Annotated in this window: 44 protein-coding genes and 1 tRNA gene (2 of these 45 cut by a window edge); 22 read left to right on the top strand and 23 right to left on the bottom strand. The window is 65.8% G+C overall.

Annotated elements, in window-relative coordinates:
• On the top strand, positions 1-2,900 hold the 3' portion of the coding sequence (locus GFY24_RS10585; protein ID WP_153804835.1) for a DUF4132 domain-containing protein. It extends 202 nt beyond the left edge of the window; the window shows 2,900 of its 3,102 coding nt (coding positions 203-3,102); its start codon lies off the left edge, out of view; it ends in the stop codon at positions 2,898-2,900.
• Between the two features lie 127 nt (positions 2,901-3,027).
• Positions 3,028-3,348 carry a hypothetical protein gene (locus GFY24_RS10580; protein ID WP_153804834.1) on the top strand — a complete coding sequence of 107 codons (321 nt, stop codon included), beginning with the start codon at positions 3,028-3,030 and terminating at the stop codon, positions 3,346-3,348.
• A gap of 265 nt (positions 3,349-3,613) precedes the next feature.
• Here GFY24_RS10580 and GFY24_RS10575 read toward each other — a convergent pair.
• Positions 3,614-3,687, bottom strand: a tRNA-Met gene (locus GFY24_RS10575).
• A gap of 523 nt (positions 3,688-4,210) precedes the next feature.
• On the opposite strand from GFY24_RS10575, the gene GFY24_RS10570 reads away from it, so the two are divergent.
• The gene (locus GFY24_RS10570; protein ID WP_153804833.1) at positions 4,211-4,750 is read left to right on the top strand and encodes a transglycosylase family protein; all 540 of its coding nucleotides are present in this window, start codon (positions 4,211-4,213) and stop codon (positions 4,748-4,750) included.
• A gap of 145 nt (positions 4,751-4,895) precedes the next feature.
• Here the strand turns inward: GFY24_RS10570 and GFY24_RS10565 are convergent, their stop codons facing one another.
• Positions 4,896-7,880 (bottom strand): UPF0182 family protein, encoded by a 2,985-nt coding sequence (locus GFY24_RS10565; RefSeq protein WP_309230707.1) that lies wholly within the window; start codon positions 7,878-7,880, stop codon positions 4,896-4,898.
• Positions 7,881-8,055: 175 nt separating this feature from the next.
• Here GFY24_RS10565 and GFY24_RS10560 point away from each other — a divergent pair, with 175 nt between their 5' ends.
• Positions 8,056-8,658, top strand: coding sequence for a PPA1309 family protein (locus GFY24_RS10560; RefSeq protein ID WP_309230706.1), 603 nt, complete (start codon positions 8,056-8,058; stop codon positions 8,656-8,658).
• A gap of 589 nt (positions 8,659-9,247) precedes the next feature.
• On the opposite strand, the gene GFY24_RS10555 is transcribed toward GFY24_RS10560, so the two are convergent.
• Positions 9,248-10,273 (bottom strand): PDZ domain-containing protein, encoded by a 1,026-nt coding sequence (locus GFY24_RS10555; RefSeq protein ID WP_309230705.1) that lies wholly within the window; start codon positions 10,271-10,273, stop codon positions 9,248-9,250.
• A gap of 85 nt (positions 10,274-10,358) precedes the next feature.
• Here GFY24_RS10555 and GFY24_RS10550 point away from each other — a divergent pair, with 85 nt between their 5' ends.
• The 3 genes from GFY24_RS10550 (at position 10,359) to GFY24_RS10540 (ending at position 14,341) form a co-directional block, all read left to right on the top strand.
• Positions 10,359-11,798 carry a zinc-dependent metalloprotease gene (locus tag GFY24_RS10550; protein WP_153804830.1) on the top strand — a complete coding sequence of 480 codons (1,440 nt, stop codon included), beginning with the start codon at positions 10,359-10,361 and terminating at the stop codon, positions 11,796-11,798.
• A gap of 171 nt (positions 11,799-11,969) precedes the next feature.
• Positions 11,970-12,911 carry a TOMM precursor leader peptide-binding protein gene (locus GFY24_RS10545; protein WP_153804829.1) on the top strand — a complete coding sequence of 314 codons (942 nt, stop codon included), beginning with the start codon at positions 11,970-11,972 and terminating at the stop codon, positions 12,909-12,911.
• 44 nt (positions 12,912-12,955) lie between these two features.
• Positions 12,956-14,341 (top strand): AarF/ABC1/UbiB kinase family protein, encoded by a 1,386-nt coding sequence (locus tag GFY24_RS10540; protein WP_153805169.1) that lies wholly within the window; start codon positions 12,956-12,958, stop codon positions 14,339-14,341.
• Between the two features lie 99 nt (positions 14,342-14,440).
• Here GFY24_RS10540 and GFY24_RS10535 read toward each other — a convergent pair whose 3' ends face one another.
• From GFY24_RS10535 to GFY24_RS10515, 5 genes are all read right to left on the bottom strand, one after another.
• On the bottom strand, positions 14,441-14,692 hold the full coding sequence (locus GFY24_RS10535) for a WhiB family transcriptional regulator (protein WP_375336031.1): 252 nt from the start codon (positions 14,690-14,692) through the stop codon (positions 14,441-14,443).
• Between the two features lie 214 nt (positions 14,693-14,906).
• Positions 14,907-15,272 (bottom strand): hypothetical protein, encoded by a 366-nt coding sequence (locus GFY24_RS10530; protein WP_153804828.1) that lies wholly within the window; start codon positions 15,270-15,272, stop codon positions 14,907-14,909.
• Between the two features lie 200 nt (positions 15,273-15,472).
• A complete protein-coding gene (locus tag GFY24_RS10525) occupies positions 15,473-17,617 on the bottom strand; it encodes an ATP-dependent DNA helicase UvrD2 (protein WP_153805168.1) in 2,145 nt (714 codons plus the stop codon).
• 132 nt (positions 17,618-17,749) lie between these two features.
• Positions 17,750-18,208 carry a MarR family winged helix-turn-helix transcriptional regulator gene (locus GFY24_RS10520; protein ID WP_153804827.1) on the bottom strand — a complete coding sequence of 153 codons (459 nt, stop codon included), beginning with the start codon at positions 18,206-18,208 and terminating at the stop codon, positions 17,750-17,752.
• The gene (locus GFY24_RS10515) at positions 18,205-18,624 is read right to left on the bottom strand and encodes a hypothetical protein (RefSeq protein ID WP_153804826.1); all 420 of its coding nucleotides are present in this window, start codon (positions 18,622-18,624) and stop codon (positions 18,205-18,207) included. The genes GFY24_RS10520 and GFY24_RS10515 overlap by 4 nt, the downstream gene beginning before the upstream one ends.
• 92 nt (positions 18,625-18,716) lie before the next feature.
• Here GFY24_RS10515 and GFY24_RS10510 point away from each other — a divergent pair, with 92 nt between their 5' ends.
• Positions 18,717-18,968, top strand: a complete 252-nt coding sequence (locus GFY24_RS10510) for a mycoredoxin (protein WP_309230704.1) — start codon at positions 18,717-18,719, stop codon at positions 18,966-18,968.
• A gap of 61 nt (positions 18,969-19,029) precedes the next feature.
• Here the strand turns inward: GFY24_RS10510 and nudC are convergent, their stop codons facing one another.
• From nudC to GFY24_RS10490, 4 genes are all read right to left on the bottom strand, one after another.
• Positions 19,030-19,932, bottom strand: a complete 903-nt coding sequence (gene nudC, locus GFY24_RS10505; RefSeq protein WP_309230703.1) for an NAD(+) diphosphatase — start codon at positions 19,930-19,932, stop codon at positions 19,030-19,032.
• A gap of 60 nt (positions 19,933-19,992) precedes the next feature.
• Positions 19,993-21,060 carry a potassium channel family protein gene (locus GFY24_RS10500; RefSeq protein ID WP_309230702.1) on the bottom strand — a complete coding sequence of 356 codons (1,068 nt, stop codon included), beginning with the start codon at positions 21,058-21,060 and terminating at the stop codon, positions 19,993-19,995.
• Positions 21,061-21,150: 90 nt separating this feature from the next.
• Positions 21,151-25,011 (bottom strand): ATP-dependent DNA helicase, encoded by a 3,861-nt coding sequence (locus GFY24_RS10495; protein ID WP_309230701.1) that lies wholly within the window; start codon positions 25,009-25,011, stop codon positions 21,151-21,153.
• Positions 25,008-28,457, bottom strand: coding sequence for an ATP-dependent DNA helicase (locus GFY24_RS10490; protein WP_153805164.1), 3,450 nt, complete (start codon positions 28,455-28,457; stop codon positions 25,008-25,010). Before GFY24_RS10490 ends, GFY24_RS10495 begins: the two co-directional genes overlap by 4 nt.
• Positions 28,458-28,543: 86 nt before the next feature.
• Here GFY24_RS10490 and GFY24_RS10485 point away from each other — a divergent pair, with 86 nt between their 5' ends.
• Genes GFY24_RS10485 through GFY24_RS10475 form a run of 3 tightly spaced genes read left to right on the top strand, consistent with a single transcriptional unit; the run spans position 28,544 to position 30,433 of the window.
• On the top strand, positions 28,544-29,329 hold the full coding sequence (locus GFY24_RS10485; RefSeq protein ID WP_153804824.1) for an alpha/beta fold hydrolase: 786 nt from the start codon (positions 28,544-28,546) through the stop codon (positions 29,327-29,329).
• A 10-nt stretch (positions 29,330-29,339) separates the two neighbouring features.
• Positions 29,340-29,642, top strand: coding sequence for an MGMT family protein (locus GFY24_RS10480; protein WP_153804823.1), 303 nt, complete (start codon positions 29,340-29,342; stop codon positions 29,640-29,642).
• 50 nt (positions 29,643-29,692) lie between these two features.
• The gene (locus GFY24_RS10475; protein WP_153804822.1) at positions 29,693-30,433 is read left to right on the top strand and encodes a VOC family protein; all 741 of its coding nucleotides are present in this window, start codon (positions 29,693-29,695) and stop codon (positions 30,431-30,433) included.
• A 20-nt stretch (positions 30,434-30,453) separates the two neighbouring features.
• Here the strand turns inward: GFY24_RS10475 and GFY24_RS10470 are convergent, their stop codons facing one another.
• Together GFY24_RS10470 and GFY24_RS10465 are read right to left on the bottom strand one after the other, a co-directional pair.
• A complete protein-coding gene (locus GFY24_RS10470; RefSeq protein WP_153805163.1) occupies positions 30,454-30,732 on the bottom strand; it encodes a WhiB family transcriptional regulator in 279 nt (92 codons plus the stop codon).
• Positions 30,733-30,798: 66 nt separating this feature from the next.
• Positions 30,799-31,218, bottom strand: a complete 420-nt coding sequence (locus GFY24_RS10465) for a hypothetical protein (protein WP_194852813.1) — start codon at positions 31,216-31,218, stop codon at positions 30,799-30,801.
• 220 nt (positions 31,219-31,438) lie between these two features.
• On the opposite strand from GFY24_RS10465, the gene GFY24_RS10460 reads away from it, so the two are divergent.
• Positions 31,439-32,320, top strand: coding sequence for an alpha/beta fold hydrolase (locus GFY24_RS10460; RefSeq protein WP_153804821.1), 882 nt, complete (start codon positions 31,439-31,441; stop codon positions 32,318-32,320).
• A 60-nt stretch (positions 32,321-32,380) separates the two neighbouring features.
• On the opposite strand, the gene GFY24_RS10455 is transcribed toward GFY24_RS10460, so the two are convergent.
• Entirely contained in the window at positions 32,381-33,214 is an 834-nt protein-coding gene (locus GFY24_RS10455; protein WP_309230700.1) for a helix-turn-helix domain-containing protein, read from the bottom strand.
• Positions 33,215-33,556: 342 nt separating this feature from the next.
• Between GFY24_RS10455 and GFY24_RS10450 the strand changes: the two genes are divergently transcribed.
• The gene (locus GFY24_RS10450; protein ID WP_375336030.1) at positions 33,557-35,314 is read left to right on the top strand and encodes an NTP transferase domain-containing protein; all 1,758 of its coding nucleotides are present in this window, start codon (positions 33,557-33,559) and stop codon (positions 35,312-35,314) included.
• A gap of 88 nt (positions 35,315-35,402) precedes the next feature.
• Here the strand turns inward: GFY24_RS10450 and GFY24_RS10445 are convergent, their stop codons facing one another.
• From GFY24_RS10445 to GFY24_RS10425, 5 genes are all read right to left on the bottom strand, one after another.
• Positions 35,403-36,185, bottom strand: coding sequence for a helix-turn-helix transcriptional regulator (locus GFY24_RS10445; protein WP_309230698.1), 783 nt, complete (start codon positions 36,183-36,185; stop codon positions 35,403-35,405).
• Between the two features lie 152 nt (positions 36,186-36,337).
• The gene (locus GFY24_RS10440; RefSeq protein ID WP_153804819.1) at positions 36,338-38,017 is read right to left on the bottom strand and encodes an ABC transporter ATP-binding protein; all 1,680 of its coding nucleotides are present in this window, start codon (positions 38,015-38,017) and stop codon (positions 36,338-36,340) included.
• The gene (locus tag GFY24_RS10435; RefSeq protein WP_153804818.1) at positions 38,014-38,877 is read right to left on the bottom strand and encodes an ABC transporter permease; all 864 of its coding nucleotides are present in this window, start codon (positions 38,875-38,877) and stop codon (positions 38,014-38,016) included. The genes GFY24_RS10440 and GFY24_RS10435 overlap by 4 nt, the downstream gene beginning before the upstream one ends.
• The gene (locus tag GFY24_RS10430) at positions 38,874-39,833 is read right to left on the bottom strand and encodes an ABC transporter permease (RefSeq protein WP_153804817.1); all 960 of its coding nucleotides are present in this window, start codon (positions 39,831-39,833) and stop codon (positions 38,874-38,876) included. The genes GFY24_RS10435 and GFY24_RS10430 overlap by 4 nt, the downstream gene beginning before the upstream one ends.
• Entirely contained in the window at positions 39,830-41,419 is a 1,590-nt protein-coding gene (locus GFY24_RS10425; RefSeq protein ID WP_153804816.1) for an ABC transporter substrate-binding protein, read from the bottom strand. Before GFY24_RS10425 ends, GFY24_RS10430 begins: the two co-directional genes overlap by 4 nt.
• 168 nt (positions 41,420-41,587) lie before the next feature.
• Here GFY24_RS10425 and GFY24_RS10420 point away from each other — a divergent pair, with 168 nt between their 5' ends.
• Positions 41,588-43,975 carry an arylsulfatase gene (locus GFY24_RS10420; protein ID WP_153804815.1) on the top strand — a complete coding sequence of 796 codons (2,388 nt, stop codon included), beginning with the start codon at positions 41,588-41,590 and terminating at the stop codon, positions 43,973-43,975.
• Positions 43,976-44,699: 724 nt separating this feature from the next.
• On the opposite strand, the gene GFY24_RS10415 is transcribed toward GFY24_RS10420, so the two are convergent.
• Complete coding sequence (locus GFY24_RS10415) at positions 44,700-45,485, bottom strand: TetR/AcrR family transcriptional regulator (RefSeq protein ID WP_153804814.1); 786 nt, start codon at positions 45,483-45,485, stop codon at positions 44,700-44,702.
• Between the two features lie 47 nt (positions 45,486-45,532).
• Here GFY24_RS10415 and GFY24_RS10410 point away from each other — a divergent pair, with 47 nt between their 5' ends.
• The 8 genes from GFY24_RS10410 (at position 45,533) to GFY24_RS10375 (ending at position 55,426) form a co-directional block, all read left to right on the top strand.
• Positions 45,533-47,107: an FAD-dependent monooxygenase gene (locus GFY24_RS10410; protein ID WP_228566180.1), complete on the top strand. Its 1,575-nt coding sequence runs from the start codon at positions 45,533-45,535 to the stop codon at positions 47,105-47,107.
• A gap of 365 nt (positions 47,108-47,472) precedes the next feature.
• Positions 47,473-51,177 (top strand): nitrate reductase subunit alpha, encoded by a 3,705-nt coding sequence (locus tag GFY24_RS10405; protein ID WP_153804813.1) that lies wholly within the window; start codon positions 47,473-47,475, stop codon positions 51,175-51,177.
• 72 nt (positions 51,178-51,249) lie between these two features.
• Positions 51,250-52,917, top strand: coding sequence for a nitrate reductase subunit beta (gene narH, locus GFY24_RS10400; protein ID WP_228566209.1), 1,668 nt, complete (start codon positions 51,250-51,252; stop codon positions 52,915-52,917).
• The gene (gene narJ, locus GFY24_RS10395) at positions 52,914-53,594 is read left to right on the top strand and encodes a nitrate reductase molybdenum cofactor assembly chaperone (protein WP_153804811.1); all 681 of its coding nucleotides are present in this window, start codon (positions 52,914-52,916) and stop codon (positions 53,592-53,594) included. Before narH ends, narJ begins: the two co-directional genes overlap by 4 nt.
• Positions 53,591-54,325 (top strand): respiratory nitrate reductase subunit gamma, encoded by a 735-nt coding sequence (gene narI / locus GFY24_RS10390; RefSeq protein ID WP_153804810.1) that lies wholly within the window; start codon positions 53,591-53,593, stop codon positions 54,323-54,325. Before narJ ends, narI begins: the two co-directional genes overlap by 4 nt.
• A gap of 128 nt (positions 54,326-54,453) precedes the next feature.
• Positions 54,454-54,666, top strand: a complete 213-nt coding sequence (locus GFY24_RS10385) for a hypothetical protein (RefSeq protein WP_153804809.1) — start codon at positions 54,454-54,456, stop codon at positions 54,664-54,666.
• A gap of 107 nt (positions 54,667-54,773) precedes the next feature.
• Positions 54,774-55,037 (top strand): type II toxin-antitoxin system VapB family antitoxin, encoded by a 264-nt coding sequence (locus GFY24_RS10380; protein ID WP_153804808.1) that lies wholly within the window; start codon positions 54,774-54,776, stop codon positions 55,035-55,037.
• On the top strand, positions 55,034-55,426 hold the full coding sequence (locus tag GFY24_RS10375) for a type II toxin-antitoxin system VapC family toxin (protein ID WP_153804807.1): 393 nt from the start codon (positions 55,034-55,036) through the stop codon (positions 55,424-55,426). The genes GFY24_RS10380 and GFY24_RS10375 overlap by 4 nt, the downstream gene beginning before the upstream one ends.
• Before the next feature lie 128 nt (positions 55,427-55,554).
• Here the strand turns inward: GFY24_RS10375 and GFY24_RS10370 are convergent, their stop codons facing one another.
• Positions 55,555-56,334 carry an SDR family NAD(P)-dependent oxidoreductase gene (locus tag GFY24_RS10370; protein ID WP_153804806.1) on the bottom strand — a complete coding sequence of 260 codons (780 nt, stop codon included), beginning with the start codon at positions 56,332-56,334 and terminating at the stop codon, positions 55,555-55,557.
• Positions 56,335-56,346: 12 nt separating this feature from the next.
• A protein-coding gene (locus GFY24_RS10365) for an amidohydrolase family protein (protein ID WP_309230697.1) crosses the window boundary here: on the bottom strand, positions 56,347-57,671 show its 3' portion. 424 nt of this gene lie beyond the right edge of the window; 1,325 of the gene's 1,749 nt are visible here — the last part of the coding sequence; the start codon falls outside the window, past its right edge — the gene reads right to left on this strand; the stop codon is at positions 56,347-56,349.

Below are 57,671 nucleotides of genomic sequence, written 5' to 3'. Positions count from 1 at the left end.
GCGATGCCGCCGGGGATACGGCGCTCGGGGCGAGCGGTCTGGCGGCACTGGAATCCCCTGCCTCGGCGACCCCACTCGGTGCGGCTGTGCTCGTGCAGGTCTTGGCGAAGGGTCATAGCTCGTCCAACAGTGACGCCGCCGTCGCATCCAGCTGGGTCCACACCTACGGCCCGGTGTTCGCGGCCGAAGCCACTGTGCTGTTGGCCGATTCGAGTTGGACGCGTCACCCGGAAACGGAGGTCTACGGCCCGTACCCGCGGCGTCCCGACGACATCAGCGGTTCGATGTACACGCCGATCCTGTACCGGATGCGGCTGCATCTCTCGATGCTCCCCGAGGACACCTACCGCGCGGTGGTGGCCCGGCTCGGTGAACTGCGCGGTCCGGACGCGCACCCGGTCGCGCGGATCGCGACCTCGATACTCGCACCCACCGAGCAGCAGTGGGTCGATGCGGACATCCGCGACGCGACGCGCCCGGCGCGCCCGATCAATAACGCGTATCAGCTGCTGCTGATGTCGATCACCACCCGCGAGCAACTCGACGAACTGGTCGAGAAGGCCGGCCGGCCGACGTGGGGGCGTGCCCTCTCCGAGGGCGTCGCTCGACTGGGGGCCGACGCGGCCACCCTGCTGGATCAGCTCATCCGCGATGCTCGGCACGGCTGGGACCGGGGGTTTGCCGACATGCTGGCGCATCTCCCCTCCGACGAGGCGTTCTCCTTCCTGCTGTCCCATGTGAACCCACCCAGCATCTCGGCTCAAATACTCACGGCGATGGCGCTTTACCCGCGACGCGCGATGAGAGTGCTGGCCGGGCAGGAACAACCGGCAACCGTAGTGCGCGAGCTGCGCGACCGCTACGCCCGCACCCGCCCGGAACTCGCCGCCGAATTCGGAATTCCGGTGCCGCCGCGTGCGTGGGCGAATCTCGACACGCTCCCGGAACCGCTGCGGACGCCACTGCACGAGCAGCGAGTCACCCGGGTTGCCCGAGCCCGCCCGGCTGTCGGGTCCACGTTCGAACACCGGCCGGTCTCGCTGGACTGGCTGCCCGGCGAACAGGCGCGTTGGGCCGCGCACCATGATCAGCGGCGGTCGGTCAGCCGGGTCGGCAGTGCGGATGCGGCGGATTTCCTGCTGACGTTCGGGCCGAAGGTAGGCGATATCGACCCGACGATCCTGATGCCGTTCACCGGAACTCAGGTGACCACCTTGATGATCGGGTGGCTCAATGGGAAGAAACACCGCCTCACCGCTCTTCGCTGGTTCGATCGGCATATCGTCACGGCCGCACCGGATCTCATCGCTGCGATCCTCGACGTACCCGGCAAGTCCCGGACCGCCGCCGACAAGGCAGTACGTACGTTGGCCGATCGACACCGCGACACGCTGCTGGCGACGGCGATGGTGCTGGCGCCTGATGCGTTCGGGACCGTGACCACGATCGCGGACAGCTGGACTCCGCCGAAAGACATTCCCGCACCGCCGGATTGGCTACTGCTCGCGGGTCTGCCACCGATCGTGTTGCGGGACAGCGGCCTCGCGGTACCCGATGCGGCCGTGCACACGCTGGTCACCATGCTCGCGGTGGTCGAATCCCACGGCAAACACCCGAGCATCGCGCAACTCGCGGCGCTCACCGAACCGGACTCGCTGCGGGACTTCGCCTGGGGACTGTTCGAGGCGTGGATGTTCTCCGGGATGGCCGACGGTGGCATCTGGGTGATGCGAGCGCTGGCGCTGTTCGGTGACGACGAGACCGCCTGGCGGCTGGAACCGATCATCCGGTCCTGGTATTACAGCGCGGGTTCGCCCGCCGAGGCCGCGCTGCGGGTGCTGGTCGCCATCGACAGCGACGCCTCACTCACGGTGCTGCGCCGGATCTCGCAGCAGGCCAAGGCCAAGGCGTTCAAGAAGCACGCATCCGTGGCCGTCCGTCAGATCGCGGATGCGCGCGGCTTCACCGATGAGCAATTCGCCGACCGCCTGGTGCCGGACTTCGGGCTGGGCGAAACCGGCTCGCTGGTCATCGATTACGGCACCCGCGCGTTCCTGGTCCGGATCGATCAGCGGCTGAGTCCACTCGTCTTCGACGCCGTGCCTGACAGCCACGGCGGGTGGAGCGCAGCGGGCACCCGTAAGGTGCTGCCCCGGCCGACGGCCAAAGACGATCAGGACAAGGCCGTCTCGGCCTACCAGGCCCACACCGCCTTCAAGGAGATCTTGAAATCGACAGCGGCGACGCAGACCAAGCGGCTCGAGCTTGCCATGCTGTCGGGGCGACGCTGGTCCGGCGCGGAACAGCAGCGGTTGTTCATCGACCATCCAGTGCTGCAGCACCTGGCCCGCAGCCTTGTCTGGGTGGTGTTCGACGAGTCGGGCGCGGTCACCGGGTCGTTCCGGATCGCCGAGGACGGCAGTCGCGCCGACATCGACGACGAGGCCATGGAATTGGCCGATGACGCGCTCGTCGGTATCGCGCATCCCGTCCATCTGGGCGAGTCGGTAGCGGAGTGGGCGGGGCTGTTCGCCGACTACGAAATCCTCGCCCCCTTCCCGCAGTTGGATCGTCTGTGGTGGACGGCTGATTCACCGGGCTTCGACGATGTGCTGGATCGCCTCACCGATCGGAGTGTGCGCACGGGAACGGTGCTGGCCCTCAAGCGACTCGGTTGGCAGTGGGAGGGAGACGGTGGGAACGTCGTGACCCGCCTGTGGCGCTTGCTCGCGGACCGTGTCCACGCCGAAGTCACCGTCGAGCCCGGGCTGTGGCTGGGCAGGTTCCACGAGGACGAGAAGCAGACCATTACCCGCGCCACGGTGCACGGGGCGACCCTGCGGGAACTCGACCCGATCGTCGCGTCCGAATTGATTCGTGAACTGGGGATTCTGAGTTGAGCAACGCAATGACCGAGGCCGGGCCGCAGGACCTACCGGAGATCTTGGTGTCTCCACCGTGGGTGGGCAAGCGACCGAAACCCACGGTGATCGAGGTCGAGGCGGTGCATCGCCCGTATCGGTTGGCGTGGCTGCCCGGCGAACAGCAGCGGTGGGCCGATATTCCGCCCGCCCGCACCGGCACGACGAGCAGTGGCAGCGCGAAATCGAACGGCAGCTGCAGATTCCACACCGGTATCACGTGGTCGCGGCGCTCGCCGAGGCTCCCAAGCATCTGACGCGACTGCGGCAGTACCTGGGCGCTGTCACGCAGGCGGATTCGCGGCAGCCGATCCTCGGCGAGGTGATGTCCACGGGGCGGATTCTCGAACTGCGTTCCTTCGGGTGGGTGAAGTTGCACGGAGACGGCGGTCTCGACACTCAGCTCATGCGCACGCTGCCCGGCTGAGAAGTGGTCTGGCTGCCTGAAGGTGGTCAGCCAACGCGCTAGGCACGCTGACGTCGTCTTCACGATGAAGACCTACCGACATGTCTTGCCCGGCATGGACGAGGACGGCACTGCCCGCGCAGCCAGTTACATGCTGGGACGCCACGAAACCCCCCGGGACTGCAGCGCACCCCCTGAAACTAAGTTCGGCTAATGATGCCAAACGTGATGCCATATGAACGCGAAAACGGCCCGGAACCAGCTGGTTCCGGGCCGTTTTACCTAGTAGCGGGGACAGGATTTGAACCTGCGACCTCTGGGTTATGAGCCCAGCGAGCTACCGAGCTGCTCCACCCCGCGTCGGTGAACACAACATTACACACGGCTCATCGCCAGTACCAAATCGGCTGGTCAGGGGCTATTCGGCGGGTAACGAGTTCGATCTTGGCGAGCGATCCGACCATCCGGACGGTTGCGATACGGAGGAGTAGCACCGAAAAACCTCCACCTGGACGGCCGTTCAGGCCCGCGTGTCGCGCGAAACGCGCCCGAAACGTGACTGGAGTCACATTTTCACAGTGAGTTGAATCACATCACGGGCGTATAACAGACCGATCGGATTTACCAAATGCAGCATAGCCAACCTGCATGAATGCCATTTCTACTGTTATTCGCTTCATGCAATTCCGAAGTTATCAAGACGTGATCTGCCGAGATTTCCTCGTTATCGTCAGACATGGCCCGGATCAAACCCGTGATGGGCACCGCACCGAACCGCCGCACTCCGGAACCCTGTCCCGCGGTTTGGTACCCAGAGCTCCTGGGGACAGGGACACGGCTCAGCAAATCGGCCGCGTGGGTGGGCGCAGGGAGGGAAAACATCATGAAACAGAACCGGAAGATCAACTCCCGCACCCTCGGCCTCGTCGCCGTCACGGGCGCACTTGTTGCCGTCCCGTTCGGCTTCACCGCGACAGCCTCGGCAGCCCCCACCCACGACTGGGACGGCGTCGCCCAGTGTGAGAGCGGCGGCAACTGGGGAATCAACACCGGCAACGGCTACTACGGCGGCCTGCAGTTCTCGCAGGGCACCTGGGCCGCCAATGGCGGCACCGGCACCGCCAGCTCCGCCTCCAAGGCCGAGCAGATCCGCGTCGCCGAGAACGTGCTCGCCTCCCAGGGTGTCGGCGCCTGGCCCGTCTGCGGCCAGTACCTGCGCACCGGAGCCCCCGAGCCGGAGCCGGTCGTCGAACCGGCCCCCGTCGCACCCGCAGCCCCCGCCCCGCTCCCCAGCGACAAGCAGGCCCTCATCGATCAGGCCAAGGATGTCGCCGGCGGCCTCGCCGAGCAGTTCGGCGTCGAAGGCCAGTACCACCAGGTCCTCGACCAGAACGCCGCCCTCATCGAGTCCTGGGGCCGCTGACCCCCACACACTCCTTCCTCATACCGGAAGTAGCGAAAGGCGCTGCCGTCAACGTGGACGGCAGCGCCTTTTATTGTCGCTGGACGAAAGAAGAAGCGCCGCTGTCGATTTCGACGAGCGGCGCGCCCTCGGTGTTCAACCGGTATCAGCCACCGGCCTTTTCGTAGTTGTTCACCGCGTTCTGCAGTTGCTCGAGGGCCTTGCCCAGTTGGCCCAGGTCGCCGGACTTCTGGGCGTCCTGGACCGCCTTGAGGGCGTCGTCGAGTTGTTTGACGGCGGCGTCCTTGCCCGTTGCGGGCGGGGTCACCGTGCCCTGGTTATTGGGCGGTGCTGTGCCCTGGTTGTTAGGCGGAGCGGTGCCCTGATTCGGTTGGTCGGTGGCGGCGCTGCCGGTGCCGGGAAGGACCTGTTCGAGGGCCTCCTTGACCGTGGAGCCGTAGCCGACCTTGTCGCGGTAGCTGGCCAGGACCTTCACCAGCTGCGGGAAGGACGGCGTGTTCGGACCACCGGCATTGCGTTCCAGATACCAGGGTTCGACATAGAGGATGCCGCCCTCACCGACCGGGAGCGTCAGCAGATTGCCGTATTTGATCTTGTTGACATTGCCGCCGGTCAGCAGGTTCCGGTCCCTCGACACTTGATCATTGGTCGTCATGGACGTCTGTGTCTGACCCGGACCCGGTGTCTGTGAATCCGGTGGCAACTTCAAAACGGTTATCTTGCCGTAGTTCTCGGGATCCGAGTGCGCCTGGATGTAGGCGGACAGGAATTGTCGCTTGTACCCGACCATAACGCTGGTCAGGTTGAACGTCGCCTTGCCCGTCTTCGGATCACCGACCAGTACGTAGTACGGCGGCTGATGCATACCGCTGGCCGCGCCCTCCTGCGTCGGATCGTTCGGCACCGACCAGAAGGCGTTGTTGGTGAAGAACTCTCGCGGATCGTCCACGTGGTACTTCGCCAGCATTTCGCGCTGCACCTTGAACAGGTCCTCCGGATACCGGAAGTGTGCGCGCAGATCCGGGCTGATGGCGCTCTCCGGCTTGACCGCGTTCGGGAACACTCCGCTCCACGCCTTGAGCACCGGATCGGTCTTGTCCACCTCGTACAGGGTGACGGTGCCGTCGTACGCGTCGACGGTGGCCTTCACCGAGTTGCGGATGTACGAGACCTCCTTACGCGGCAGCAGTCGGCCGGTGGTCTGGTCGATGCTGTCCTCGACCACGCCGTCGAGGGAGGTGCGCTGGGCGTACGGGTAGTTGTCGAGCGTGGTGTACGCGTCGACGATCCACTGCATGCGACCGTCCACCACGGCCGGGTACACATCACCGTCGGCGGTCAGCCACGGCGCGACCTGGGTGACACGATCACGCGGATTGCGGTTGAAGATGATCTTCGAATCCGAACCGATCGCACCCGAGAACAGAATGTTCCGCTCGGCGTACTTGGCCGCGAACGCAAACCGGTTGAACCAGTTGCCGATCGAGACGCCGCCCGCACCCGTGTAGGTGTATTGATCTGTGGGAGTGTCGTATTCGCGCGGGGCCTGGTTGTTGCCGCCGACGATCGCGTAATCGGCATCGCCCTTGGAGATCAGCTCGCCGTAGTAGATGCGCGGCTGATCCAGCTTGATGGCTTCCTTGTCCTTCGGCGTGAACAGGTCACTCACCGTGGACTGATCGCCAACGGTGAACACCGGATAGCCGTAGCCGCCGCCGGAGTCACTGCCCGCCGCCGCCTGCGCCGCCTGGGTGTCCTTCGGCGGAGCCTGGTTCACCCGATTCGCCGGGGAGGCGACGAAACCATTGCCGTGCGTGTACACGGTGTGCTTGTTGATCCAGTCCGTCTGGTTGCCGGAGAGGTTCTGCGGCTGCAACTCTCGCGCGGCCACAATGTAATCGCTGACTTCACCATTGATGTTGTAGCGATCGATATCCAGCGGATCCGGGAAGCCGTAGAAGTTCTGCAGCTGCTGATTGCGCTGAATGAACGTCTGCGTCAACAGATTCGGATCGAGCAGGCGAATGTTCTTGACGGTGGATTGATCGGCCGGGACCGTGATCGGATCCTTGGTGGCCTCACCCTTGTAATTGGTGTATTCGACCTTGTCCGGCGTGAGCCCGTACGCATCACGCGTGGCCTCGATATTGCGCTGGATATACGCGCTCTCCTTGGTCGCCGCGTTCGGGCGCACCGAGAACTGCTCCACCAGCAGCGGCCACACCGCGCCGACCAGCACCGAGGACAGCACCAGCAGCGCCGCCGCCATGGCCGGAATCCGCAAGTCGCGCAATACGACTCCGGCGAAGAACGCCACCGCGCAGATCACCGCGATGGACAGCAGGATCAGCTTGGCGGGCAAGACCGCATTGATATCGGTGTACGAACCACCGGTGAAGGTCGGCTCCTTACGCGTACTCGACAGCAGCGCGTACCGGTCGAACCAGTACGCAATCGCCTTGAGCAGCACGAAGAGTCCGGCCAGCACGGCCAGCTGCACACGTGCCGCGGTGCTCAGCGTGCCCTCGCGACCCGCGAGGCGCAGACCACCGAAGACGTAGTGCGTCACCAGATTCGCGAAGAACGCGATCACCACGGCGACGAACAACCAGTTCAACACCATGCGATAGAACGGCAGATCGAAGGTGTAGAAGCCGATGTCCAGATGGAACTGCGGATCCTTCGCCCCGAACGAACCGCCGTGCAGGAACAGCTGCACCGTCGCCCAGCTGGACTGCGCCACCAGACCCGACAGCAGACCGATCAGCAGCGGAATCCCGATGCCGAACAAGCGCAGTCGACTCATGACGGTGGTGCGGTAGCGCGCGATCGGATCACCCGGTCCCGACACCGGTACGAACACCGGCCGGGAGCGGTACGCCAGTAGCAGCGACAGCCAGATGATCGCGCCGACCACCACCGCCACCACGAGGAAGAGTAGGAACCGGGTCAACAGCACCCGGTGGTAGACACCGCGGAAACCGACCTCGCCGAACCACAACCAGTTCGTATAAGCGTCGGTGAGCCGCGGCCCGACCAATAACAGTGCCGCCAGTACCAGTGCTGTTACCAGCAGCACTCGACTGCGACGTGACAGCGAAGGTAAGCCAGTCGGGGGGCGCATGCCCACGATGCCACTCTCCCAGGGTCCGGCAGGCCCGCCGGGAAAACCGGGCGGTGCACCGCAGTCCGATGATGCGAGTTGGTCCCAGGGGACCGTTCGCGCCCCACTCTACGTAAATCGCCCGCGATCCGGCCCAACACCCGGACTCGAGACTCCGACATCTCGATGCGAGGATTGTGTGGTGAACCCTGAGCAGTGGGCCGCATCCGCCCTGTACCGGTGCATCCGCGAAGTCGCCGAGTATGCCGACGGCGAAGGCTGGGACCGCCCGCCGCAGATGTTCGCCCTGGTACCGACCGTGGACCTGGTGGCTGCCGAACCTTCGCTGCTGGATCAAGTCGACGAAAAAGACGCCCTGACTCCCATTGCGCAGGAACCGTTCCCGGAAGACATCAACGGTGACCACCCGCGCGCACTCGACGAATTCCTGGCCACCACCAGCTGGCCGCTCGCCGTCGAAGGCTGCGTCCTGGTGCAGCAGATCGTCGTACTGCCTCCCGACGCCGAACAAACCCTCGACGACGCCATCGAACCGTTGCTCGCCGATCCCGACGCCGCCGACTCGGCCGCCCGCCAAGCCGCCGTCGCACACCCCGAACGCCGCGACGCCCGCCTCTTCGTAGGCGTCCTCCGCGACGGCACCTCACTGTCACTGCTCCAGGTCCGCCCCGCCGAACACGAGGAAGACCCCTTCGGCGACCTCGAACTCCGCACCGCCCCCAACCTCGCCCCAAACCTGGTCGAGGCCGTACGGCAGACCCTGGAGAACGAACCCGAGGACTGACCCGCCCCGCGGACCAGAACCCGAAAGACCAAGAGACACAAGGCAAAAGACTCAAAGACAAAAGACGCCAGGACAAGAAGAGCAAAGAACAAGACCAAAAGAAACAAGACGAGAAAAAAACAGGACAAAAACCCCACCACGACCTGGACGATTGATCACCGGGAACCCACCGTGGCCACCCACGGCGTGTCGCCCCGGTCAGTTCCCGGTGATCAATCGTCCAACCCCGCGCGGGTCTGTTTTGGTGTCTTTGTCTTTGGTCTTTGGGCTCGATAAGGCAACCATGGCCAGTCTTCCCGTCCAGAACGGGACGATCCGGGCATAGTCCGGTAGCTCGAGCCGGGTACGGCAGGCGACGCGCCCAGCGATACCTGCTTTGCCACGGAAATCGCAGGCACAAAATGCAACCGTCGCCGCATTGGGCGGCCCCAGTCCGCGATCCGATCCCAGGGCATACCCGTGATGCCCCAACCGATGTGCCGAGAGTGCACTCTGGGTGGTGTTTTGTCTTTTTCCCGCCACAGCTGCACATTCGCCCGCCATACCTGCACACTCGGCGAGCACCCTGCCGACCGGTAGGTGAAGGGGGCTAACTGCAGCTGGAGGTTTCCTTACCCGCGTCGATGTCATCGAGGGATTGGACTGCGCCGGCGAGGTTTTCGACCTTGACCAAGCGCAATCCGTCCGGGGTGCGCTGGGCGGCTTCGTTGCAGTTGGCGGCGGGGACCAGGAAGGTCTGTGCGCCTGCCTCGTGGGCGGCGATCATCTTGTATTGGATGCCGCCGATCGGACCGACCTTGCCGTCCGTGTCGATGGTGCCGGTGCCCGCGACGAACTTGTTGCCGCTGAGCTCGCCCGGGGTGAGCTTGTCGATCAGAGCCAGGGTGAACATGAGACCGGCCGAGGGGCCACCTATTTCGGCCAGATTGAAGTCGACTTGGAGTGGGCCGCTGGCGAATTCACCCGGGGTGATGCCGAGGTAGCCCTTGCCGGAGTCGTCCGGGCGTGCGCCCAGGGTGATCTCGGCGGTCTGTTCCGCGCCGTCACGGCGGAACACCACCGGAATCGCGCTACCGGGCTTGGCCGAGGACACCGCCGCCACCACATCCTTGGAGGTGGAGATCGGCTTACCGTCGACGGTCACCAATTCATCGCCCTTGCGCAGTACGTCCTTGGCGGGCCCGTCCTCGGTGACCGCACGCAACCGCACCACGGTCGGCATCTTCAGATAATGCAGGGCCGCCAATTCCGCATTGTCTTCGGAATCCTTGAAGTCCTGTTGATTGGATTTGTCTATCTCGTCACGCGACACCCCCGGCGGATAGACCTCGGCGCGCGGAACAAGACCGTGCTGACCATCCACCCACAGGCCCAATGCCTCGAAGATATTCAGCTGATCGCGAACGGAGACCGTCGTCATATTCAGATTGCCGGCGGTCGGATCGATGGGTGCTCCGCGCACCTCGACGACCTCTTTTCCATTCACTTCCCCCAGCGTATTGAACGTCGGCCCAGGTCCGAGCGCCACGAACGGGACGGTGACGACACTGCCGATGATTCCCAGCACCAGAATGGGGATCAGGGCGGCGAGCAGGGTGAATATCCGACGGTTCACGCGGCCAAGAGTACTGGTGATGGCTTCGATTGCCGCGTTCCGCTCGGCGGTTCGCCTCTTCGAAGGCTCCAGTACCGTAGATGTCATGAGTGATTTCCCGTTCGGATTCTCGAATCGCGACGACGACCCGGAGCGCAAGCCCGGCGACGAGTCCAGCGGTTCCGGTGCGAACAACCCGTTCGGACTCGGTGGTTCGGGCGGCGGCGGATTCGATCCCTCGCAACTCGGTCAGATGCTCAGTCAGCTGGGGCAGATGTTCACCAGCATGAGCCAGCCGGGCGGGGATTCCGGTCCGGTCAATTACGACCTCGCCAAGCGACTGGCCCGCCAGCAGCTCGGCGCGAGTATCACCCCGGTCACCGAGGGCGCACAGCGCGCGGTCGCCGATGCCTCACATCTGGCCGAGCTCTGGCTGGACCCGGTCACCACGCTGCCCGCGGGCGCGACCAAGACCGTGGCCTGGACCGCCAATGACTGGATCGAGGAGACGCTGCCGACCTGGAAGCGGCTGTGTGATCCAGTGGCGCAACAGGTCTCGGGCATGTGGACCGCGACCCTGCCCGCCGAGGCCAAGGAATTCGCCGCACCCATGATGGGCATGCTCGGGCAGATGGGCGGGCTCGCCTTCGGTTCGCAGCTCGGGTCGGCGCTGGGTCAGCTCGCCAAGGAGGTGCTGACCTCCACCGATATCGGCCTGCCGCTCGGCCCCGCCGGTACCGCGGCGCTCATGCCCGCGGCCATCTCCGAATTCAGTGCCGGACTGGAGCAGCCGGAGAGCGAGATCCTGGTCTACCTGGCCGCACGCGAGGCCGCGCATCAGCGACTGTTCGGGCATGTGCCGTGGTTGCGGCAGCAGGTGCTGGGCGCGGTCGAGGATTACGCGCGCGGCATCAAGATGGACTTCTCGGCCATCGAACAGGCCGCGGCCGGACTCGACCCGATGACTCTCGTCTCGGATCCGTCGAAGTTGGAGGAGCTGCTCTCGCAGGGCACCTTCGAACCGCAGACCACCCCGGAGCAGCAGGCCGCGCTGGATCGCCTGGAGACCCTGCTCGCCCTCATCGAAGGCTGGGTGGAGACCGTGGTGACCGATGCCGTCGGCGATCGGCTGCCCGGGGCGGGCGCGCTCGCCGAAACCCTGCGCCGCCGCCGCGCCACCGGTGGTCCGGCGGAACAGACCTTCGCCACCCTGGTCGGCCTGGAACTGCGCCCCCGCAAGGTGCGCGAAGCCGCCACTTTGTGGCGTCGGCTCACCACCGACGCCGGCATCGAGCAGCGCGACGGCGTCTGGGCGCACCCGGACCTGCTCCCCGACTCCTCGGATCTGGACACACCGGCCGGTTTCATCGATTCGGTACTCGGCGGCGGCACAACCGCTTTCGACGACCCGCTGGCGCAGTTGGCCGAAGTCGAGAAGCGGGAGCAGGCCGAGAAGGAGAAGGCCGCCGAGGCCGAGGACAAGCCGGTCGACACCGAGAAGAAGGACAAGCCCAGCGACGGCGAGGGCGACGCACCAGCCTCCTGACGAGTCGATTCGCCGTTGCGGCGGTGTGGATCTCGGCCGAAAGCATGCCGGGATGACGGGGTGAGGCGACGCGCAACCCCCTTTCGGTGACTTGTGGATAACCCTCGAAAGCGCTGGTGGTTAGGCGTTTTCGAGGGTTGTCGCGTTTTCGGGTGGGCGCAGACTTGGGGTATGACGACGCTTGCTCGTACTTATGGGCCGATGTTGCATCCTCGAATTACGGTGCTGGTGCGCCGGAATGGGGAGGTGCAGTTGGGGTGGGCACCCGGGGAGGCGATTGTGCTGCGGGTGCCGGGGCCGGTGGCGGCGATGCCCGCGCTGGTGCGGTTGCTGGACGGGGTGCGGCCGGAGGGGGAGATTCTTTGTGAGGCAAGGGCATTGGGGTTCAGTGACGAAAGCACGCGGGGACTACTCGAAGTTTTGGATGATGCCGGACTGCTGATCTGTGAAGAGGTGCCGACCCGTTTGCGGCATGTTCGGGTGCACGGGCGGGGGCCGCTGTCGGATGCCCTACTCGAAGGGTTGCGGCGAATCGGGTTGCGGGGCAGCCACTCCTATCCGGGGCATGCGCCGGGGACGCGGCTGGAGCGGCCGGATCTGGTGGTGCTGGCCGATGCGCTGGTGCCGGATCCGGCGCTGGTGGCCGAGCTCATGCGACGGCGCATTCCGCATCTGCAGGTGCGGATTCGGGACGGGCACGGGGTGATCGGGCCGCTGGTGTTGCCGGGTGAATCCAGTTGTCTGCGCTGCGCCGATCTGCTGCGCTGCGATCTCGAACCGGAGTGGCCGCATCTGAGCGCCCAATTACTGGGCAGGGCCGGGTACACCACCCCTGCCGGTATCGCCGCCGCGGCGGCACTGGCACTGCACGAGATCGACACCATCGCGCACGGCCCGGCCGAGTACGCACCGGCCGCGCTCAATGCCACCCTCGAATTGCATCTCGACCTCCCGCACCTCGATGTGCGGCCCTGGCCCGCGCATCCGCTCTGCGGTTGCCTGGACTCCACCGGACACCTCCCGGAGGACTCCGACGAACCGGCAATGAACGAAATCGACTCGGCCATCATCGATCCCGCCGCCCGCGGCGGTAGCGCACCGGAGTTGCTGTGACCGATACCACTAAACCCCTGGACCCGCGATTACATCCGATTCCCATGGCGAACCGTCTGGGACATCGGCATGATGGGAACGTGTCAGAGATTGTGAGCAAGCGCTCCTCCCGCAATGCCAAGTTGGCCAAGATTCCACTCGGTATCGCGGGACGGGCGGCCGTCGGTTTCGGCCGCAAACTTGCCGGGGGCGATAAGACCGAGATCAACGCGGAACTCAACCAGAAGGCCGCCGAACAATTGTTCGCGGTGCTGGGCGAACTCAAGGGTGGGGCCATGAAATTCGGGCAGGCGCTGTCCGTCTTCGAGGCGGCCGTGCCCGAGGAGTTCGGCGAGCATTACCGCGAGGCGCTCACAAAATTGCAGGCCGCGGCCCCGCCCATGCCGACCGTCGCCGTGCACCGGCAATTGGATCAGCAGCTGGGAACCGGTTGGCGGCAACGCTTCCGGGCCTTCGACGATGAGCCCACCGCCTCGGCCAGTATCGGCCAGGTACACAAGGCGGAGTGGTCGGACGGTCGCATTGTCGCGGTGAAGGTGCAGTACCCGGGGGCGGACGAGGCGCTGCGCGCCGATCTCAAGACCCTCAATCGCATGGCGGGCATGATGGGCGCGCTCATTCCGGGCGCGGACGTGAAACCCATTCTGGCCGAGATCAGCGAGCGCACCGAGGAGGAGCTCGACTACCGCATCGAGGGCGGGCATCAGCGTCAGTTCGCCAAGGCCTTCGACGGGCACCCGCGTTTCCTGGTCCCGAAGGTGATTGCCAGCGCGCCCAAGGTGATCGTCACCGAATGGCTGGACAATGCCACCCCGGTCTCGAAGGTCATCGCCGACGGCATGGCGGATCCGGCGGGCACCGTCGAACTCCGTAATCGGGTCGCCGCCATGATGGGCGAATTCCATTTCTCCGCACCGGCGATCGCGGGCCTGCTGCACGCCGATCCACATCCGGGCAATTTCATGGTCATACCGGACGGCCGGCTCGCGGTCATCGACTATGGCGCGTGCGCACCGCTGCCCAATGGTTTCCCGCCGGTACTGGGTCAAATGGTGGCGCTCGCGGTCGAGGAGCGCTTCGACGAACTCACCGAGTTGATGAACACCAATGGCTGGGTCGTTCCGGGAAAGAAGGTGACGCATCAGGAGATTCAGGACTACCTGCGCCCGTTCACCGATCCGATCAAGACCGAGACCTTCCACTTCACCCGTAAGTGGATGCAACGGGTAGCCGGTAAGGCCACCGATATCTCCGATCAGGAGATGCTGAAAACCGCTCGCGCCCTGCAACTCCCGGCCGAACACGTAATGATCTTCCGCGTACTGGGCGGTTCCATCGGCATCTGCGCCCAGCTCGATGCCGAACTACCGTTCATGAAGCTCATGCAGGACTGGGTGCCGGGCTACAAAGAGTACCGCACCGCCAGCTGAAAACCTTTGGGACGCACTGTGTCTCTACGCAAAACGACCCGCTTACCGAGAAGTAAGCGGGTCGTATGCGTTCTTTATCTCCCCCGGCGCTCAGGCCGATCATGCCACCGCGACCTTGCGCGGGCGGCCACGCGGGCGCTTACGGGCAATGACAACACCCTGATCGAAGATCTCGCCGCCCCAGACACCCCAGGGCTCGGCGCGATCGATGGCGGCGGACAGGCAGCCCTGCCGGATCGGGCACGCGGCGCACAGCGTCTTGGCCTCTTCCAGCTGAGCCGGGCTCTCGGCGAACCAGAGATCGGGGTTGCCGTCTCGGCAAGGTACGGACATAGTGGCGCCCCGGCGAATGCGGGGAGTCGAGGCCACGGTGTTGCGGCATGTCACGCGGTCACGGGTAACCGTGGTGGACACGTCGGTCTCCTTCTCGTGCAGCGGTCTGTCTTTAAAAAGACATTGCGGTGTGTGAAGCGAAACCGGTGCCGGGAAGGGCGGAGGCCGATAAAACTATGGCCACGGTTTCGCTTCGAGGCGATCCGTGGCCAGTTGGTCTGGGAGTTATCCCTTACCTGAGTCGACTCCTATGTCGGCTCTTGATCACGGTCGCGAGGTGGATGTTGCGGGGGCGGCGGGCTGCCGGCAGCGGATGCACCGGATTGACTCCGGCTTCCGCTGCGAAGGCGTCGGTAGCCATATATGCGACTGCCGGGTGCCAGCTGCCCTCGGGCTTGTCCTGCTTCATGACGATCTGCTCTGCCGCTTGGGTTTTGGTTGCAAAACCCTGAAGACCAAGATCACCAACGAAGCTGGACAGACGAATCCCCTGCGTAGCGAGGATCCCCCGGGAGGCCGACATGACAGAGACGCATGCAACCGTCGCCAAATCACCGGACATTGTCCGGACAGATGCGGTGTTCACGATGCCGTTCATTGGTCTGCCTCCCTCCTGCTCTCGTAGCCGATAAGTACCCATGCGCGCCGGGATTCCTCCCGTGTGCATGAAACCACCCTAAGTAGATATACCGATGCGCACAACCTATTTTTGACCAGCAGTTTTGCGGTCTTGCGCGCGATCGTCGAGAAGGGAAGTGTGACAAGCCGTTCCGGGCGAATCAGACATTCCCGAGCGAATCAGTCGTTCCGGCGCGAGCGGACGATGGCCAGCACATCGGCCCCGTAGGTCTGTAGCTTCTTCGCGCCGATCCCCGGGATGGACACCAGCGCACGATCATCGGCGGGCCGCTGTTCGGCGATCGCGGTCAGCGTCGTATCGCTGAACACCACGAAATGCGGTAGCGACAGCTCCTCCGCCTTGTCCCTACGCCAATCCTGAAGTGCGGCAAGCAACCCGGCATCCACGTCCGCCGGACAGCGGGTGCAGCGACCGAGCATGGTGGCCTGGGTATTGAGCAGTGGCCGACCGCAGACCCGGCAGGTGGGGTGCACGCGTTTGGGCCCGCGGCGATCGGTGGTGCTCGGCGCGATGCGCGAGGCCGGGGAATCGTCGGGGACCAGGCCGATGAGGAAGCGGGAGCGGCGGCGCACCTTGCGACCACCCTCGGAACGTGCCAGCGCCCAGGACAATTGGAGATGCTCGCGGGCGCGCGTCACACCGACATAGAGCAGCCTGCGTTCCTCCTCGAGAGCCGCCTCGTCGGTGACCGCGCCGTCATGGCCGAGCACATGCTGAATGGGCAGGGTGCCGTCGGCCAGGCCGACCAGGAATACCGCATCCCACTCCAGTCCCTTGGCCGCGTGCAGCGACGCCAAGGTGACGCCCTGCACGGTCGGTGGGTGCCGGGCCTCGGCGCGGGCGGCGAGCTCGCGCAGCAGTCCGCCGAAGTCGAGTTCGGGTTCGTGCGTACCGAGCTCCTCGGTGAGATTGACCAGGGCTATGAGCGCGGACCAGCGTTCGCGAGCCTGACCGCCGACAGGTTCTTCGGCGGTCAGGCCGATGCGGGCCAGTACGGCCCGCACCATATTGACCAGCTCCGTGCCACGGGCATCGGGCAGATCATCGCGGGCCGCGGCCTGGCGTAGCGCCTGCACCGCCTGGCGCACATCGGTGCGGTTGAAGAAGCCCTCACCGCCGCGCACCTGGTACGCGACACCCGCCTCGGTGAGTGCCTGCTCGTACGCCTCGGACTGGGCATTGATGCGGTACAGGATCGAGATCTCGGCGGCGGGCACACCCTTGCCGAGCAGGGTGGTGACGGCTTTCGCGACGGCCGCGGCCTCGGCGGGCTCATCGTCGTATTCGGCGAAGGACGGCTCCGGACCGTCGGGCCGCTGGCCTATGAGCTGTAGGCGGGTGCCCGCGATGCGGCCGCGCGCCGCGCCGATCACCCGATTGGCGAGCGAGACGACCTGCGGGGTGGAGCGGTAGTCACGCTCGAGCCGGATCACGGTGGCATCGGGGAAGCGCCGCGAAAAGTCCAGCAGGAAGGCCGGACTCGCGCCGGTGAAGGAGTAGATGGTCTGGTTGGCGTCACCGACCACGGTCAGATCGTCGCGCTCACCCAGCCAGGCATCGAGCACCCGCTGTTGCAGCGGGGTGACGTCCTGATATTCGTCGACCACGAAACTGCGGTAGCGGCCACGGAACTCCTCCGCGACGGAGGTGTAGTCCTCCAGCGCGGCGGCGGTGTGCAGCAGTAGATCGTCGAAATCCAGCCACAGCCCCTCGGCGGTGGTCTTGAGCGATTCGTAGCCGGAGTACACGGCCGCGACCTTCGACGCCTCGAATGGCGCGTCGCGCTGTAGCCGTGCGACGGCGGTGGCGTAATCCTCCGGTGCGATGAGTGAGCCCTTGGCCCATTCGATTTCGCTGGTCAGATCGCGCAGCGTATCGGTATCGGTGGCAAGTCCGGCGCGCCCGGCGGCCTGCGCCACGATGGGGAACTTCCGGTCGAGCAGCCGCCACGGCACATCCCCGACCACCTGCGGCCAGAAGTACTTCAGCTGCCGCAGCGCGGCGGCGTGGAAGGTGCGGGCCTGTACCTGCCCGGCCTCGCCGCCCAGTCCCAGCGCCCGCAGCCGGCTCCGCAGCTCCCCCGCCGCGCGCGCGGTGAAGGTCACCGCCAGCACCTGATCGGCTCGTACATGGCCGGCCGACACCAGATGCCCGATGCGGTGCGTAATGGTCCGGGTCTTGCCCGTTCCCGCACCGGCCAGCACACAGACCGGACCGCGCGGTGCGCGCACGGCCGCCGCCTGCTCGGCATCGAGCTCGTCGAGCCGGAGCTTCTGGGTCGCGGCGGCAGTCACGCGCTCCATCATGTCAGTGCCCTCCGACAACCCGTCCGCCGCTGGCGTGAACAGCCGGCGCGGCCTCCGAGCGGTGCGAGCTTTGTCGGGGTCGGCGCGCCGTCGTGGTCGATGAGGTGCCGGCAGACCCGTTCCGGGAAATCACGCTCGGTCGCGGAGGCGGCGTAGGGCGTTGGCGAAGGCGGGGGTTCGTTCTCCCAATGGGCCGAAGAATTCGCAGTCGCAGGATTCGACCGCGGCTATGGCCCGGTTCACCAGGGCCGCACCGGTTTTCGTCGGCACCAGGGATTTGGCGCGGCGGTCGGACGGGTGGTCTCGGCGTTCGACGAGACCCTTCTGTTCCAGGGCGCGCAGCACCTGCGAAGTCATCATCGGATCGGTCGCGGCATGGGCGGCGATATCGCGCTGCATGACCGGTTCGTCGCCGGATTTTCCGGTGAGCCAGGTGAGCGAGGCCAGCAGGACGAATTGCACATGGGTCAGATCGAACGGTGCGAGGGCGGCGCGCTGAGCCGCCTGCCAGCGGTTGGTCACCTGCCAGAGCAAGAGGCCGGGGCTCTCGTCGGCATCGTCGAAACCGGTGTGCAGCGCACCGGTCATACCCGCACCGCCTCGGCGGCGGCGACCAGTGCGTTCAGGTCGGGCTGGGCGGATTTGGCGAGATCGGCACCCATGATCTTGGTCCAGAACCAGCGCAGTGGACCGTCGATGGAGACCTGAATCGAGACGGTGGTGTGCTCGGCCCGGCTGACGGTGTGGGCGAAGGTGAGTCGCGCGCCGATGAGTTTGGAGACGTCCACGAATTCGGTATCGGTGAGCTTCTCGACCACGAATCCGACCTTGGGGCCGCCCTTGGGCTTGAGGGTTCCGGTCGCGCCCTGGACGAAGGGGCCGTCGAGCTTGACCCATTCGGTGTCCTGGTTCCACTCCGGCCAGGTGGCCATATCGCCCCACTTCTCGAAGAAGGCGGCGGGAGCGGCGGCGGAGGTGGCGGTGGCTGCTGCGATCATGTTCATGGATTTAGTATGCGCGCATACTAAATCTCCGTCAACCCCTGATCGTGAACTAGCGGGGGAACACGATCGGAGACGGTCGTGTTACACACCCCGTGACTGCAACTGACCTGACGATGTACTCGACGACCTGGTGTGGCTACTGCCGCCGTCTCCGGACCCAACTCGACGAGGCGGGCATCACCTACACGGTGATCGATATCGAAGAGAATCCGGATGCCGCCGAATTCGTGGGCAGCGTCAACAATGGCAACCATGTGGTGCCGACCATCAAGTACAGCGATGGGTCGACCGCCACGAATCCCAGTCTGGTGCAGGTCAAGAAGGCTCTCGCCAGTATCAGCTGAGTAGCCCGAGAACGAAACAGCCGCACATCCGATGGATGTGCGGCTTGTTGTGGTTCCCGAATCAGCCTTCGGCGGCCCAGGATTCGACAATCGTGCGAGCGATCGAGATGGAGCCCGGAAGCAGCAGGCGCGCATCGGTTTTCGCACCCCACGCGCCCGCGGCCAGCGCCTCGCGCACCTCGGCGCGGGTGAACCAGTGCGCCTCGGCGATCTCACCGTCGTGGAAGGTCACCGGCTGTTCCGGATCGGCGATAGCGGCGAAACCCAGCATGAGTGAGCGCGGGAACGGCCAGGGCTGGCTGCCCAGGTAGCGGATATCGGTGACATCGACGCCGACCTCCTCGCGCAGTTCGCGTTCGACGCAGCGCTCCAGGGACTCCCCCGCCTCGACGAATCCGGCGAGCAGCGAGAACAAACCCTCGGGCCAGGTGTGCTGACGGGCCAGCAGAACACGGTCGCCGCCGTCGTGGATGAGGCAGATGATGGCCGGGTCGATGCGCGGGAATTCCTCATGACCGGATTCACTGGTGCGGGACCAGCCGCCCGCGGTGACGGTGGTGGGCGTGCCGTCGACGGCGTTGAAACCGGCTTTGTCATGCCAGTTCAGCAGCGCGATGGCGGTGGAGAGCAGGCCGGTGCCGAAATCGTCGAGTTCCAGGGTGGTGCCGTAGGCGCGCAGGTCGGCGAGGGTGCCGTCGATATCGTTGTCGCGCACGGCCCACAGGTGGATTTCGTCCTGTACACCGAGGAAGACCGCGTTCGGGGCCGGTTCGGCGGCGAGCGTGGCGGTGGATTCCAGAATCACCGTGCCGCCGTCCACCCGCACCTGCCCGCGCTTGTTCATCCGTAGCAGCTTGGCCTGTGCCCAACCCTCTTTCAGAGCCTGCTCATCGGCGCGCAGATGCTCCGCCCGATCGAGTGTGGTGCGAGACAGGACCGGAACCGCGTTCAGCTGAAAAGACACATACCGAGACTAGACGTATCAGGTTGCGGGACATGCCATTGCCGATCAGGAGGCGAGAGATCAGCCCTGTACGCGGCGGAGGTAGAGGAGTTTGTCGCCGGTCTCGAGGGCATCGGTCTCCGGATCGCCGACACGGATGAGGGTGCCGCCGCGGACCACGCCCAGCACGATGTCCCGCAGGTGGCGGGGTGAGCCGCCGATCTCTTCGGGCTCCACATCGCGTTCGGAGATGGCGAATCCGGCTTCGGGGGTGAGCAGGTCCTCGATCATGTCGACCACGCTCGGGGTGGTGGTGGCGATGCCGAGCAGGCGGCCCGCGGTCTCGGAGGAGACGACCACCGAATCCGCGCCGGATTGCCGCAGCAGATGGGTGTTCTCGGCCTCGCGGACGGCGGCGGAGATGCGCGCCTTGGGGTTGATCTCGCGGGCGGTGAGGGTGACCAGGACGGCGGTGTCATCGCGATTGGCGGCGACGACGATGGCGGAGGCGTGCGCGACACCGGCCAGACGCAGGACATCGGATCGGGTGGCCGAGCCGTGCACCGTCACCAGGCCCGCATTGGCGGCGGCCTCGAGGACCTGCGGGTCGGTATCCACCACCACGATGTCGCCGGGTTGCACGCCGTCACCGAGCATGGCGTCGATCGCGGTGCGGCCCTTGGTGCCGTAGCCGACGACCACGGTGTGATTGCGCACGCTGTGCCTCCATCGCTGAATCTTGAAAGCCTGCCGGGATCGTTCGGTGAGCACGGCGAGGGTGGTGCCGACCAACACGATGAGGAAGAGGATCCGCAGCGGGGTCACCACCAGGATATTGATGAGCCGCGCGGTGGGGGTGACCGGCGTGATGTCGCCATAACCGGTGGTGGAGAGCGAAACCGTCGCATAGTAGGCGGCATCGAGCAGCGACATGTGTTCGCGGGCATTGTCGTGATAGCCGTCGCGGCCGAAATACACCACTCCGGTGGCGACCGCCAGCAGCAGCACCGCCATGGCGAGCCGGCGCACCAGGGCCTGCCAGGGACTGGCCTGTTCGGTCGGGATGCGCAGAATGCCCACCAGGGCGAAGTCGGGCCGGTCGGTGAGCCGGGCCAAACCCCGTGAGGATTCACCGAACACGGGAATCACCGGCCATTTCGGGGACGTCTTGCTGCGGCACGGACCGGAGCGTACCTGCCCGCCGCCCACATCGCGGCATGGGTGCGGGGCGCGTCGCCGCTAGCGAATCGGGTCCGGCGGCAGGGATTCCGGGTCGGGTGGGGGCTCGAAATCCGGTTCGGCGGGCAGCTGAAGCGCTTCGACATCGATGGGTGCCGAAGGCTCGGATTCGGCCGGATCGGGGGTGGTGATGAGGCGCAGCGGGGCGGCGGTGGTGATGAGGGCGGCCAGCTCCTCCGGGCCCGCGAGGTGTTCCGGCGCGATGGTGCGAACGGTGCGGACGTAGTGGAACGCGGCGTGGGTGTTGGCGAGGATCTCGGGTTCGGGGGTGCCGGAGCGGGCGGCCTCGAGGCGGGCCCAGGCGAGGCGGTAGACGGCGAGCTGGATGGCGACCGAATCCTCTTCGGCGGGTTTGGGTTCGCCACCGGTCTTCCAGTCCACGACGACCCAGGAGCCGTCGGGGTCGCGGAAGACCGCATCCATGCGGCCGCGAATCACGGTGCCGGCTATGGAGGTTTCGAAGGAGACCTCGACCTCCACGGGGTTGCGGTCGGCCCATTGCGAGGCGAGGAAGGCTTCCTGGAGGCGGACCAGTTCGGCATCGGTGTCCGTGATGTCGGCCGCGCCGGGGAGTTCGTCGAAGGCGAGCAGGCGCGCGCCACCGAACCAGCGTTGCAGCCAGGCGTGGAAGGCGGTGCCGCGGCGGGTGAACGGGCTCGGCGGGTATGGCAGCGGACGGCGCAGGCGGGCAGCGAGTTTCGCCGGATCGGCGCGCAGGTCGACCAGGGCGGTGGCGGCGAGCTGGCCGGGAAGCTCGACCTCGCGGACGGCTTGTTCGGCGGCAAGGTGCTCGGCGATGAGGGCGTCGACATCGGAGGCCCAGCCTTCGGGATCCTCGTCCTCGAGGTCCTCGGAATCAACTGGTGCGCCATCGATTTCGGCATCGGTGGCGGGTTCCTCGGGCAGACCGAAGTCGAATTCGTATTGCTTGGGCTGGGATTCGATATCGAGTGCGGTCACCGCCGACTTGACCAGTGCCGCACCCTCTTCCACGAATTCGCGGCGGGAGCCGAGCGGGTCGCGCGGCCAGTAGGCCGTCGGCGGATTGTCGGTGAAGGGGTTTACCGTATCGGGCAGAGGCGGATCGTCCCAGCGGTCGATGCGCACACCACGATCGAGGGGGGAATCCGGAACTTCACTCGCTTCTTTGAGTTCGAGCAGGAAATCGCTGGGGCCCTTGGGTTTCGAGCCGGTCTCGGCCCAGTGATGGGCGGAGACGAACAGGGCACGTTCGGTGCGGGTGAGCGCGACATAGAAGAGGCGGCGGTCTTCGTCGAGGCGGCGGCCCCCGAGGGCCTTCTTGTGTGCCTCGAGCGCGCGCTCGAGATCGGCGCGGTCATAGAGGTCGGACAGGTCCAGTACGGGCACGCCATCGCCCGCGTCCTCCTGTTGACGGTCGCCGCGCAGGTGGGTGGGGAGTTCGGCGAGCGCGCCCATCCAGGTGGTGGTGCCGGTGCCGGACGGGAAGGTGCCGTCCACCACGTGCGGCACGGCCACCACCTCCCACTCCAGGCCCTTGGCGGCGTGCACGGTGAGCACCTGCACCCGATCGTGCGCCACCTCGACCTCACCGGGCTCCAAGCCGTTCTCGACTTCCTCTGCGGCGGAGAGGAAATCGAGCAGACCCGCCAGGGATGAGCGGTGATCGGCAGAGTATCCTGCGACCACCTCGGCGAAGGCGTCGAGATGTTCGCGCCCGGCGGCGGCCACCGCTTTGCGCGCCTGCGTCTCCACGCCGACGCCGATGGTCCGCTCCACATCGGCGACCAACTCCGGAAGTGGCTGCCCGCCGCGCTCACGCAGTGCGCCCAATTCCCGCCCGAGCGCGACAATGCGCGCGAACCCCTGCGCCGAATACTGTTCCTCCTCACCGGGATCGGCGATCGCGTCGCCGAGTCCCGCCCGTTCGGCGGGTTCCGGTGCCACCTCCTGCAGGGCGCTGTCCAGCCCGGCCGTATCGGTGATCTCGGCGGACTGCCCGCCCGGCCGCCGAATCGACAGCTCACGTGCGCGGCGCGACAGTGCCGCGATATCCGCCACCCCGATGCGCCAGCGCGCCCCGGTCAGAATGCGCACCGCCGCGCTACCCGCCGCCGGATCGGCGATAAGCCGAAGTGTCGCAACAATATCCGCGACCTCCGGCGTATGCAGCAGCCCGCCGAGTCCGACGATCTCCACCGGCAACCCCTGCTCGCGCAGCGCTTCGGCCAGCGGAGCCGCATCGGCATTGCGCCGCACCAGCACCGCCGAGGTAGGCGGCTCCCCGCCCTCATCCGCAGCCGCCTCCCACTCCGCCTTGATCCGCTCGGCCACCCACTCCCGTTCCTCCGCAACGGTTTCCGCCAACGCCAGAGCCACCAACCCCGCCTCAGCCCCCGGCCGCGGCCGCAGCGCGTCCACGGTGACTCCCCCACCCTCGGCGGCCTTGAGCCGCAAGGGATCCGCCACCAAATTCGCCAGATCCAATGCCTCGGGCGGATTCCGCCAACTGGTCAACAACGGCAGCACCGGAGCGGGAACCCCTGGTGCACTGGGAAAGTCGGTCGCGAACCGCGGCAGATTCGCCGCCGACGCCCCACGCCATCCGTAGATCGACTGCATAGGATCACCCACCGCCGTCACCGCGAGCGGCTGATTCTCCACCGTCCCTGCGCGCTGCTGACCGTCCGTCATCCCTGCGCGCGGCTGCCCCTCCGCGACCTCAGTGGCCGGCCGACCCCCCGTCACCCCGGCGGCTGACTCACCCTTCGCCACCTCGGCGGTTGAATGCCCCTCCGTCATCCCGGCATGCTTTTGGCCGGGATCCACAGCAGCCGTGTGGATCCCGGCCAAAGACGCGCCGGGATGACGAGAGGGTTCGTCCGACGTGGGAGGGTGGGAGGCATCCTCCGATGCAGAGTGACCCGGGGTGCCGCCGGGAGCGGGAGGACCGGGAGCGTCCTCGGGTTGCGTGTGCACGCCGCCGAAGAGGGCGGAGAGCAGGATGCGCTGGGAGTGGCCGGTGTCCTGGTATTCGTCGAGGAGGACGAGGCGGAAGCGGGTGCGTTCGGCGGTGCTGACCTCGGCGTGCAGGGCGGCGAGCTTTGCGGCGAGGGACATTTGCGCGCCAAAGTCGAGGGCGCCGCGGCGGCGGAGTTCGTCGGCGAGGCGTTCCACCAAGGGCAGTAGGGAGACTCGTTCGTGTTGGGTTTCGAGGAGGTCGAGGAGGGCTTTCTTGGGGCCGCCTTTTTGGCGGGGGCCAGCGGGGAGGGTGTGGACGAGTTGGTCCAATTCCTGGTGGGCCGTGGCCAATTGGCGTGGTTCCACCAGGTGTTCGGCGAGTTGGCCGGATAACGCCAGCACCGCTTCGGTGACCGCGACGGGGCTGCGGTCGGTGTCGAGATCGCCGTCCCAGGTGGAGACGACGCGGTAGGCGAGCTGCCAGAGTTGGGTCTGGGTGAGCAGGGTCGCGGTGGGTTCCACGGGCAGCAGCAGGCCGTATTCGGTGAGCAGGCGACCGGCGTACGAGTGGTAGGTGCTGATCTCGGGTTCGGAGCCGGTGAGCAGGCCGCGCAGTCGCCCGGTGGGGTCGATATCGCGCAGCAGTGGCGCGCCCGCGAGCCGCGCCAGTCGGGTGCGGATGCGAGTTGTCAACTGCTGAGCTGCTTTTCGGGTGAAGGTGAGGCCGAGTACCTGTTCCGGTTCGACCAGGCCGTTGGCGACCATCCACACCACGCGGGCGGCCATGGTCTCGGTTTTGCCCGCGCCCGCGCCCGCCACCACCAGGGTCGGGCCGGACGGGGCGGCGATGACCGCGGCCTGTTCGTCGGTGGGTGGCGGCAGGCCGAGGGCGTCGGCGAGTTGCCGGGGAGTGATACTCACTCGTCGGTCACCTGGCGACCGGTGTCCTGTACCGGGCAGCTGCCCGCGACCTTGCAGTGCCGGCAGCCGTCATTGCGCATGGCCAGATAGCTGGGTCCGGTGGAGGCGGCGGCCGCGTCGTGGATGACGCCGCGCCATTCGTCGACGCCGCCCTCGTCGAGGGCGGGTTGCATGCGCTCGGTGGCCGCACCGTCGCGGGCACTGGGCTTGGCCACGTACACCAGGCGCGCACCGCCGGGTTCACCATCGCCGAGCGCGCCGGCGGCGGCCGCCACCTGATAGGTGGCGAGCTGCGCGTGCTCCTCGGCCGCCTGTTTGGTGATGGGCGTCTTACCGGTCTTCACATCGACAATGACGAAGCGGCCCTGGGCATCTCGCTCCAGTCGATCCATTCGTCCGCTGATCCGCACCGGCAGTTCGCCGGGCGTGCGCGAAGGCAGAATGCAGTCGATCGGGACCTCGACCCCGATATTGGTGAGTTCGTCGCGGGTATTGCGCAGCCACGCCAGGAAGGTGTCGACCATGGTCTCGGTGCGGCGCAATTCGGCACGCGAGTACCAGTTCTCGCCATCGCGGGCAGTGGGGTCGATCTTCTTCCACGCCTTGACCAGAGCGGTCTTGACCTGGTCCTCGGTAACCTGACCGGCGAGCGCCTGCACGAGGGTGTGTACCAGATTTCCCTTGAGCGCGTGCGGGTTCTCGCCATCACTGCCGCCGTGGCGTTCCAGGGCCCAGCGCAGCGGGCAGGTCTTGAGTTGCTCGACCGTGGACGGCGAGAGCGCGACGGAGCCGTCCTCGCTGTCCCAGAGTGGGCTGTCGGAGGAGAGTTCGGCGGTGCCGTACCAATCGTCGGGGTGTGCGCCCCGGACTCCGGCGCGAGCCAGTTTGGCGAGCTGGCGGGCGGCGCGGGTGCGACGCTCCGGCGTGGTCTCCGGATCGCATGCGACACCACGCAATTCGGCGATCAGAGTGTGCATGGCCAATGCCCGGCCCGGGTCGACGGCGGGCGGAATCCGACCGGGCTGGCCGTCTTCGCCGTCGGCATCGAGTTCGGCGAGGAACCTGGACGGAACGAGATCCTGGTCGCCGGTGACGGATTCGACGGCGGTGACCAGCAGCGACCGCCGCGCCCGGCTACACGCGACCAGCAGCAGGCGGCGTTCCTCGGCGAGCAGGGGTGCGGCGCGGCTCACTCGTTCACCCGAATCTAGTACTCCGGCAAGCACATCCACCATGTCCTCGACACCGAGCAGGGTCCCGCGCGGCCGCAGATTCGGCCAGATCCCCTCCTGCACAGCGGCAACCGCGACGGTGTCCCACTCCCGTCCGGCGGATGCGTGCGCACTGCAAATGGTGACGGCCTCGCCCGGATCGGTATGCGGAGCGTTGTCCTGCGGAATCTCCTGCTGCTCCAGGTATTCCACGAATCCCTCGATGGTGGCGCGCGGCAGCCGATCCACATACGCCGCGGCGGCCTCGAACAATCCGACCACCGCGTCGAGATCCCGATCGGCCTGCATTCCGACCGCTCCCCCACGCTCGGACTGCCCCACCCAGCGCCGCTCCAGGGTCGACCCGGTCCACAACCCCCACAGCACATCTTCCAGGCCACCCCCGTCGCGCCGCACCTGCCGCGCCCGCCCCAGCGCCTTCAATACCCGCTGCAACGGCGCGGCCTCCACCGGCGTCAGCTTGGCCAGAATGACCTGATTCCCCGCCCCCACCAACAGATCCCGCAGAATCTCCGCCGACGACCGATCCAGATCCGCGTATCGATCGACCGCCCCGGCTGCGGGATCGACCGGGGCCGAGCCGCCTTCCATAGCGGAGTCGTTCGCCGAATTCACCTGGCGCACAACAGGATCATCGAGCTCCGCTGCCTCCGGCGCACCGGTTCGCTCGGGGTATCCGAGCTCCAGCACGGTGCGTCGAATGCCCCGGCGCAGTCGGCGCAGGCTGATCTGGTCCGCGCCGCCGAGTGGACCGGCGAGCAGATCGAGCGCGTCATCCGCGGTGAAGGCGATGGGCCGAGGGTGCCGAACCTGCGTCGGATCACCCGCCGTGACCGCGCGCAAAGCCAGCATGGCCCAGGCCGCGCCACGCCGCCGAGCCAGCGGCACATCGGCGGGCGGCTGTCGCACCGGCACTCCGGCGGCCAGCAGGGCACGCCGCAGCGGAGCCAAAGACAATGGGACAGAACGAACAATGACCGCCATTCGGGACCACGGAACGCCATGCGTGAGGTGGGCGCGGCGCAGGTGATCGGCAATGAGCGCCGCCTCCTTGGCAGCTGTCGTGAGCACCCGCACCTGCACCTCGTCCTCGGAGCGGGTGCCGTTCGATGAGCGGAGCGGAGATGCGAGCGGGGTGCGGTGGCGGCCGGCACCGGGGAGTCGGGAGGTGATGCGAGCGGCTACTTCTTGCAGGGCGGTGCCGGATCTATGGTTGGGGCGCAAGGTGATTCGGCGTTCGACGGGGGCGTCCGGATCGGCGGAGAAGCGCGCGTCCGCACCCCGGAAGGTGAAGATGGCCTGATCCGGATCGGCGGCCAGGACAGTGGTTGCCGTACCACTGCCGAGCGCCCGAATGAGTTGGGCGGCAAGGGGATCGAGGTGCTGGGCATCGTCGACCAAGATGGTGTGCAGCCGAATGTGTTCGGCTGCAAGCAGTTCGGGGTCCACGGCGAGTGCGTCCAGTGCCGCGCCGACCAGTTCGGCGGCGTCGAGGGCGGGTGCGCTGGCCTCGGGCACATCCATTCCGACGGACCAGCGCAGCAGCATGATCTGCTCATAGCGTTGGTAGAACCGCCCTGCGGCGACCCACTCCGGGTGCCGGTGCGCATGGCCGAGGGCGATCAAATCTTCGGGTCCCAGACCGCGTTCGGTGGCGCGCAGCATGAGGTCTCGCAACTGTTCGGCGAATCCTCCGGTGGGCAGCGCCGGATGCAGTCGCTCGGGCCAGTCCGGGGCATCCTCGGCGAGTTCCCCGCGCAGCATTTCGCGAATGACGATGTCCTGTTCGGACCCTGTGAGCAGGCGCGGCGGCGGATTTCCATGTGCGGCCGAGACGGTGCGCAGGAGCCCGAAGGCATAGGAGTGCAATGTGCGTACCAATGGGCCGCGAGTGGCTCCTGGTACCCCGCCCAGCAATGGGTCGGCCTCGACAATTCGGGCGGTAATCGCATTTCGCACCGCGGTGGCCGCCCGCTTGGAGTAGGTGAGCAGCAGTACCGACTCCGGATCCGCCCCGGCCAGAATGCGTTCGGCGGCGATATCGACCAGCAGCGCGGTCTTGCCCGTGCCCGGCCCGCCCAGGACCTGCCAGGGCACCCAGCCGGGGTCGATACTGCCGTCCTCGAAGAGCGGCCGGAGGGCGGCATCCCACTCCCGGGGGTGGGAGACTGCCTCGGCCCGGCGCACCAATTGCACCGAGCTATCCGATCGCATCACGTCGGCTATTTCAACAGACCGCCCCGACATGTTCTGTTTGCCGGGTGTTGGCCGTGCCACCGGTCACAGCGTGAGGCAGCAGAATGGGCGGGGTGTCCGATCTTCATGTGCATTATTTCGGTCCTTCGACCGGTCCGGTTGTGCTGGCGCTCCACGGTCTGACCGGGCACGGCAGGCGCTGGGAGGCGCTCGCGCGGGAGCAGCTGCCCGATCTGCGGATTATTGCGCCGGATCTGCGCGGACACGGGAGGTCGCCCGGCGTGCCGCCGTGGGATTTCGAAACGATCGTGTCGGACCTGGTGACGCTGCTGCGGCGGGAGACCGGCGAACCGGTGGTGCTGCTCGGGCATTCGTTCGGCGCGGCGGCAGGGGTCCATCTGGCCCGGTCGCATCCGGAGCTGGTGCGTGGGCTGGCGCTGCTGGATCCGGCGATCGGCCTGGATCCTGAGTTCATGCTGCGCATCGCGAATTCGATGCTGGAGCATCCGGATTACGCGAACGTGGCTGATGCCCGTTTCGACAAATTGGAAACCGCGTGGGCGGAGATCGATCCGGCGATCCTGGAGGCCGAATTGGCCGAACATCTGGTGCCGACGGCGAACGGCCGAGTGGGCTGGCGCATGTGTATGCCGGCGATCATCGCCTACTGGGGTCAGCTGGCCCGCGATTTCGTGCTGCCACCCGCGCACCTGCCGACAATTCTGGTGCAGGCCATGAAGGTCGATCCGCCATTCGTGACCCCGGCGTTCCGGGCCGCGCTCGCCGATCGCCTGGGCGACAATCTGGTTGTGCGCGAGTTCGATTGCGATCACATGGTGGCGCAATCGCGTCCGGCCGAAACCGCGGCGCTCGTGCGTTCGCTGCTCTGAAGGAGGGGTCATGGCCACCACCGATGCCGATATCGAGCGTGTCCGCGAGTTGGTGGCGGCCATTCCGCCCGGCCGGGTGTCCACCTACGGCGATATCGCGGCCGCGGCGGGCCTGTCCACACCCCGCACGGTCGGTTGGATCATGCGCACCGATTCCGCGGATCTGCCGTGGCATCGGGTGCTGCGGGCGAATGGCACGCCCGCACCACATTTGGCGCAGCGGCAATTACGGCAGCTGGCCGCCGAGGGCTGTCCGGTCCTCGATGACCGGGTGGATCTGCGACGCGCCCGGCACCACTTCGTCTCGGAGTGATCCACCGAACCCGATACCCGCCACCCGTCCCGGCGGTTACCGTTGATGCCATGTCCACCCGTCTGGCATGCGTGGTGTTCGATGCGATCGAGCTGAGGAGCGTAGCCCGCTTCTGGGCCGAGTTGCTGGGCTGGGAGGTGCTGATGGATCGGCCGGGCGAGGTCGATGTGGCCGCCTCCGACCCGGACGGGCTGGATGTGGCGCTCACCTTCCTGCCCGCCCGTCGATCCAAGTCGGCGAAGAATCGCATTCATCTGGATCTGTCCAGCCGTTCGCTGGATCATCAACGCGTACAAGTGGATCGGGCATTGTCGCTGGGCGCGCGCCGCCTGGATATCGGGCAGGGCGCGGTGCCGTGGGCGGTGCTGGCCGATCCGGAGGGTAATGAATTCTGCGTGCTGGAACCGCGTGAACAGTATGTGGATACCGGCGCGGTGGCGGCGATAGTGGTCGATACCGAGAATCCGCAGCGCCTGGCCGAGTTCTGGTCGACTGCGGCGGGCTGGCCTGTCACCCATGACAGCGCTCGGTATGCCGGAATCCGTTCGGCCACGGGTCAGGGTCCGTGGCTGGAATTCCTACGTACGCCCGAGGCGCTGGGCGAATGCGGTCGGCTACATCTGGATCTCATCGCTTTCCCCACCGATGACCCCGTAGTAGAAGCCGCGCGGCTGCGTGCCGCGGGTGCCTTGCCGATGAATCCGGATACGCCTCCGGCCAATACACCGGCGCTGGTGCTGGCCGATCCGGAAACCAATGAATTCTGTTTGCTGCGAGAGGCTTCGGGCTGAAGTAGCCGGGCCGGGTGGAGCTAGGCCGCGCCGCGTTCGTAGCGGCGGCGTTCGCGGGGTGAGAGTCCGCCCCAGATACCGAAACGCTGATCGTGGCTAAGGGCGTAGTCCAGGCATTGGCGGCGTACCTCGCAGGAGCCGCAGATCCGCTTGGCCTCGCGGGTGGAACCACCCTTGTCGGGGAAGAACGCTTCCGGGTCGGTCTGTGTGCACAGCGCCTGCTGATGCCACGATTCCGGTTCGAATTCGTCCTTGCGCGTGATGGTTTCGAACATTGCATCGAAATTGGTGAAAAGCATTTTCACGTCGTTCACCTCTTCATACGTGTTGATCAGGAATTACGCGGGTGTTTCCGGGAAGATCTGCTAGTCACCGGCGACGGCGGCGAGGCGGGCCTGTTCACCGGCCGCGAAAACTCGGCGCGCGTGTACCGCGGCGGGCGCGGTCGACCAGGGCGCGAGCGCGGTGGTGAACATGAGTTCGCACCAGGAAAGCGCGGGCACCTCACCGAGCGAAAGCGTGTTGAGCAGTGACAATTCGGTGTCGGAATCGTGCCAGGCGGCGAAGAGCCACGAGGAATCGAGTCGGCCGAGAAATTCCTCGGCATCCTCCGGCGTTCCGAGCGGAGCATCGACCGCGAGATGAACGACCGCGGCAATGGCATGACGCATACGTGCGTCCAGACCGACGCCGTCGTGCAGCAGCAATCCCTCGAGCGATTCTCGCAACGCGGCTCCGGCATCGATCCGGAAGTCACGATGGGCAGCAGTGGTGGCGTCGAACATTATTTCCTCCCTTTCGAATTGACGCTTGTCCCAAAAGCGTCACGGCTGATTTAAAAGGCCGAAAGGTCTTGTTGTCCAGTTTTGACGGGATCTGGGGCAAACCCCTAGCAGTACCGACACTGACGAGTGTGGGTACCCGCCGGGAACAGCACCGAAGGGTGCCCGGCACAACACGGGCAAACATTAGGGCGGGGCGTGTTCCGCCCTTTACGGTCTGACCATGCCTTATGTGCGATCGGGTGCTGCCACGGTGCATTTCGTGACCAGCGACATCCCCGGACCGACTCTCGTTCTCACCCATGGATTTCTGATGGACGAATCCATGTTCGAACCGATGCGCGAACCTCTGGCAGTTGCCGGAATCAATCTGGTAACAATCGACGCGCGTTGCCACGGACGTACGCAGTCACCTGATGGCGAACCATTCACATACTGGGATATGGCAGCCGACACCTTGTCGGTCATGGACGAATTGGGGATCGAGAAAGCGGTAATCGGTGGAATGAGTCAGGGCGGGTATACCGCGCTGCGGCTCGCACTGCTCGCACCCGAACGGGTACGCGGACTGGCGCTGATCGATACCGACGCCGGGGCCTGCACCGCAGATGAGTTCGATTTCTACCGAACGTTTTTCGACCGCTGGTGCAGTGCCGAGCCGATGGCCCCGCTGGTCGCGGAATTGGCGCCGCTGCTGGTCGGCGGTAATGATCCGCGCCTGTGGCGGGCCTGGACCAGCCGCTGGTACAGCTCCGATCGCCAGTCCATCATGCCGGCGGTGCGCTGCCTCCTGGAGCGCCGTTCGCTGCTGCACCGGCTCCCGGAGATCGGCGCGCCCACGCTCGTCATCCGGGGCAGTCAGGACGGCAGCAGTTCCGCGCACAAGAACGCCGCCATGGCGGCCGGATTGGTCAATGCCGATGGCGTGGTGACGATTCCGGGCGCGGGGCAGGGTGCGGCCTGGACGCATCCGGAAGTGTTGGCGCCCTTGCTGATTCGCCTGGTTCGGCGGGCGGCCGCCCGGCCCGCGAATCCGCTCACGCACGTGCTGGCGCACCCGTGGCCGCAGGAGCGCGCCGCAGCCGAGATTCACATCGCACGGTGATCGCGTGATCGAAATGCCGGATCGTAACGAAAGCGGCCGCGGCCAATAGGTCGCGGCCCGCTATTCCTCTCGCGCGTCGCGGCGCAGATGATCGGGATCGAGCTGAACGCCGGTATCGGCGCACCAGGTCGGAATACCGAGAAAGATCTGGATCTGGGTGGGATACGCCGCGGAGAAGACGCTGAACAACTGCACATCGATGGCCCGACAGCGCCCGGTCAGATTGTCCTTGAGGTGCATGATCGAACTCGGGCGGCCGTAAGCGGCAATGCCCTCGTCCCACATTTCCCGGAACAGCCCGAAACGCCCCAGCTCGGCCAGGAAATCCGCCGACCAGCCGGTATCACCGGAGCTCGCGATCAGACCGCGCAGCCAGTGCACGGTGAGCCGGACCTCCGACTCCCACTCCAACATGACTTCCCGGGCCAGATCGTTGCTCAGAAACCAGCGCAGGATATTCACGTCCTGGTCGAGTCCGGGGAAGGCGCGCGAGTAACTGGCGTTGCATGCCAGCACATTCCAGCGAGTATCCACATACGCGGCGAGATTGGGCTCGTGCAGGTCGAGCGCGCGGCGCATGTCATCGGTGATTTCGGCGCGGAGTTGCTGTATCGAGGGAAATTCGCTGACACCCAGCCCGGCGAGGTCGAGCAGGTGCCGTCGTTCCACCACCGACAGCGGGTCTATTCGGTCCAGATATCGGACCAGTGCGTCCACCACCTCGCGGGTCGGATGGCCGCGGTCGCCCTTCTCCAAATGGCTGATGTAGCTGGCGCTGACGCCCGCGTTGAAGGCAAGTCTTTCGCGGGATACGCCCCGGGAGTCGCGCAACTTGCGCAGCAGGAGGCCGAACGTCGGCGGTTTCAGCTCGTCGAAGTCTCTATTCGGTCTCACGCCCAGCACCACGTCGTTCCCTCTCCACAAACATTCAGCAAACCAACCTTCATCGATCCGGTACCCGCCGGTTCCGGACAGCGGGACCCGCTGTAACGCCTGCTTTGAACTGTAGTGAATCTCCCTGGACCCCCCGCAGCTCTGGCTCCGGATACTGCCATATGCGATTGTTCAGAAGTTCAAAACATGATCATTTCTACTATGTGTCGTGCCACATCGCGCAACTCGCGCACGATGGGCAATTGCTTAGCAAGCCTTGGAATCGACTGTCGAGACACCGCTTCCAAGGTCCCCCGACAGGTAGCCACTACGATCTTCAACCATGATCCCAAGCCTGGCCGCATACGCCTCGTGACAACCATCGACGCGATAGTGCTCGCCGGTGGCCGGGCCAGCCGAATGGGCGGGGTCGACAAGCCCGCCATTGTGGTCGGCGGCCGATCGATGCTGGATGCGGCGCTTTCCGCCGTTTCGGAGTGCGCGCGGATCGTGGTCGTCGGACCGCACCGGCCGGAGTTACCGCCGGAAATCCTTCAGGCACAAGAGGTACCGGCCGGCGCCGGACCGGTCGCCGCGATTGCGGCCGCCATGACGATGCTCGCCGGTTGCGAATTCCCGGCGGGGCACATTGTGGTGCTCGCCGCCGACATGCCATTTCTCACATCCGCCGCGGTGGACGAACTGCTCTCGCACGCAAAGGAATCCGGCAGTGACGCGGTATTCGCCGCGGACGAATCGGGGCGACCACAGTATCTGGTCGGAGTTTGGCGGCGGACGGCGCTGGCGGCGGCGCTCGATCGACTCGACTCATTCGTGAATCGGCCGATGAAGGCATTGGTGCCGATCGATACCGCCATGGTGGCATTGGACGGCGTGCAGGACTGCGATACACCCGATGATGTCCGCGCGGCGCGCACCGGCGCGGGCCGGGCGGCCACCCCGATATCCCTCACCGCGGCGCGGGATGAGCTGCGCCGGAACATCTCCCGACTGCCCGTGCGCCGGATCGGCGTGCGGGCCGCGCGCGGGTCCGCGCTGGCCGAACCCCTTCGTGCGGTCGAGGCGCTGCCACGCTTCGATGTGAGCGCCATGGACGGGTACGCGGTGAGCGGGGACGGACCGTGGCAGCTGCGCCGCGATATCGGCTTCGCCGGTGGGCAGCGACCGGTGGGGTTGCTCGACGGTGAGGCGGTGCGCATCGCCACCGGCGCGCACGTACCGGACGGCACGGGCACCGTGGTGCGCGACGAATTCGTGCGGATCGAACCTGATGGGCGGCTACATCGCCTGCCCGACAGCCCGATTCGCGATGATGTGCGGCGACGCGGGGAGGATTGGCAGCCCGGGGCCGAGCTCGCGCCCGGTGGGACGCCGGTGGGTACCGCGCTGATCTCGGTGGCCGCCGGCGCCGAAGTAGCCACGGTGGCAGTGCGCGGACCGGTGCGGGCGCGAATCGTCATGACCGGGGACGAGATTCGCAGTGAGGGCCCGCTGCACACCGGACAGACCCGCGATTCGCTCGGCCCGATCCTGCCGGATCTACTGGCCTGGTACGGCATCGGCACCGTGGACCGAGTCCACCTGCGGGACACCGCGAATGCCTTCGACGATGTCTTCGCCGCGGCCTCGGACTGCGATCTGCTGGTCATTGTCGGGGCCACCGGCGGCGGTGCGGCAGACCAACTCCGCGGCGCCCTCGATCGCGCCGGGGCCCGCGTCCTGGTCCGCCGCCTGCACCTGCGCCCGGGCGGGTCCACCGTGGCCGCCCAATTGGCCTCCGGCCCACTGGTTCTCGGCCTTCCCGGTAATCCCTATGCCGCGGTTGCGACGCTGCTGGCACTGGTACACGCGGTCATCGAGGGCCTGACCGGAGCCACCCCGGCCCGCACGCTGACCGGCCCGCTGGCCAATGCCGCCGAAATCTCCGGCCCCGCACCGCGAATCGTTCCCGCTCGGATCGACCCCACCGGCGGCTGGATCGGCGATCCCGGCATCCGCACCGCCCACCTGGCCGGTCTCCTGGACCGCGACGGCCTCGTAATCGTCCCCGCCGACGCCGCGGACAACGACCCGGTGGAATTCCTCCCTCTCCCACACTGACGCATCCCGGCATTCCGTGTTGGCCCTACCCCGTCATCTCGGGGGGAGGCAGCCGCCGAGGTCGGAGGGCCAGACGTTGAAGCCGGAGTCAGCCGTTGAGGCCGAGGATGGCCAGCAGGTGGCCGGGGTGGGGGCCGGTGTCGACGCGGCCGGTTTGGGCGTAGATCTTGCGGTGGAGACCGGTTGCGGGGTTGCGCAGATGTATGGTCCAGACGTGCGGGGCGAAGGCCACGCCGCCGTCGGCCCAGGCGTGCCGGAATTTGGGGAATTCGCCGAGTTCGGCGAGCAGTTCGATGAAGCCGGTGACATCGCCGGAGCGGCCGATCAATCCGCGCATCCACCGAACCACTTGGCGCACATCGGAATCCCAATCCACCAGGACTCGGGCGGCCAGGTCATTGCCGAAGAACCAGCGCAGCATATTGCCGTCCTCGCATACGCCGGGGAACGCCTCTTCCCAACTTTCGTTCCAGGCGAGCACATTGGCGCGCACATCCAAATAGGCGGCCAGATTCGGGCGGTGCAGGTCCAATACTCGGCGCATATCGGGGGTAATAGCGCCGCGTAGCTGCTCCACGGTGGGCATCTCACCCGTTCCCAGCCCCGCGAGATCGGTCAGCTGGCGGTGATCGGCGGAGCTGAGCGGATCCAATCGATCAAGATAGCGAGTAAGCGCTTCCACCACCTCACGAGTCGGATTTCCGCGATCGCCTTTCTCCAAATGCGTTATGTAACTTGCGCTTACACCAGCGTTGAAGGCCAGCCGTTCGCGGGATACCCCACGGCCGTCGCGCAGGCGGCGCAGCAGATTTCCGAAAGTGGGTGCTTCGAGCTCCCGAGATTCACGTCCGCAGGCCATATCGGCGACCACCGCATCTCCCTTCAGCTTGCCCGGCGAGCGGCGTCTCGTTCGAGATGCCGCCGGGTTGCCCCCACTGGGGATGCTTGCACAAAACAGGCCTGTGACGCGTATGCGCGACTATCCCTGTTTGTATATGTCGCCGATCCTGTTCGGAATTCCCGTCACGCTCCCAGCGCGAACGCGGGATGCGCGGGCTCGGATTCCGCGCGCCGCGCGCGCACCGGATCCGGTGCCGGCACCGCGGCCAGCAAGCGCCGCGTGTATTCCTGTCCAGGATTACCGAAAACTTCCGTCACCGGGCCGCTTTCCACCACATTTCCCGCCTTCAGGACTACCACGCGATCGGCTATCCGGTTGATCACCGCGAGATCGTGACTGATGAACAGGCAGGCGAAACCGTACTCTTCGCGCAGATCGGTGAACAGGTCCAGTACCTGTGCCTGCACCGATACGTCCAGGGCGCTGGTGGGTTCGTCCGCCACCAGCAGTCGGGGCGCGAGCGCGAGCGCCCGAGCCAGCGCGACCCGCTGACGCTGGCCGCCGGAGAGCTCGGCGGGGCGGCGGGTGGCGTAGTCGCGGGGCAGGCGCACCGACTCCAGCAGATCGCCCACCTTGGCGCGCAGCAGTGCGCCGGAGGCGGCGCGATGCACCAGGAGCGGTTCGCCGATGGCGTCCCCGAGGGTGCGACGCGGGTCCAGGGAGGCGGTGACGTCCTGGTGTACCAGGGCCACGTTCTTGCGCAGGCCACGCAGGTCGCGCTTGCCCAGACCGTTCAGGCGGACGCCCTGGAGCACCACCTCGCCGGCCGCGGCGGGGACCAGTCCCAGGGCGGTGCGGCCGAGAGTGCTCTTGCCGGAACCGGATTCGCCGACCAGGCCGATCACCTCGCGGGGCGCGACGGTCAGCGAGACATCGTGTAGCGCGCGGAACTCCTTGCGCTGACGGCGATATACCACCGACAGGTGCGAAATTCGCAGGACCGGTTCCGGCTGCTCGGTGGCGGGCGCGACCGCCGAGGGGTCGCCGACTGCCACGACGGGTGTTGGGGCGGCGACGGACCCCGGCAGTGTCGGAACCGCTTCCAGCAATGTGCGGGTGTAATTCTCCCGTGGATCGGTGAAAAGGTCTTGGACAGTCCGGGTTTCGACGATCCGGCCCGCGTTCATCACCACCACGCGATCGGCGATCGCCGCCACCACGCCGAGATTGTGGGTAATGAAAAGAATCGCGGTTCCGGTGCGGGCCTGCAGATCCCGGAGCAGGTCCAGGATCTCGGCCTGCACGGTGACATCCAGGGCCGTGGTCGGCTCGTCGGCGATCAGCAGCTCGGGTTCGCCCGACAGCGCCAGCGCGATCACCACCCGCTGTTTCTGCCCACCGGAGAGCTGATGCGGATACCAGTCGACGCGCTTGTCCGGCTCCGGAATATCGACCAGGGTCAGCAGCTCGATGGCGCGAGTCCTGGCCTGCGCCTTACCGATCGGCCGATGCGCCCGCAGCGCCTGCGCTATCTGGGTGCCGATCTTCTGCACCGGATTGAGCGCGGTCTGCGGCTCCTGGAACACCATGGCGGCGCGGGTGCCGCGCAGGGCGCGCAGCTCGGTGTCGGGTGTGCCGATGATCTCGGTGCCGCCCAGGCGAATCGAACCCTCGGCGTGCGCGCCCTCGGGCAGCAACCCGAGTACCGCGCGTGCGGTGAGTGACTTCCCGGAGCCGGATTCACCCACCAGCGCCACCGTCTCACCGCGTCCCACCCGAACCTCGACGCCGTCGACCACGGTGCGAGTGCCGAAGCGCACCACCAGGTTACGAATATCCAGCAGCGTCTCGTGCTCGCTCATCCGATCCTCCGGGCGCGGCCCAGTGCCTGGGCGATCAATAGGAATCCGAGGGTCAGGCCGGAGACCACCAGCAGTGGTCCGATGGCGTACGCCGGATTGACGTCCAGGTAGTGGATCGACTCGGAAATGAGCGATCCCAGTGAGGGATCCGGCGGTCGTACCCCGATACCGATGAAGCTCATGGCCCCCTCGATGAACACCGCGAGCGACGCCGACAGCGCCAATTGCACCGCGAGCGGCTCGATCACATTGGGCAGCACATGTTTACGCAGCGTCCACCAGGTGCCCGCGCCGATCACCTCGGCGGCCTCCACATACGGCTGTTCGCGTACGGCCAGGATCGCGGTGCGAATCTGCCTGCCGAATATGGGGATTTCGGCGACTACGACGACCACGATCACGGCCTGCACACCCGGGCCGGTAATGGCGGAGAGCGCGATGGCGAAGATCAATGCCGGGAAGGCGAGAATCAGATCGAATGCCCGCTGGGTGATCACATCGGCGATGCTGTTGACACTGGCCAGCAATCCGGTGAGCCCACCGAGCAGCGCACCCGCGGGCACGGCCACGAACGCGATCAGCAGATCGACGCGAATCCCGTGCAGTACCCGGGTGAATACATCGCGGTTGACGCCGTCGGTGCCGAGCCAATGCTCAGCACTCGGTCCGAGCAGGTTGGCGCCCGGAATCTGGGTCAGCGGATCGTATTTCGTCAGCAGTCCGGCGGCCAGGCCCGCGAACGCGATGATCGCGATCAGCAGCACCCCGGCCAGGCCCTGCCCCGTGCGCAGCGCCCTCCGGAGCGGATTCGGTTCGCGCGCAGCGGTTTCCACCGGCTCGGCGAGATCGAGGGCGCTCATGCCCTGCCTCCGATACGAATTCGCGGATCGAGCCAAGCGTGCACCACATCGGTGGTCAATTGGATGGCCACGAATACCGCCACCGAGAACAGCAACAGTGCCTGCACCACCGGATAATCGCGCCGGTTGATGCCCTGTTCGATGAGCTGCCCGATACCCGGCCAGGCGAAAGCCGCTTCCACCAGCACCGCACCGCCCAGCAGCTGTCCGGTCTGGATGCCGAGCACGGTCAGCACGGTGGGCAGCGCATTGCGCAGCGCGCCGCGGGTGACGATCCGCCGATGTGAGATACCCAGCGCCCGCGCGGTGAGCACATAGGGTTTGCGCAGTTCGGTGCGGAGTGATTCGGTGAGAAATCGAGTGAGCGCGGCCGTGACCGGCAGGGCGAGGCAGATCGACGGCAGTAGCAGGTACTGCACCGCGATATCGGGTCGGGCGATGAACCCGTCCGGCGGAATACCGCCCGCCGGGAGAATCGGAATCGCGATGGCGAACACCAGCACCAGCAGTACGCCGGTGACGAAGACCGGAATCGCGACCGCGACCGTATTCACCGCGGCCACAATGGAATTCAGCCAGCGCCGGTCCCACAGGACGGCGGCGACACCGACCGCGAGACTCACCACGATCGCGAGCAGCAGTGCGGATGCCGCGAGCACGAGGGTATTGGCGAGCCCGCGCCCGACCAGATCCGCGATCTGCCCGCCGATAATGTACGAGCGCCCGAGATCACCGGTGATCACACCGTGCAGCCAGGTCAGGTATTGGGCGGGAATCGATCGATCCAGGCCAAGCTGGTGGCGAATACCGGCGATGGTTTCCGGTGTCGCGTCGGTCCCGGCCAGAATGGTGGCCGGATCGCCGGGCACCAGCCGCAGCAGCAGGAAGATCAGTACGGAGGCGCCGAAGAGCACCGCCAGCGCGGACGGAACACGGCGCAGCAGATAGGCGCTCATACCAGGAACGTCTCGGTGAACACGCCCTCCCGGCGCTTGGTCCAGTTGACGCCGTGCAGCTTTCGCGTGGACCCGTACTGGTAGAAGCGCGCGCCGATCTCGATCAGGAACAGTCCGTCCAGCAGTTGATCGCTGAGCGACTGGTAGGCGCGGGTCGCGTCGGGTCCGGTGCCCTGCGGCAGTTTCCAGGCGCTGTCGGCCGCCGCGACATAGGCGGGTGATTCGTAATGCGAGGCGTTCTTGCGGGCATTGAACGGGTACGCGCTGACCGCGAGCGTGGAGGGCACGAACTGCGCCCACGAATGGTCGGTGATCCACAGGCCCGGGAACTGCGCGCCGATCAACTGCTTGACGAAGGTGGCGTTCTCGGTCGGCACCAACTCCACCTCGATGCCGGCTTCGGCAAGGTTGGCCTGCACGATCTGCGCGGTGGCCTCATAGGTGCTGTACGCGGTGTTGTAGGCCAGTGGCAGCTTGGGCGGCTTGGGCAGTTGGGAGACAAGCTGTTTCGCCTTGGGCACATCCCTCGCGTAGCGGCTGTTGCGGGCCTCGTCGAAGGCTGGAGAGGACTTGGGCCACGGCAGATTCAGCGTGTACCCCGCGCCCCGGAATACCTCGGTGATGATCCGATCGCGGTCGATCGCGTAGGCGATGGCCTGCCGCAGCCGCACCTCCGCCAGGGCCGGATCCTGCACGTTCGCACCGACATACAGCTGCAGTTCGGCGCCTTCGAAGCGGATCGCGCGGAAGTCGTCGGTCTTGTCGAGGTTCTCGTTATCGCGATACCCGATGCCGTCCGCGAACTGGATCCGACCGGATTTGAGCGCGTTGAGCTGCGCCTGACTATCGGAGATGATGTTGAGTTCGACCCGATCGAGGTAGGGCCGCTCCGGCACCCAGTAGGCCGGATTCTTCTCGAAGACCAACCGCTGGTTGGGGATTCGCTGTACGAATCGGAACGGACCGGTGCCGACGATCTTGTCGCCGGTGGCGAGCTGATCGATGGTCTCGCTGTCCAGAATCGGCGCGGTATCGAGCAGATCGAAAATGTTGCCGAGCGGATGCGCGAAGGTCAGTACGATCTTGTGCGGGTCGGTGGTGTCATAGCCGGTGATAGCGGCGGCGGTGCTCTTCAACTGTGCCGACCACTTCGGATCGGCATAGGTGCGCAGCGAGAATTCGACATCCTTGGAGGTGAACGCGCGCCCGCTGTGGAACTTGACGTCATCGCGCAATTCCAGGGTGATGGACTGCCCGTCGGGCGCGAGAGTCCACTTCTTCGCCAGCAGCGGTTGCGGCTCCAGCTTGTCGTGCGGATAGCGCACCAGTGATTCGAAGACCAGGCCGACAACCGTTGGGGTGGTGCCGGTATTGGTGAGAATATTCGCCGGAACCAGATCGACCAGCACGCCGTAGTTCAGCGTCCCGCCCTTGACCGGCTGTGCGTTGTCATCGCCGCCACCCTTGCTCTGATTCACCGCCGAGGTGCAGGCGGCCAGTGCGCCGCCGCCGAAGATGGCCAGCGCGGCGATACCGGAGCTGCGCAGGAAACGACGGCGGTCTAGGACACCGGGGGCAGAATTCATCTGGAAATCCTCGAGATACGTGGCGGCATGCCGCGGCGGGGTGTGTGGACGCACCCCGGGGGGACTGTGGATCAGGACGCTAACAGCGGGTGAGCGGGCGATCACCGGTTGCGCGCAGCCAGAATGAAACCCTGGCGAACGGACCGCCCCCGGCCCTTTGCTGGAAGAATGCCTGTCCCCGCCAATGCCCGTGGCTATGAGAACTTCACCGGCGAAATCGGCCGCACCACCGCCGATTCCACCCCGGAGTGGATCTACCCGCCGTCCGCCCCCGCCGGCGCACCCAACATCATCGTGGTGCTCGTGGACGATATGGGGTTCAGCGATATCGGGCCGTTCGGCTCGGAGATCGAAACACCCACCTTGGATCGGATCGCGGCAACGGGTTTGCGGCTCACCAACTTTCACACCACCCCGCTCTGCTCACCCTCGCGGGCAGCACTGCTGACGGGCGTGAATTCGCATCGCGCCGGATTCGGCTTCGTGGCCAATGCCGATCCCGGCTATCCCGGTCTGCGCCTGGAACTCGCCGATGATGTGCTGACTCTGCCGGAGATATTGCGCGCCAATGGATATGCCACCTACGCGGTCGGAAAATGGCATCTGGTGCGCGATGCCACGCTACACCCGGCCGCGCACCGCGATTCCTGGCCGACCCAGCGCGGATTCGACCGGTATTACGGATCTTTGGAGGGATTGAACTCCTTCTACCATCCGAATCAGCTCATCTCGGATAGTTCACCGGTCGATGTGGACGAGTACCCCGAGGGTTACTACCTCACCGACGATTACACCGATCGCGCCATCGGATACCTGAAGGAACTGCGCGCGCACGACGCCGACAAGCCGTTCTTCCTGTACTTCGCGCACACCGCCATGCACGGGCCATTGCAGGCGAAGCCGGAAGACCTTGCCAAATACCGGGGTCGGTACCAGGAGGGCTGGGATCGACTGCGGCAGAGCCGATTCGCCGCTCAGCTCGCACAGGGGTTGTTCCCGGAGGGCACGCAACAGAAGCCACGCAATACCGAACCGGGTTATGAAGCGCAGGAATGGGATTCGCTGACACCCGAGCAACAGTCACGATTCGATCGGTACATGGAGGTGTACGCGGGCATGGTCGACAGCATCGACCAGAGCCTGGGCCGAATCGTCGAAACCCTGGAGCAATTCGGCGAACTCGACAACACCATCATCGTCTTCACCTCCGATAATGGCGGCACCGCCGAAGGCGGCCCGGAGGGCACGCGCACCTATTTCGCGCAGTTCGCACAGGTGGATGAACCCGACTGGGAACGCGATGTACCGCACGATGATTCGCTCATCGGCACCGCGAAGCTAGGCGTGCACTACCCGCGCGGTTGGGGCCAGGCGTCCAACACCCCGTTCCGCTTCTACAAGGGCCAGACCTTCGCGGGTGGTGTCCGGGTGCCGTTTCTGCTCTCCTGGCCCAAGGGCCTGCCGCGCACCGAAGACGACAACGGCATTCGCCAGGAGTACACGTACGTCACCGACCTGACCCCGACACTGCTGGAGCTGGCGGGACTGAATCGGCCCTCAGTACGTAATGGCCTCCCCGCCAAGGATTTCGACGGCATCTCCGCCGCCGATGTCCTCCGTGATCGAGCCGCCACCTCCCGCCACGTCGAACAATATTCGGAGATGACCGGCCACCGCGGCTTCTACCGCGACGGCTGGAAGCTCCTAGCCCTCCACGAACCCGCACGCGGCATCGACAACCCCCACTGGCAACTCTTCGACGTCCGCACAGACCCCACCGAATTGCATGACGTCTCAGCGCAATTCCCGGAAAAGGTCGCCGAACTCTCAGCCGCCTGGGACGAAGCCGCCTGGCACAACACGGTTTTCCCCCTCGTCACCCGTCAGGACCTCGCCAACCGCCGCCCGGAGGAATCCCGATTCACCGAACGTGTCAGCATCCTCCCCGGCACCCCCACCCTGGAGCGCTACCGCTCCCAACGCCTGATCGCCTACCGCGACTTCACAATTGCGATAAGCCTCGGCGGCAACCCGGGCCACCAGAGCACACCCCCAGCTCACCCCGAAATCCGCACCGGCGATGTCCCGACCACCCGGCGCGGCTACCGCACCGGTGACGAAGGCGTCCTGATAGCTCACGGCGACCCGCAGGGCGGTTACCTGCTCTTCGTCGAAAACGGCCATTTGATCTTCGGCTACAACGCCTACGGCCGCTACACCACCATCGACGCGGGCCCGATACCCGAAGGCAGCCAACACATCACGGTCTCGGCAGTGGTCCGCCCCCACCTCCGCTGGGACTTCACCATCCACATAGACGGCGTCCGCTCCGCCCACCTCCCAGACCAAATCCAACTGGTCGGCATGGCCCCCTGGACCGGCATCTCCATCGGCCTCGACGCCCGAGGCCCGGTCGACTGGGATCTCCGCGAACGCCGAGGCGTCTTCCGCTACACCGGAAACCTCCGCTCGGTCACCTACAGCCCGGGCGCGATCGGCGTCCCCGAAGACACCCGGCGCGCCCTGGATTCCGAGGCCGAACTCATCGCTGAATAGCCCATAACAGGCAAATCCCTCTACCGACCGGCAGGGTGCTGCAACATGGATGTACTCACGCAGGGGTCTTCTCGACGTTTGCCTGCGTGAGTACATCCGTGTTGCGTCTCTCCCGAGGAATCGGTCGAATGGGATGGTAGAGGGGATGCACTCAGGGCCTTCGTAGCCGAATACCCTGCGGGAGATCACGTTCCAGCGGGGTTCGGAGGAGGGCCAAGATTCTTCGGAGTGGTTACGTCGTCTGCCGTACCCGACTTTCGCTCCCCCTTTGGGAGCCGCACTCCCACCTCCCAGCCTGGCTGGCAGGCCGTGGTACCGATCTCGAGCAAAAAACACAAACCCCAAAGACCAAAACCCCCAAACCGCCCACCCTCGACGCCATCACACCCCGTGTCTAATCAGCACACCCCTTATACAAGGGGTGTGCTGGCACGAGACGGGGTGTGATGAGTCGATAGGGGTGTGCGCCGTGACCCCGAGACCCTTCACCCTGTCCGGATTGTCCACTTCTGGTTGGTGGTTCTTCTCGCCCTGGCGTCTTTTGTCTTGTTTTTTGTCGTTTTGGTTCTGAAGGTTCCCACGGCCGGCCGGCCACGCTGGGACGCGAGAGTGCGGCTCCCAAAAGGGGAGCGAAAGCCGGGTACGGCAGGCGAGGTTCCCACTCTGAAAAATCGTGGCCATCTTCCGAACCCCGCTGGGGCGGAGGGTAATCCGCCCGAGTCTGCTACGAAGGCCCCGTGAGCCCCAACCGATCGGTTATCCCATCGAGCAGCGCGGCGAGAGTCCACGCCACCGGATCCGCAACATCGGCAGGATCCACCCGACCAGGAAGGGTGCGATCGGCGAGCCAGCGCGAGAAGGCAGGGTGGGTGCCGGATTCCAGGAGGGGTTGGAGGAAGGGGGCGGCGGTTTCAGCGAGTTGAGCGTCGGTGTGCAGGCCGGTGCGGGATCGCATGCGCATCTCTTCCGCCAACTGGAGGGCGGTGCCGATCAGGTGGCCGTCGATCGCTGTGGTTATGCGGGTCATGTCGTCGGCGGAGATGCCGAGGGGCTCCAGGAGTGCGAAGCGAAAGTCGAAGTAGCGCAGTGCATTCGGGCCGAATGGGGGGCGGGTGTGGACCAGGTGGCCGAACCAGAGGTGGCGCTGGATGACGGTCCAGGTGTCGAGGGAGAGGCGTTCCAGTATCGGGCGCCAGGCACGCGGTTCGCCTTCGGCCTCAGGATTCTGGGCAGAAGTTGTTGCGGGGAGCGGGATTTCGCCGTAAACGGCATCGATCATGAGGTCTACCAGGCCGTCTTTGCTGCCGACGTAGCGGTAGAGGGACATGGGGGTGGAGGCACCAACGGCGGTTGCCACTCGGCGCATGGTCAGGGCCGATGCGCCTTCGGCGTCGGCGATGGTCAGCGCGGCGCGGAGGATGTCTGCGCGGTTCAGGGTCGTGGTGGGGCGGCCCGGAGGTTCGGGCAGGGTCCAGATCAGTGCGCCGGGTGGGGTTGTCTCCTCGGTCATTTGTCACCTCCTTGCGAGGAATTCAACCATTCGTGTACAACGTACACATGATGTACAACGTACACGCACCACGCGTATTGGTCGTCGGCGGCGGACTGGTGGGGTTGTGTGCCGCGCTGTTTCTTCGCCAGCACGATGTGGAGGTGACCGTGGTCGAGCGGCGGGCGACCACCTCGCCACAGCCCAAGGCGCGGCGCATCAATATCAGGACCATGGAGTTGTTTCGGCAGGTCGGGATTGCCGCACAGGTCTTCGAGGCCGCACGGGATCTTGCGAATTATCAATTTATGGCCGCCGGGCCGACGCTCGCCGAGTCGGAGCGGTTGCCGTTCATGCTGCCGGGTGGGATGCCCGATTGGGATGCCATCACCCCGGCCGGGGCATGCCTCTGTGCGCAGGATCTACTCGAACCGGTACTGCGCGAGATTGCCGAGGCGCGGGGGGTGGATGTGCGATTCGGCGTGGAGCTCACCGACTTCCGAGAGGACCACGGCGGGGGCAACGGCGCGAGCACCGGTATTCATGCCACGGTGCGCACTGCCGACGGCATGGTGGAGCAGCTGCGCGGGGACTACATCATTGCCGCCGACGGGGCGAACAGCCCGATCCGAGAACGCCTGGGCATTACCCGCAGTGGTCGGGGCACCCTCGGCAGTGCGGTGAATGTGTATTTCCGCGCCGATCTCACCGAGCTGGTTCGCAGTCGGGAATTCAATCTGTGCCAGGTCGAGAATGACCGTGTCCCAGGCGCTTTCGCCTCCATCGACGGCACACAGCGGTGGATCTTCACCAGCGCTCAGGGCTTGGATCGCCCCGCGGCGGAGTGGCCCGACGCCCTAGGCATTGCCATCGGCGCACCCGATATCGATATCGAAGTTCTCAGCGTAATGAATTGGGAGCCGGGCATGTTCGTGGCCGACAGTCTCAGATCAGGTCGCATCTTCCTCGCGGGCGATGCGGCCCACGTCATGCCGCCGTTCGCCGCGGCGGGCGCGAATACCGGGATCGAGGATGTGCATAATCTCGCCTGGAAGCTGGCGCAGGTACTGCACGGTGTGGCCGATCAGGCACTACTGGACTCCTACCAGGCCGAACGCCACCCGGCCGGCTGGTTCATAGCCGACCAGTCCAGTATTCGTACCGCCAATCTGCGCACCATGAACCAGCAGTCCCCCGATGGCACCCCACTGGCCGATCCGATCGCCTTGATTCTCGGAAATCGTTATCCGGCAGGTGCTTTCATCGACGACGGCAGTGCGCACACGATGGATCGCCTGGACGTTTCCGGCCAGCCGGGGACTCGCCTGCCGCATGCTTTCCTCGCGCCGGACCGTTCGACGCTCGATCTCATAGGCACCGAATTCGTCCTCATCACCGGCTCCGCCGGATCCGCCTGGCGGGCAGCCGCCGATCAGGAGGGCTTGGACAGTCACAAGGTCGACGACCACTACTGCGAGACCGTGGGCCTCACGCCCGGGGGCGCAGTACTCGTCCGCCCGGACCAGATAGTCGCGTGGCGTGCACCGGAACTGCCCGCCGATCCAGTGGCGGCTCTGCGTACCGCTTTGGAAATCACCCTTTACGCGCCCGCGCCGCATCCGCAGCCTTCACGCGCGGTTTAGCCGGGGTCTCAGGGCAGCTCCGGGCGGACGCGGGATGTTTACCAGCGATCCGACAGCAACCGGATTTGGTGTCGATCTTCTGTTAACAAATGTAAACCGCGAGAGAACCAGTCGTTTCCGAAGCATCACCGCGAGCAGCCGAAAACCCTTGCGCGGGCCTACTATTTACCCTTCCGAAGCATATTTCCGCAGGTGGGGGCGGAACGCGGCATCGTGCGCCGCTATTGGGCAGTGACCGTAAGGTTGCGCCGATCTCACAGCTCACAATGACCCCCAGCGCACTGTGAGAGAACCGTTTTGCCGCCTGCCCGCACGTCTTTACAGTCGAGCCAGCAGCCCGGTTCTTCGCACTCGATAGGGGCATCATGGCTAACTCGCACACCGGAACCTCCGCCGGCGATGCACTGCTCCGATTGGGTAAGTACTTCCATCGTGGTGAGGTCTCGGACGATCTGCGCACCCTGCATCAGGTGGGTGGGCGCGACGCCGACGAGTTCTACCGCGATCGCTGGTCGCATGACAAGGTGGTGCGCTCCACGCACGGCGTGAACTGCACCGGGTCCTGCTCCTGGAAGATCTACGTCAAGGACGGCGTGATCACGTGGGAGTCGCAACAGACCGACTATCCGTCGGTCGGCCCGGACAAGCCGGAGTACGAGCCGCGGGGCTGCCCGCGTGGGGCGTCGTTCTCCTGGTACACGTATTCGCCCGCGCGCATTCGGTATCCGTATGTGCGCGGCGTGCTGCTGGAGCTGTATCGCGCGGCCAAGGAACGGTTCAAGGATCCGGTGCTGGCGTGGGAGTCCATTGTCGAGGACCCGGAGACGGCCAAGTCGTACAAGTCCGCGCGCGGTAAGGGCGGCTTCGTGCGCGCCGAATGGTGGGAGGCCGCGGAGATCGCCGCCGCCGCACATGTGCACACCATCAAGAAGTACGGACCCGATCGGGTGGCCGGGTTCTCCCCCATTCCGGCCATGTCGATGGTGTCGCATGCCGTTGGGGCACGGTTCATTTCGCTGATCGGCGGCTCCATGCTGTCGTTCTACGACTGGTACGCGGATCTGCCGGTGGCATCGCCGCAGGTGTTCGGTGATCAGACCGATGTGCCCGAATCCGCAGACTGGTTCGATGCCGGATACCTGATCATGTGGGGCTCCAATGTCCCGGTCACCCGCACCCCGGACGCGCACTACATGACCGAGGCGCGCTATCGCGGGCAGAAGGTCGTGGTGGTCTCCCCCGACTACGCCGACAACACCAAGTTCGCCGATGAATGGGTGCCCGCGCGCCCCGGCACCGATGCCGCGCTGGCCATGGCCATGGGTCATGTGGTGTTGCGAGAGTTCTTCATGGACAAGCGAACCGAGCGTTTCGACAATTACATCAAGCAGTACACCGACCTGCCGTACCTGATCGCCCTGGACGAGAAGGACGGTCTCGCGGTACCGGGCAAGTTCCTGACCGCGGCCGACCTCGGAATCGCCGGGGAGAGTGTGGAATTCCAGCCGGTACTGCTGGATGCGGACGGAAATCCGCAGGTGCCCAACGGATCTCTCGGCCACCGCTTCACCGAAGAAGGTGCGGGCCGCTGGAATCTCGATCTCGGGGATGTCGATCCCCTGCTGACTCTGCACGGTCGCACCGATGATGCTGCGGCCGTGCAGTTCCCCCGTTTCGACGGGCCGTCGGCGGAGGTGCTTACCCGCGGCGTGCCGACCACGGTTATCGCGGGCAAACGGGTGACGACCGTATTCGATCTGCTGATGGCACAGTACGGTGTCGCGCGCCCCGGCCTGCCCGGCAGCTGGCCCACCGGATACGACGACCCGAGCGAGCCGTACACCCCCGCCTGGCAGGAGACCATCACCGGCGTTCCCGCCAAGCAGTGTGAGCGCATCGCCCGCGAATTCGCCGATAACGCGGACCGTTCCGGCGGACGCTCCATGATTCTGATGGGCGCCGGCACCAACCACTGGTTCCACTCCGACCAGATCTACCGCGCCTTCTTCACTCTGACGCTGCTCACCGGCTGTCAGGGCGTAAATGGCGGCGGCTGGGCACATTACGTGGGCCAGGAGAAGTGTCGTCCCGTAACCGGTTGGTCCACACTGGCTTTCGCCTCCGACTGGCAGCGCCCGCCGCGCCAGATGCAGGGCACCGTCTTCTGGTACCTCACCAATGACCAGTGGCGCTATGACCCGTTCACCTCCGAAGCCTTCGCCTCACCGCTGGGCAGCGGCAGGTTCGCGGGGCGCACGGCGGCCGACAATATCGCGCTCGCTTCACGTTTGGGCTGGATGCCGTCCTACCCGACGCTCAATCGCAACCCCTTGGATCTGGCCGATGAGGCCGAGGCGTCCGGGAAGTCCGCCGCCGACTATGTGGTCGACGGGCTGAAATCCGGTGACCTGCGCTTCGCCTGCGAGGACCCGGACGCACCGGAGAACTTCCCGCGCGTGCTCACGGTGTGGCGGGCGAATCTGCTCGGCTCGTCGGGCAAGGGCAATGAGTACTTCCACAAGCATCTCCTCGGCGCGGACTCCAATCTGCAGACCGGTGAGGCCACCGGCGCGCGCCCGCAGGAGCTGGTGTGGCGGGAGGAAGCACCCACCGGCAAGCTGGATCTGCTGCTCTCCCTTGATTTCCGCATGACCAGCACGACGCTGTTCTCCGATATCGTGCTGCCCGCCGCCACCTGGTACGAGAAGCACGATCTCTCCTCCACCGATATGCACCCGTTCGTGCATGCCTTCACCCCGGCCATCTCCCCGCCGTGGGAGGCGCGCACCGACTTCGAGGCGTTCCATCGCATCGCGCGCGGCTTCTCCTGGCTGGCGGAGAAGCACCTCGGTATCCGCAAAGACATTGTCGCCGTGCCGCTTCAGCACGACACCGCCGATGCGCTGGCCCAGGCCGGCGGCCGGGTGCTGGACTGGAAGAAGGGCGAATGCGAGCCCATTCCCGGCGTGACCATGCCGAAAATCGTTGTGGTCGAACGTGATTACCCGAAGGTCGCCGAGAAGATGGCGGCGCTCGGACCGTTGGTCGAGCGCATGGGTCTCACCACCAAGGGCGTCACCACCGTTCCCGATGCCGAGGTCGAGTACCTCAAAGGCATGAACGGGACCGTGGTTTCCGGTGTGGCACAGGGTCGTCCGTCCCTGGCCAAGGACACCCATGCGGCCGAGGCCATTCTGGCGCTTTCCGGCACCACCAATGGCAGGCTCGCGGTGGAGGGCTTCCACGAACTGGAGAAGCGCACCGGCACCCAGCTCGCCGATCTCGCCGCCGAACACGAGGGTAAGCGAATCACCTTCGCGGACACCCAGGCTCGGCCCGTTCCGGTCATCACCTCACCGGAGTGGTCCGGCAGTGAGACCGGCGGGCGCAGGTATTCGCCCTTCACCATCAATACCGAGCGGCTCAAGCCGTGGCACACCCTCACCGGGCGGCAGCACTTCTACCTCGATCACGACTGGATGATCGAGCTCGGTGAACAGCTGCCGATCTACCGGCCGCCGCTCGATATGACGGCATTGTTCGCCGAACCCGGAATCGGCGCGGTGAACGAGAACGGTGTCACCGTGCGGTATCTGACACCGCACTCCAAGTGGTCCATTCACTCGGCGTACCAGGACAACCTGCATATGCTGACGCTCTCGCGCGGCGGCCAGGCCATCTGGATGTCCGAGCTCGACGCCGCCAAAATCGGTGTGGCAGACAATGATTGGATCGAGGCGGTCAACCGCAACGGTGTGGTGGTGGCCCGCGCCATCGTCTCGCACCGCATGCCCGAGGGCACGGTTTTCATGTACCACGCCCAGGACCGCGCGGTGAATGTCCCGCGTATCGAAGGCCCCGCCGAGAATGCCGAGGGCGCAAAGGAATTCAAGGGCCGAGGCAAGCGCGGCGGTATTCACAACGCGCTCACCCGCATCATGATCAAACCCTCACACCTCATCGGCGGGTACGCCCAGCAGTCCTTCGCGCTGAACTACCACGGCCCCACCGGAAATCAGCGCGACGAAGTCACGACCATTCGCAAGCGCAATCAAAAGGTGGAGTACTGACGATGAGCGCGACGAGGTCACACTGCGCCGTTGGCAAGCGCAGCCTAGAAGTGGAGTACTGATATGCGCGTCATGGCACAGCTGGCGATGGTCATGAACCTCGACAAGTGCATCGGGTGCCACACCTGCTCGGTCACCTGCAAGCAGGCGTGGACCAATCGCGCGGGCACCGAGTACGTGTGGTTCAACAATGTGGAAACCCGTCCGGGACAAGGCTATCCGCGCCGCTACGAGGATCAGGAGAAGTGGAAGGGCGGGTGGACCCTCACCAAGCGGGGCAAGCTGACCCTCAAATCCGGGTCGCGAATGAAGCGGCTGCTCAATATCTTCGCCAATCCGGACCTGCCCACCGTGTCGGATTACTACGACCCGTGGAGCTACGACTACGACAACCTGCTGTCCGCCCCGCAGATGGACACCACCCCGGTAGCACGGCCCAAATCCCTTATCACCGGCGAGAATACGGATGTCACCTGGGGCGCGAACTGGGACGACTCGCTCGGCTCCGGCCCGGAGCAGGTCGGTAAGGACCCGCTGCTGGCCAAGCTGTCCGAGCAGGTGAAGCTCGAATTCGAGCAGACCTTCATGTTCTATCTGCCGCGCATCTGCGAGCACTGCTTGAACCCGTCCTGCGCGGCGGCCTGCCCCTCGGGCGCGATCTACAAGCGTTCCGAAGACGGCATCGTGCTGGTGGACCAGGACAAGTGCCGTGGCTGGCGGCAGTGTGTGAGCAGTTGCCCATACAAGAAGATCTACTTCAACCACAAGACGGGCAAGGCGGAAAAATGTACTTTCTGCTACCCGCGTGTGGAGGTCGGCATTCCGACCGTGTGCTCGGAGACCTGCGTCGGGCGGCTGCGGTATATCGGCGTCATGCTGTACGACGCGGATGCCGTGCGGGCGGCCTGCGAGGTCACCGACGACAAGGAGCTGTACCCGGCCCAGCTCGGGGTGTTCCTCAATCCGCATGATCCGCGGGTGATCGCCGAGGCCGAGGCCGCCGGCATCTCCCCGGATTGGATTCAGGCGGCACAGGATTCACCGGTCTACAAGCTGATCGTCGACTACAAGATCGCACTGCCGCTGCATCCGGAGTACCGCACCATGCCGATGGTCTGGTACGTGCCGCCGCTGTCGCCGGTGGTGGATGTGCTGTCCGAGACCGGGCACGACGGCGAGAATGTCTCGAATCTCTTCGGTGCCATCGACGCATTGCGAATTCCCCTGGAGTACTTGGCCGAACTGTTCACCGCCGGTCAGATCGAACCGGTCCGGGATTCACTGCAACGCCTCGCCGGAATGCGTTCGTTCATGCGGTCGATCAATCTCGGTCAGGAACCCGATATGGGGATTCCCGACTCCGTGGGCCTCGAGCCCGAGGAGATCGAGGCCATGTACCGGCTGCTCGCCATCGCCAAGTACGAGCACCGCTATGTGATCCCCAATGGCGCGACTTCCCGTGCGCACGAACTGGATTCACTCGCCACCGGCTGCTCGCTGGACACCGACGGCGGACCCGGTATGACCGCGCTCGACGTGGTGGTCGAGAAGTTCCACCTCACCGACACCAATGGCGCCGCGCCGGACGAGAAGTCGAACCGCATCAACCTGCTCAACTGGGACGGTAAGAGCGCCGCCGGGCTGCTCCCCGCCAAGAACGGCAACGGCGACACCCACAATGGTGACGCCCCACCCAATGACGATGCGGCCGAACCGATTCCGACGGGTGCGATCCGATGAGCCTGCTGAAACTGCGCCGCCGCCCCGAACCCGTGGTCGCCCTCTCCGAGCGGGACCGGCATCTGGTGTGGCGGCTGGCCGCCCTGCTGCTGGACTACCCGCATGAGCGCACCCTCGCCATGCTCGACGACTTGTCCAGCGCCACAGCCGAATTGCCCGGCACCGTGCGCCCGCACCTGGACGGCTTCCTCGACCACCTGCGCGCCGGCTCCCCCATCGCCCTGGCGCAGCAGTACGTCGAGACCTTCGATATGCGCCGCCGCGCCAGCCTGCACCTGACCTTCTACGCCTACGGCGACACCCGCAAACGCGGTATGGCACTGCTGCGTTTCAAGCACGCCTACCGGCAGGCGGGCGTGGAGCTCGGCGACGAGGAGCTCCCCGACCACCTCCCGGTGCTGCTGGAATTCGCCGCCACCGTGGACCCCATCGGCGGCGAACGCCTGCTCGGCGAGCACGTCCCCGTCCTGGAGCTGCTACGACTCTCCCTGTCCGACAGCGGATCTCCGTACGCGGGCATTCTCACCGCCGTCACCTCCACGCTGCCGCCGGTCACCACCGCCGACCGCCGCCGCATTGCCGAACTCGCCGCCCAGGGTCCGCCCGAGGAAGAGGTCGGCCTGGAGCCCTTCGCCATGGACCCCCTGGCCTTCGCCGGATCGGAAGCCCGCCGATGACCCCCGCTCTCTGGCTGACACTCCCCTATGTCGCCTTCACCTCGTTCGTCCTGGGTCACCTGTGGCGCTATCGCAATGACCAATTCGGCTGGACCACACGGTCTTCCCAGGTCTACGAGTCCCGGCTGCTGCGCCTGGGCAGTCCGCTGTTCCACTTCGGCATGCTCGGCGTCATCGGCGGTCACGTACTCGGCGTCCTCATCCCCGAGTCCTGGACCGATGCCGTAGGCATCTCCGAGCACCTCTATCACGTGGTCGCGGTCTCCGCGGGCACGGTCGCGGGCATAGCGGTCATCGCGGGCATAGCGATCCTGCTGTACCGCCGCGTCACCGTCACGGCCGTCCGCAAAGCCACCACCCGCAATGACCAACTCATGTACGTCCTGCTGGCGGGCGCTCTGATCACCGGTCTGCTCAACACGGTCGGCAGCAACCTGCTCTGGGGCACCTACAACTACCGCGAAACCGTCTCTCCCTGGTTCCGCAGTCTCTTTTCCACCCACCCCCAGCCGGACCTCATGGTCGGCACCCCCTGGACCTTCCAAGCCCACGGCCTGCTCGTCCTGACCCTGATCGCCATCTGGCCGTACACCCGCCTGGTCCACATGTTCAGCGCCCCCGTCGGCTACCTGACCCGCCCATACGTCGTCTACCGCAGCAAGGAAACCAACGCCGCGGACAAACGCCGCTTCGCGCGAGCCTGGGACGCTCCGGTTCTCCCACCCCGTTGATCGGGGGTCAAGTCCGGTATCGGTGGATCTCATTTCGATAACCAGGGGCACACAGTAGGGTGAAGGCAGGCGGTGTTGACCCGAGTCATTCGGATACGGCAACCCGGCGCGGCCCGGGAAGTTGGCACATGAACTCCACAAGACAGACCACCCTGCGGGATGAGCAGAGTGAATTCGGTGCGGCGCGCGCGGCTGAGAAGGCGGCATGTGCCAAGCAGAACGCACTGGCTCGGCACACGGTCGCAGGTCACGCACTGGATGCGGCGGATTGCGAATACCTGCTGCAGATGCTCGGTCTGGATGCGGCGTCGATCAGCGCGGACGGGCTCGCCAGGGAGTGAGCCCGCGGGCTAACCGATCAGCCTGAAACCGGTGGACGTTCTACCATTAGATACTAGAATGGTAGAGAGCCCCGCAACGGCGAGGTGCGCCCGGGAAGGCGGATGCCATGAGCTTGAACATCAAGAACGAACGCGTTCACGCACTGGTACGTGAGGCAGCCCAGCGGACCGGGCTGTCGCAGACCAGCGTGGTGGAGGAGGCGTTGAAACTCATGCTCCGAGATCTTGATGCACAGCAGGGAATCCGGCTGGATATCCAACGACAAAAGATCGATGTACTGGTCGCCGATATCCATAGGATGCTTACGCCAGAGCGGCTCGCACTACTCAATACCGACGATCTTTACGATGACGCAGGACTGCCGGCATGATCGTGGATGCCTCTGCCCTGCTGGCCATCTTGAAGGACGAGCCGGAGTGCGCGGAATTCCTCGAAACCATCGCGGCGGCAACAAATCCCATGATGTCGGTGGTCAACCATCTCGAGGTCGCGATCAAGGTCGATCGCGACCCCGACCCACTATTCGCGCGTCGCGCAGACGAACTGATCAAGCGGCTGCGACTCGAGTTGCAACCGGTCACCCTGGAGCAAGCCGCGGCCGCCCGCGCCGCATATCGCGATTTCGGCAAAGGCAGCGGGCATCCGGCTCAGCTGAACTTCGGCGATTGCTTCGCGTACGCGCTGGCATCGGAAGCGGGTGAACCGCTGCTGTACAAGGGCAATGACTTTGTACACACCGATATCCGCCCTGCGCTATGAGTTCCGCGATTCCGCTGTGACACTGCGGTTTCGGACCGCAACGACCGCTGCCGGCCATCAGCTTGCACTGATGACCAGCAGCGATCTGACGGGGTCGAACATGAACGGGTATCTCGCCCGCGGGTGAGTTATCCGGCGAGCTTGGCCAGATTCGGGAAGTTGCTGATCTCCCAGCCGCCGTCCACCACCAGTTCGGTGCCGGTGATGTAGGAGGCGTCGTCGCTGGCGAGGAACAGGCAGGGGGCGGCGACCTGTTCGGCGCTGGCGGCCGCGCCCAGCGGAATCCGGTCCAGGAACATCTGTTTCGCGGGTTCGTAGCCCATGACCGCCGCCGTGAGCGGGGTGTCGACCAGGCCGGGCAGCACCGAGTTCACTCGAATTCCATACTGCGCCAACTCGAGTGCGGCGTTCTTGCTGAACATCACCACACCCGCTTTGCCGGTGGAGTACGGGCTGCCGCCGGGCATGGGGACCCGGCCGTCCAGCGAGGAGACGTTCACGATGGCGCCGCCACCGCTCTCGCGCATCAGCCGGGCCTCGTGTTTGGTGCAGAGGAACACGCTCTTCTGCACCAAGTCGACTGTGAAGTCCCAGTCCGCTTCGTCGAGATCGGTGACGGCACCGATTCGGGAACCGCCCGCCACATTGAAGGCCACGTCCAGGCGGCCGAAACACTCTGCGGCAGTAGCGATTCCGTCGGCGACCTGCGCCTCCACCGTCACATCCGCGAGCACCGGGACGAAGGCGTCACCGAGTTCGGCGACCTTCTTACCCAGGCCCGCCTCGTCGATATCGAGGCCGACCACCGAGGCGCCCTCGGCCACCAGCGCGGTGGCGATGGCCGAGGCGATCCCGGAGGCCGCGCCCGTGACGACGGCGACCTTTCCGTCGAATCTTGCTGTGCTCAAAGCGATCTCCTGTTATCCGCGGCGACCGGCGCGCAGGAATTCCCCCGTGCGCTCCTTGCCGAGCTGCGGGGACTTCTCACCCAGCCCGAAGACGTACTCACCGTTCACCAGGACGGCGGTCACGGTGTTGTCATTGCGATTGACCATGCGGGAAAGGTTGTCGTACTCGGGAACCGGGTTCTCCGCGTACGCGTCCAGGCTCTCGTCCAGGTAGACCGGATCGATGATCAACACATCGGCGCGATCACCCACCCGCAGATGCCCGGCATCCAGGTCGTACCAGTCGGCCAGCTCACCGGTGACGCGATGCACGGCATGCTCCACCGTCATGAACGGCTTCCCGGCCTGCTGCGCTTTGTGCACCCGCTTGAGCAGTCGCAGCCCGAAGTTGTAGAAGGCCATATTGCGCAGGTGCGCGCCGGCATCGGAAAAGCCCAGCTGCACGGTGGGATCCGCGGCCAGCTTGTCCAGCACCTCCGGACGGTGATTGGAGATGGTGGTGCGCCAGCGCACCTTGGGCCCGTACTCCACCACCAGATCCAGGAAGGCGTCCACCGGGTGCACGCCGCCGCGATCCACGCCGACCTGACCGAAGGTCTTACCGATCACGGTCTCGTCGGGGCATTCGGTGATCTCGGCATCGAAGAAGTCCCGATGCCAGACCCGCGGGCCCCACTTCTTGTCGTAATCCTTGCGGAACCAGCGCCGGTACTCCTCGTCGGCGAGCAGCGCGCGCCGATCCTCGATCTGATTCGTCAGATGCAGAGCCGCCGCACCGGAACCGAATTCCTCGAAAACCGGCAGATCGATGCCATCGGAGTACACCTCGAACGGCACCGGCAGGTGCTGCCAGCGGAAGTCGCCGCCGAGCCGGTTCAGGATCTTGCCGATGAGCGGGAAGATCTGCACCACACCGGGAATGGCCTTGATATCGGCCGCCGACAGCAGGCTCACCTTCAGATTCGGCCGGAAGATGCCGAGGCTGCTGGCCGCCATGGCGATCAGGCTCTGCGGGCGCGCCACATCGGGACCACCCTGCAACGCCCGCTTCCGGTCGCGCAGAATGCGATTCAGCCGCCGCCGTTCCTTCGGCTTGGCGTAGGTGGAGGGCAGCGTGCGCGACCGGCACACCTCACCATCGAGCTTGTCGAAGAGCAGTTGCTGCGAGGACATGCCCACGAAGCCGGCGTCGAGGGCCTCGGTGAGCTTGAGCTCCATGGCCTGCAACTCCGCTTCGGTCGGCTTCACATCCGGCCGAGTCGAACGGTCCAGACCCATCTGCGCGGCCCGAATATCCGAATGCCCGATGAAGGCAGCCAGATTCGCGCCCAGCGGCA

This window comes from Nocardia sp. SYP-A9097, from assembly GCF_009649815.1.
Classification (GTDB): domain Bacteria; phylum Actinomycetota; class Actinomycetes; order Mycobacteriales; family Mycobacteriaceae; genus Nocardia.
Note: the sequence above shows the minus strand (reverse complement) of the source record. Positions and strands in the feature narration are given on the sequence as shown.

Coding starts and splice junctions, on each gene's coding strand:
- GFY24_RS10570 (WP_153804833.1), top strand. CDS start 4,211: ATGAAACAGAACCGGAAGATCAACTCCCGCACCCTCGGCCTCGTCGCC.
- GFY24_RS10550 (WP_153804830.1), top strand. CDS start 10,359: ATGAGTGATTTCCCGTTCGGATTCTCGAATCGCGACGACGACCCGGAG.
- GFY24_RS10545 (WP_153804829.1), top strand. CDS start 11,970: ATGACGACGCTTGCTCGTACTTATGGGCCGATGTTGCATCCTCGAATT.
- GFY24_RS10540 (WP_153805169.1), top strand. CDS start 12,956: ATGGCGAACCGTCTGGGACATCGGCATGATGGGAACGTGTCAGAGATT.
- GFY24_RS10530 (WP_153804828.1), bottom strand. CDS start 15,272: ATGAACGGCATCGTGAACACCGCATCTGTCCGGACAATGTCCGGTGAT.
- GFY24_RS10525 (WP_153805168.1), bottom strand. CDS start 17,617: ATGGAGCGCGTGACTGCCGCCGCGACCCAGAAGCTCCGGCTCGACGAG.
- GFY24_RS10520 (WP_153804827.1), bottom strand. CDS start 18,208: ATGACCGGTGCGCTGCACACCGGTTTCGACGATGCCGACGAGAGCCCC.
- GFY24_RS10515 (WP_153804826.1), bottom strand. CDS start 18,624: ATGAACATGATCGCAGCAGCCACCGCCACCTCCGCCGCCGCTCCCGCC.
- GFY24_RS10490 (WP_153805164.1), bottom strand. CDS start 28,457: ATGCGATCGGATAGCTCGGTGCAATTGGTGCGCCGGGCCGAGGCAGTC.
- GFY24_RS10485 (WP_153804824.1), top strand. CDS start 28,544: ATGGGCGGGGTGTCCGATCTTCATGTGCATTATTTCGGTCCTTCGACC.
- GFY24_RS10480 (WP_153804823.1), top strand. CDS start 29,340: ATGGCCACCACCGATGCCGATATCGAGCGTGTCCGCGAGTTGGTGGCG.
- GFY24_RS10475 (WP_153804822.1), top strand. CDS start 29,693: ATGTCCACCCGTCTGGCATGCGTGGTGTTCGATGCGATCGAGCTGAGG.
- GFY24_RS10470 (WP_153805163.1), bottom strand. CDS start 30,732: ATGCTTTTCACCAATTTCGATGCAATGTTCGAAACCATCACGCGCAAG.
- GFY24_RS10465 (WP_194852813.1), bottom strand. CDS start 31,218: ATGTTCGACGCCACCACTGCTGCCCATCGTGACTTCCGGATCGATGCC.
- GFY24_RS10460 (WP_153804821.1), top strand. CDS start 31,439: ATGCCTTATGTGCGATCGGGTGCTGCCACGGTGCATTTCGTGACCAGC.
- GFY24_RS10440 (WP_153804819.1), bottom strand. CDS start 38,017: ATGAGCGAGCACGAGACGCTGCTGGATATTCGTAACCTGGTGGTGCGC.
- GFY24_RS10435 (WP_153804818.1), bottom strand. CDS start 38,877: ATGAGCGCCCTCGATCTCGCCGAGCCGGTGGAAACCGCTGCGCGCGAA.
- GFY24_RS10430 (WP_153804817.1), bottom strand. CDS start 39,833: ATGAGCGCCTATCTGCTGCGCCGTGTTCCGTCCGCGCTGGCGGTGCTC.
- GFY24_RS10425 (WP_153804816.1), bottom strand. CDS start 41,419: ATGAATTCTGCCCCCGGTGTCCTAGACCGCCGTCGTTTCCTGCGCAGC.
- GFY24_RS10420 (WP_153804815.1), top strand. CDS start 41,588: ATGCCTGTCCCCGCCAATGCCCGTGGCTATGAGAACTTCACCGGCGAA.
- GFY24_RS10415 (WP_153804814.1), bottom strand. CDS start 45,485: ATGACCGAGGAGACAACCCCACCCGGCGCACTGATCTGGACCCTGCCC.
- GFY24_RS10410 (WP_228566180.1), top strand. CDS start 45,533: ATGATGTACAACGTACACGCACCACGCGTATTGGTCGTCGGCGGCGGA.
- GFY24_RS10405 (WP_153804813.1), top strand. CDS start 47,473: ATGGCTAACTCGCACACCGGAACCTCCGCCGGCGATGCACTGCTCCGA.
- narH (WP_228566209.1), top strand. CDS start 51,250: ATGGCACAGCTGGCGATGGTCATGAACCTCGACAAGTGCATCGGGTGC.
- narJ (WP_153804811.1), top strand. CDS start 52,914: ATGAGCCTGCTGAAACTGCGCCGCCGCCCCGAACCCGTGGTCGCCCTC.
- narI (WP_153804810.1), top strand. CDS start 53,591: ATGACCCCCGCTCTCTGGCTGACACTCCCCTATGTCGCCTTCACCTCG.
- GFY24_RS10385 (WP_153804809.1), top strand. CDS start 54,454: ATGAACTCCACAAGACAGACCACCCTGCGGGATGAGCAGAGTGAATTC.
- GFY24_RS10380 (WP_153804808.1), top strand. CDS start 54,774: ATGAGCTTGAACATCAAGAACGAACGCGTTCACGCACTGGTACGTGAG.
- GFY24_RS10375 (WP_153804807.1), top strand. CDS start 55,034: ATGATCGTGGATGCCTCTGCCCTGCTGGCCATCTTGAAGGACGAGCCG.